This window comes from Rathayibacter sp. YIM 133350 (assembly GCF_037404875.1).
In the GTDB taxonomy this organism is placed as follows: Bacteria; Actinomycetota; Actinomycetes; order Actinomycetales; family Microbacteriaceae; genus Orlajensenia.
In genome coordinates, this window is the sequence record NZ_JBBELO010000018.1 from 114,625 (window position 1) to 155,638 (window position 41,014).

Below are 41,014 nucleotides of genomic sequence, written 5' to 3' on the forward strand. Positions count from 1 at the left end.
GCCGATCACCTCCACGGCGACGTCGAAGACGCTGCGCACCGTGGCCGACGGAGACACCGTCGGCTCGGTGACCTTCACCATAAACGGCACCACGACCGTCGTACCGCTCGTGGCACGCGGCGAGATCGAGGATCCGGGAACGCTCTGGCGCCTCGGGCACCCGGGCGAGCTCGCCGCCTGAGTCACCGGCGCTCGTGCGCGGCGGCATCCGTGTCGAACGGCGCCGCGATCGGGCGCTTGGGCAGCACGTTGTCACCGGATGACTGGTGACGGATGCGGCGCAGCACCCACGGAACCAGGTACTCGCGTGCCCAGTGCAGATCCTCGGTGCGCGCCCGACGCCAGGTCGAGGTGGGAACGGGTTCGGGCTTCATCGGCTCGAGGCTGTTCGGAACGTTGAGAGCCGCAAGTACGAGGCGGGCGACCTCGTGGTGCCCGAGGGCGTTCAGGTGCAGTCGGTCGGGCGCCCAGAACCGGGTGTCCTGGATCTCGGCGAGCGACCACTGGTCGGCCACGATGCAGTCGTACCGGGCCGCGATCGCCCGGATGTTCTCGTTGTAGATCGCGACCTTGCCGCGAATGCCCCGGAACACCGGTGAGAATCCCACGTCGGTCGCGGTGAAGATGAGCACGGTGGCGCGATCCCGGGAGAGCCGGCTCACGAGAGCCTCGAACTTGGCCGAAACCAGGTCGGGGTCCGACCCGGGCCGGATGACGTCGTTGCCGCCCGCGCAGACCGTGATGAGATCCGGCCGCAGCTCGAGTGCCGGTTCGATCTGCTCGTCGATGATCTGCTGGATGAGCTTGCCTCGGACGGCGAGGTTCGCGTACGCGAAGTCGGGGTTGCTTCGGCTCAGCACCTCGGCGACGCGGTCGGCCCAGCCGCGGTGGCCTCCGGCAACACGCGGCTCCGGGTCGCCGATGCCCTCGGTGAAGGAGTCGCCGATGGCGACGTACCGGGACCAGGGGTGAACGGAGGGGGAGAGAGCATCGTTCGTCATAGCCCTCCTATTCTGCTCCCGCGTCGGGCCCCTCCGGAGATCCCACCGAGAGGGCGGCGATGGCGGACCGGTTCGTCCCGAACGTGCGCAGGCCGTCGACCAGGCCGAAATGGGCGAGCGTGAGAGCGAGATCGGGCCGCACCCGGGCCAGGCTCAACTCGACCTGCCGGGCGTCGAGCCAGGTGCGCAACCGCCGGAAGGCATCCGCGCCCGTGACATCGACGTCGGTGATCGCCTCGCAGTCGAGCACGAGGTGCTGCACGCCGTGGGGCTCGGCGTTGCGCACGGCGCCTTTCAGCGTGTCGGCGAAGGCCTCGGCGTTGGCGAAGAACAGCGGAGCGGCGAAGCGCACGACGACGACCCCGGGAGCGGTCAGCGGCGTTGCGGCATCCAACGGAAGCATGGCGTCCGCCGGGTTCTCGACCGTGCCCAGCACGTCGATGGCCGGCTGGGACGCGCGCTGGGCGAGATTGACGAGGGAGAGCACGAACGCCACGAGGATGCCGGCGATGGGGCCGAGCAGCAGGGCCGTGAGGAAGCAGACGGCCGCGATAGCGAACTCGAACTTGCGCTCCCGCCAGAGCCGGATGAGGTCGGGGATGCCGAGCAGCGGGTACACCGCGACCGCGACGATCGCCCCGATGGCGGGCGAGGGGATGTCGGCGAGCACCGCCGTGCCGAAGATGACGAGCAGCAGCGTTCCCACCGCCGTGACGAGGGAGGGCAGCTGGGTGCGCGAGCCGGCGGAGTCCATCGCGGCCGTGCGCGACGTGGACGAGCCGACGGTGTAGCCGCCGGTGGCTCCGGAGGCGAGGTTGGCCACGCCGAAGGCGAGCAGGTCGCGGTTCAGGTTCACGGGGTAGCCGCGCCGGTCGCCGTAGCTCTTGGAGACGAGCAGGCCCTCGCCCATTCCTACGAGCGTCAGGGCGAAGGCGCTCGGGATGACCGCGAGCCAGTCGCTCCACGCGAGCACCGGCCAGGTGAGAGTGGGCGGCCCTGCCTCGACGGCGCCGAGCACGTCGACGCCCTGCGCGGCGAGCGGGGTGAGCACCATGAGCAGGGTCGTGACGACGAGGACGACGAGGGCCCAGGGGATCGCGCGGATCCAGACCCGGCCGAGCAGGAGGACGGCAATGGAACCCACCGCGATGGCGAGCGAGAAGGGATTCACGGTTGCGAGCGAGGCCACGAGCTGGGTGAGCTTCTCGAGGAACTCGGCACCGCTGTCGATCTTCACCCCGAGCATCTTGGCGACCTGGCTCACGAGGATGTCGAGGGCCAGTCCGCCAACGAAACCGACGAGGATCGGCCGCGAGAGGAAGTTGGCGAGGAAGCCGAGCTTGAACACCGCGAAGAGCACGAAGACGACGCCGCCCGCGATGGCCTGGGCGAACGCGAGCGCGAGGTAGTCCGCGCTGCCCACGGCGGCGAAGGCGACGAGGGAGGAGGCGACGAGGGCGGACGCCGCCGCATCGGGGCTCGCGATCAACTGCCTGCTCGAGACGAAGAACGCCCAAAGCACGGCGGGCACGATGAGCGCGTACAGGCCGGCGGTCGGGGGCAGCCCGGCGATCTGCGCGTAGCCGATGTTCAGCGGCACGGAGATGGCCAGCAGCGTCACGCCCGCGAGCAGTTCGGTGCCGAGGTTGCGAGCCGTCAAGCCGGGGAGGATCAGCCGTGAGCGGCGTGGCTGCGAATGCTCGCGCGGCGCCCCCTCAACCGACACCGGCACCGGCACCCCCGATCTGCTGGGCCCGCCGTGGCGTGCCGACGAAAGCTCAATTCAGTGTGAGCATATCGGCATGGACCAGATCGCCGAGTTCTTCGACGCGCAGAAGCTCAGCGGTTGGGACCTGCTGTTCGCCCTGCTGGTGCTGATCGCCGGCTGGATCGTGGCCTCCCTCGTGAAGCGGGCGATCCTGGCGATCGGGGGCCGCTGGCCGCAGGTGAGCCCGCCGCTCGTGCTCACGCTCGCCCGGGTCGCGAAGTACTTCGTCTGGCTCATCGCGCTCGGCGTCGCCCTCGCCTTCCTCGGGGCGAACGTGCAGCCCCTGCTCGCATCCGTGGTCATCGTGCTCGTCGTGCTGGCACTCGCCTTGCGCGGCATCGCCGGCAACTTCGGCGCCGGAGTCGTGCTGCAGGCTCGACGACCCTTCACGGTCGGCGACGAGATCGAGGTGCAGGGCATCGTCGGCGTCGTGCGGGACCTGAACTCCCGCAGCGTCGTCGTGCACACGAGGGACGGGCGCGTCGCCCACGTGCCCAACTCCGACCTGCTCGAGAACCCGTTCTGGAACAACAGCGAGCACGCCGCACGCCGCAGCGAGATCCGGGTGCGGGTGAGCGAGCCCGGCCAGCGGGACGCCCTCGAGACCCTGCTGGTGGATGCCGCGGAGGCCGGCCCGCTCGTGCACAACAAGCCGCGCCCGAGCGTGCTGTTCACCGAGCTCTCTCCCGAACGCGCCAGTGCGCGGGTGCTGTTCTGGCACGCGCCACTCAATGAGAACGTTGCGACGTCGCAGGCCGTCACCGCGGTGGCGGATGCCCTGACGGGCGCCGGTTTCTCGGCCACGGTGCAGTCGGAGGTCCCCGTTCCGCCGCTGGTTCCGCCGCCCTCGGTCTGAGGCCAGACGCCGCCGGCTGTCGGCCGGGTCGGGTAGATTCTTGTCAAGTGAGTACACCGTTTCCCGGAGGCCCCGTTCCCGGCACCTCCGCTGCGGAGCACCTCTCTCCCGCGTTCCCCGAGCGGGCCGCGTGGGGAACCGCCGACAAGCTGAGGGCATGGCAGGCCGAGGCGCTCGAGGCGTACTTCGCGAACGAGCCGCGCGACTTCCTCGCCGCCGCGACCCCGGGCGCCGGCAAGACGACCTTCGCGCTCCGCCTGGCCGCCGAGCTGCGCGCGCGCCGCGTCATCGACCGCATCACCGTCGTCGCGCCCACCGAGCACCTCAAGAAGCAGTGGGCGGATGCGGCGGCCCGCGCCGGCATCCGGCTCGACCCCTCGTTCCGCAACGCGCACGGCAGCTACGGGCGCCACTTCCACGGCATCGCGGTCACCTACGCCCAGGTGGCCGCCCGCGCGGCACTGCATCGCGAGCTCACCCAGGCATCACGCACGCTCGTCATCCTCGACGAGGTGCACCACGGCGGCGACGCGCTCAGCTGGGGCGACGCCATCCGCGAGGCGTTCGAGCCGGCGACCCGACGCCTCTCGCTGACGGGAACGCCGTTCCGCTCCGACACCGCCCCGATTCCGTTCGTGCAGTACGCACCCGATGAGCACGGCATCCGCACGTCGCTCACCGACTACAACTACGGCTACGGTCGAGCCCTGGCCGACGGCGTCGTGCGGCCCGTGCTGTTCATGGTCTACGCCGGGGCGATGCGCTGGCGCACCAAGGCGGGCGACGAGATGGAGGCCCGGCTCGGCGAGGGCAACACCAAGGACATCACCGCCCAGGCGTGGCGAACGGCCCTCGAGCCGAAGGGGGAGTGGATCCCCGCGGTGCTGCGCGCAGCAGATCGCCGGCTGAGCGAGGTGCGGCAGTCCATTCCGGATGCCGGCGGCCTCGTGATCGCGACCGACCAGACGGTCGCGCGCGCCTACGCCGGCATCCTGCGGGAGATCTGCGGGGAGAGCCCGACCATCGTGCTCTCGGACGAGAAGGAGGCCTCCGACCGCATCGAGGAGTTCGCGAAGGGGAACGCGCGCTGGCTCGTCGCGGTGCGCATGGTCTCGGAGGGCGTCGACGTTCCGCGGCTCGCCGTCGGCGTCTACGCAACGAGTTCGGCGACGCCCCTGTTCTTCGCCCAGGCGATCGGACGCTTCGTGCGTGCCCGCCGTCGCGGCGAGACCGCATCCGTCTTCCTGCCGAACGTGCCGGTGCTGATGGCGCTCGCCTCGCAGATGGAACTCGAGCGCGACCACGCCCTCGACCGCCGCACCGACGAGAACGCCGAGGGCGAGCTCTACAACCCCGAAGACGCGATGGTGGCCGAGGCCAACCGCGACGAGAAGGCCTCTGACTCGCTCACGAGCGAGTTCAGCTTCGAGGCCCTCGAAGCCCGCGCCGACTTCGACCGCGTGATGTACGACGGCCAGGAGTACGGCACCCTCGCGGAACCGGGCAGCCTGGAAGAACTCGACTTCATCGGCATTCCCGGACTGCTCGAGCCCGAGCAGGTCTCCGAGCTGCTGCGCCACCGGCAGTCCCGGCAGGCACGGCGAGCGAGCGACCGCAAGCGCGACGAGCCCGCCAACGAGGAGCCGGTTGCCCTCTACCGCACCCTCAAGGAGCAGCGCACCCTGCTGAACTCGCTCGTCGGCATGTGGTCCAAGCTCTCGGGAGAGCCCCATGGCATGATCCACGCGGAGCTGCGCCGCCTCTGCGGAGGTCCGGCCGTGCCGCAGGCGAGCGTGACGCAGCTCCAGGCGCGCATCGAACTGCTGCGCAAACGGCTGGGTCGCACCCACTGAGGGTGCACTGCCCTAACGTGAGACCGTGAAGCTCAAGACGCGCGTGCTCGTCGTCGCCATCGTCGTCTCGTTCGTCGCCTTCCTGGACGGAGCCGTCACGAACGTGGCGCTGCCCGCCATCCGGCACGAACTCGGCGGGGGACTGCCCGTGCAGCAGTGGGTGGTCGACGGTTACCTCATCACGCTCGGCGCCCTGATCCTGCTCGCCGGCTCACTGAGCGACAACTTCGGTCGACTGCGCATCCTGCGCGTCGGCCTGTACGGCTTCGGGATCACCTCGATCGCCTGTGCCCTCGCCCCGACCGGTGAGTTCCTCGTCGGCGCGCGGATCGCCCAGGGAGCCGCCGGCGCGTTGCTCGTGCCGAGCTCGCTCGCGCTGATCATCTCGACCTTCCCCTCCGACGAGCAGGGCAAGGCCATCGGACGCTGGACCGCCTGGACGACGGCCGCCTTCCTCGGCGGCCCGGCGCTCGGCGGCATCCTCGTGGACGCGGTGTCGTGGCGGCTCATCTTCGGCATCAACATCCTCCCGATCGCGTTCGCGCTCTGGCTCATGATGCGGCTCGGACGCGACGTGCGCACCGCTCCTCGGGTCGGCATCGACTACATCGGCGGCGTGCTCGGCGTGCTGGGGCTGGCCGGTCCGGTGTTCGCCCTCATCGAGCAGGGGCGCTACGGGTTCGGAAGCCCACTCATCTGGGTGCCGGGAATACTCGGGCTGGCCTGCTTGGCCGCCTTCGTCTGGTGGGAGGGCCGCTCACCGCATCCGATGATGCCGTTGAGCCTCTACGCGGCGAGGAACTTCGCCTGGGGAAACCTGGCGACCTCCTTCATCTACGCCGCCATCGGCTTCTCCGGCTTCGCCCTCACGGTCTTCCTCCAGGAGAGCGCCGGGTACTCCGCATTCCTGGCCGGCATCGTGAGCGTGCCGCAGACCCTCATGCTCGTGCTCCTGTCCTCGTACTTCGGCGGGCTGTCCACCCGTTACGGGCCCCGGCTGTTCATGACCGTCGGGCCGCTCGTGGCGGCGGCCGGCACCCTCTACCTGCTGATGGTCGGAGCCGACGCGAACTACTGGGTGGAGCTCTTCCCCGGCATCGTCGTGATGGGACTCGGCATGGCCATGACCGTCGCCCCGCTCACCTCGGCCATCCTGGGCGCCGTCGACCCGATCCACTCCGGCATCGGCTCGGCCGTCAACAACGCCGTCGCGCGCATCGCCGGCCTCATCGCGGTGGCGTGCACGGGCGTCATCGTGGGCGCGAGCGGACTGGACGTGCGGGGCTACCACCGGGCGGTGATCGCCTGCGCGGTGCTCCTGGCCATCGGCGGCGTCGTCTCGTGGCTCGGCATCCGCAATCGTGCGCCTGTCCAGCGGATTCCGGATGCCGGAGCGGCCCACCCCATCGCCTGAGGTTTCGGCGAGCCGAAGAAAGCATGGAGAAGCTGCGACTGCCGGTACCATTGCGGAAGCTTCTGCGCCCTTCGGAAAGGAATCCGCCGTGGATTCGAAGAAACCTGATCTCGATCGCGTCGATCGTGCCCTCTTGAGGGCGCTGTCGGCGAACGCGCGCGCCTCGGGCTCCGCCCTGGCGAGCGAGGTGGGCGTCGCAGAGTCGACCGTGTCGCTGCGCCTGCGGCGGCTGCAGTCACTCGGCCACATCCGCGGCTATCACGCCGACATCGACCTCGCGACCCTCGGCGCCTCGCTGCAGGCCCTCATCGCGGTGCGGCTGGCCAAGCACGCGCGGGAGGAGATCGACGCCTTCTGGCAGGCGGCCCCCCACCTTCCCGGCGTGCTCGGCATCTTCCACATGGCGGGAGCCGACGACTACCTGCTGCACGTCGCCGCCCACGACGCCACGGAGCTGCGCGACTTCGTGCTCACGCACCTCACCGGCCACCCGGCGGTTGCGCACACCGAGACGAACCTCATCTTCGAGCACGTCGACGGCGATGGCTGGAAGGAGCTGGTGGCCGAGTGAGTACCGCGCTACCCGGCGACCGCTCGAGCAGGAACCTGCGCCGCTGGCGGCAGTACCTCGCCGACGAGCGCGCCGAAGCCGCCGTCTACCGCGAGCTCGCGGGCCGGCGCACGGGCGAGGAGCGCGAGATCCTGCTCGCCCTCGCCGAGGCCGAGGGGCGCCACGAGGCGCACTGGCGCGAGCTGCTCGGCGCGGATGCGGGCAGGCCGGTCTCTGCGGACCTGCGCACCCGTATTCTCGCCGTGCTCGCCCGCCGGTTCGGTTCGGTGTTCGTGCTCGCACTCGCGCAGCGCGCCGAGGGCCGCTCCCCGTACGCGGACGACCCGCAGGCGACCGCCGCCATGGCGGCCGACGAGCGCATCCACGGGGAGGTCGTGCGCGGGCTGGCCGCCCGCGGGCGCCGTCGGCTCTCGGGCACCTTCCGCGCCGCCGTCTTCGGCGCCAACGACGGGCTGGTCTCGAACCTCGCCCTCGTGCTCGGCATCGCGGCCACCGGCGTGCCGACCGGAGTCGTGCTGTTCACGGGCATCGCGGGACTGCTCGCCGGCGCGCTCTCGATGGGCGCGGGCGAATACGTCTCCGTGCGCTCCCAGCGGGAGCTGCTCGAGGCATCCGCCCCCGATCCGAGCGCCCAGACCGTGCTGCCCGACCTCGACGTGAACGCGAACGAGCTCGCGCTCGTCTACCGGGCCCGCGGCATGTCGGAGCAGGCCGCCTCGGATCGCGCCGCTCGGCTGTTCGAGGCGCTGCACGCCGCCGAGGAGGCGCCGCCGACCGCCGGCATCGATGTGCTCGATGACCATGAGACGGTCGGCACGGGCCTCGCCGCCGCGGCATCGAGCTTCTGCTTCTTCGCCTCGGGTGCCCTCATCCCGATCCTGCCCTTCCTGTTCGGCCTGAGCGGACTGGCCGCCATCGCGGTCTCGGTCGTGCTGGTGGGCATCGCCCTACTCGTCACGGGCGCCATCGTCGGCCTGCTCTCGGGGGCGGCACCGCTGTCTCGGGCGCTGCGGCAACTCGTCATCGGCTACGGCGCCGCGGCCGTCACCTACGCGCTCGGCCTCCTGTTCGGCACGAGCCTGGGCTGAACCCGCCTGGGCTGAGCGCTCGGCTCCCCGGCCTCAGTGCGCCGGCTCCGTGACGAAGTCGATCAACTGCTCCACCCGGCCGAGCAGGGCCGGCTCGAGGTCGGCATAGGTGCGCACCTGCCCGAGGATGCGCTGCCAGGCGCGGGCGATGTCGGCCTGCTCGGCGTGCGGCCAGCCCAGGGCGGCGCAGACGCCGTGCTTCCAGTCCGTTCCCCGCGGGATGACGGGCCAGGCCTCCCGGCCGATGCGCGCCGGACGTACCGCCTGCCAGATGTCGATGAACGGATGCCCGACGACGAGCACGTGAGCGCCGTACGGCCCGCGGGCGACGGCATCCGCGATGCGGGACTCCTTGGAGTTCGGCACGAGGTGGTCGACGAGAACGCCGACCCGGCGGCGGGCGGTGGGGGCGAACCCGCGCACGATGGCATCGAGATCGTCGACCCCCTCGAGGTACTCCACGACGACGCCCTCTGCGCGCAGGTCGGCGCCCCAGACCTTCTCGACGAGTTCGGCGTCGTGGCGGCCCTCGACGAAGATGCGGCTCGGCAGGGCGACCTTGGCCGGCCCGTTGTCGACGGCGAACGAGCCGGATGCGGTGCGGTCGCGACCTCGGGGAGCCGCTGGCTTGGGCGCGGTGAGCACGACCGCCTCGCCGTCGAGGAGGAAGCCGGGACCGAGCGGGAAGAGGCGGCGCGTGCCGAAGCGGTCCTCGAGGCTCACGATGCCCTTCTCGAGAGCCACCACGGCTCCGCAGAAGCCGGTGACGACCTCCTCGACCACGAGGTCGCGCTCGGCCCAGACCTCGGGAACCACGCGTCGACCGGCGCGTCGCCAGTCGCCCTGCAGAACATCGCTGCCGTACCTGTCGAAGTCCATCGTTCGAAACTAACTGAAGTCGCGGCTCTTGTTGTGTGCCGCCACGGTGAGTGGCTCGAAACGGTCGGCGACGAGGTTGACGATGCCCTCCTGGCTGCGCTCGAGCATGCCGCGGACGATCATCGCCGGGGCCTCACGGGCGACGCGGCGGTAGCGGTTCCACACGCCGACACCGGCGATGACATTGAGGGTTCCGGTCTCGTCCTCGATGTTGAGGAAGGTGATGCCTCCTGCCGTCGCCGGCCGTTGCCGGTGGGTGACGACGCCGCCCACCTCGTAGCGGCGGCCGTTCTCGGCGGAGTGCAGGGCCTCCACAGAGAGCACGCCCCGCGCCTGAAGCCCCTCGCGCGCGTGCCGGATGGGATGGTCGTCGGGCGAGATGCCGGTGGTCCAGAGGTCGTAGACCACCTGCTCGACATCGCTCAGCATCGGCAGCAGCGGAGGCTGCACGACCAGAACCGAGCCATCGAGATAGGCGGCGCGATCCTGCGCGGCGTCGCCGGCCACCCAGAGCGCCTCTCGGGGTGCCAGGCCGAGCGACGCGAAGGCGCCGGCCGCCGAGAGCGCCTCGAGTTGCTCGGTCTTCAGCCCCACCCGGCGCGCGAGATCCGACATGCTGCGGTAGGCGCCGTGGGCCTCGCGCTCCGCGACGATGCGCTCGGCAAGGGCCACTCCGATGCCCTTCACCTCGGCGAGGCCCAGGCGCACGGCGAAGGCGCCGTCGCGCCGATGGGCAGCCGACTCGTCGGGGCGGCGCGCGTCGAAGGATCCCGTCGGCGGCTGGATGCCCTCGCGGCAGCTGTCGCGCCCGGTGACGCGGATGCCGCCGGTGCCCTCGGCCAGCGGCTCGAGCCCCGCGTGCGCGCGTGAGCGCAGGATGTCGGGTCGGCGCACCTGCACGCCGTGCCTGCGGGCATCGGCGGTGAGCGTCTGCGGTGAGTAGAAGCCCATGGGCTGCGCCCTCAGCAGCGCGGCCAGGAAGGCGGCCGGGTAGTGCAGCTTGAACCACGAGCTCGCATAGACGAGCAGCGCGAAGCTGATCGCATGGCTCTCGGCGAAGCCGAAGCTCGCGAAGGCCTCGATCTTGCCGTAGATGCTGTCGGCCACCTCGTCGCTGATGCCGTTGCGGGCCATGCCCTCGTAGAGCTTGGCTTTCAGGGTGGAGATCTTCTCGACCCCGCGCTTGGAACCCATCGCCCGGCGCAGGCGGTCGGCATCCTCGGCCGTGCAGTCGCCGACGGCCACGGCCATCTGCATGAGCTGCTCCTGGAACAGCGGAACGCCGAGCGTGCGTTCGAGCACCGGCTCGAGCTTGGGATGCAGGTAGCTGATGGGCTCGGTACCCATCTTGCGGCGGATGAAGGGGTGCACGGCTCCGCCCTGCACCGGACCGGGACGGATGAGGGCGATCTCGACGACGAGGTCGTAGAAGCGCCGCGGCTGCAGGCGGGGGAGCGTGCCCATCTGGGCGCGGCTCTCGACCTGGAAGACGCCGATGGAATCCGCGCGGCAGAGCATGTCGTAGACCGCGGGCTCTTCCTTCGGCAGGGTGTCGAGGCTCCACTGCTCGCCGAGGTCATCGCGCACCGTGTCGAAGGTGTACTGCAGGGCCGCGAGCATCCCGAGGCCGAGCAGGTCGAACTTCACCAGGCCCATCCAGGCGCAGTCGTCCTTGTCCCACTGCAGCACGGTGCGCTTGTCCATGCGGGCGTGCTCGATGGGACAGACCTCGCCCACCGGGCGGTCGGTGAGCACCATGCCGCCCGAGTGGATGCCGAGGTGACGCGGAAAGCTCAGCAGCTTCTCGGCGAGCTCGATGACGGGGCCGGGGATGTCGTGGTCGGCGCTCGTGATCTCGGCGCCCCAGCGCTCCACCTGCTTGGTCCAGGCATCCTGCTGGCCGCCGCTGAAGCCGAGGGCCTTCGCCATGTCGCGCACCGCCGCCTTGGGGCGGTAGCTGATGACGTTGGCCACCTGGGCGGCGTTGTGGCGGCCGTACTTGTCGTAGACGTACTGGATGATCTCCTCGCGCCGATCGGAGTCGAAGTCCACGTCGATGTCGGGTTCCTCGTTGCGCATGCTCGAGAGGAAGCGCTCGAAGGGCAGGTCGTAGAAGATCGAGTCCACCGCCGTGATGCCCAGGGTGTAGCAGACCGCCGAGTTGGCGGCCGAGCCTCGCCCCTGGCACAGGATGCCGCGGCGCCGGGCCTCCTGCACGATGTCGTGCACGATGAGGAAGTAGCCGGGGAAGTCCTTCAGCTCGATCACGTCGAGTTCGCGCTCGAGCCGCGCGCGCACGGCTTCGGGAACGCCGGGGTACTTCTCGGCCGCCCCGCGCCAGACCAGCTCGCGCAGCCAGCTCATGGGAGTGTGGCCGGCGGGAACCTTCTGCTTCGGCAGCCGGGGCCGGGCACTGCGCAGGGTGAAGGCGAGCTCGTCGGCGAAGCGCACGGTGTTCGCAACAGCGCCGGGGAAACGGGCGAACAGCCGTTCCATCTCGGCGCCGCTGCGCAGGTGCGCACCCGCGGAACCGGGCAGCCAGCCATCCATCTCGTCGAGGCTGCGCCGGGCGCGCACGGCGGCCAGGGCCGAGGCCAGGCGGTGCTCGTCGGGGGTGGCGTAGTGCACCGCGCCCGTCGCCACCACGGGAAGGCCGGCGGAGGCCGCGAGGGCGGCCAGTTCGTCGTTGGCTGCGCTGTCGTGCGGATGCCCGTGGTCGAACAGCTCGACGACCACGTTCTCACGTCCGAAGCCGTCGATGAGGGCGTCGAGGGCTTTCGCCGCGGCCGGGGCGCCTCCCGCGGCGAGGGCCTGGCGCACGGCGCCCTTGCGGCATCCGGTGAGCACGAGCCAGTCGCCCCCTGAGCGTTCAGCCAGCTCGGCCAGGTCGTAGAGCGGCTTGCCCTTCTCGCCGCCGGCGAGCTGGGCGGCCGTGATGGCCGAGGCCAGGCGGTGATAGCCCGCCTCCCCGCGTGCCAGCACGAGCAGGTGGGTTCCCTCGGGATCGGTGATGCCGTTCTGCGGTCGGTTCAGGCCGAGGGAGAGCTCGGCGCCGAAGACGGTGCGCATGCCGGGGTAGCTCTCGGCCGCCTCCGCCAGCCGCACCACCCCGTAGAGGCCGTCGTGGTCGGTGATGCCGATGCCGTGCAGCCCCAGCCGTTGCGCCTCCTCGAGCAGCTGCTCCGGCGACGAGGCCCCGTCGAGGAAACTGAAGGTGGAGTGCAGATGCAGTTCGGCGTAGGGAACAGCAGGATCCGTGCTCGGCGCAATGGCCTTGGGCCGGTAGGGCTGGCGCTTGCGCGAGAAGGCCGGCGCGTCGCCCCCGTCCGCGATCAGGCGCTGGCCGCCCGGGCGACGCCGGTCGGAGAGCGAGCGTTCCAGTTCCGACCAGGGAATCGGGGGATTGCTGAAGCCCATCAGTCGTACCTGGCCTCGGCCTGCCAGGCCTCGCCCTCGAGCAGCAGCAGCCAGGCGATGCCGTCGTCGTCCACGAGCTGCAGGCGGCAGACGCGGCGGGCCTTCGCGGAATCCCACCAGCGTTCGACGACGGGCCACGGCCCGGCCCAGGCTGCGACGGCCCGCATCTCGGCGGCGCGGCCGGTGGGGGAGAAGAAGCGCGGTTCGCCCGTGAGCATCCCGCGGTCATCGACGATCACCGGCGCGCCGGCATCCGTCAGCACGGTGACCGGCCGCGCAGCCCGGAACACGGTGGCCGGGGCCAGGTCGGGAAGGCTGCCCGGCCATGGCCGCTCGGCACTCGCGACCGCATCCGCCGGGGGCTCATCGCCCCAGGGAACCAGGATCTGGCGGTCGGCGAGCAGCCGGCCTCCGCCGATGACGGCCGTCACGACGCCCTCATGGCCGAGCATGCTCTGCACCCGGGTGAGGCCGTGGTGCACGCGCTCGTCGGGACCGGATCCCCAGAGCCCCTCTTCGTGATTCGCCGTGGAATCGGTGCGCTCCGGAGCGATCGTGACCGCGGCAACCGCAGAGCGCAGGCCGCTGTCGACGGCTCCGCTTCCCTGCAGCTGCCAGCGCACCCGGTCGAGCACGTCGGTGGGCGTGAACCAGCGCGGATGCATCCAGCTGCGTTCGACGACCTCGCCGGATTCCGAGAGCACGCTCACCCGCACTCCGGTGCACACCAGGCGCGCCTTCGTCATGGCGGCGATGAAGTCCTCGGCAGCCGTACGCACGCCGAAGCTCACCTGGTCGACCCGGTCGAGGGGAGGCTCGAACGCGACGGTGACCTCGAAGTCCTTCGGGGGAGTGCGGGCGATGACCATGCGGCCGTCCCGGCCGGCGGCGATGGCGTGGGCGTGCGCGCCGATGGCCCCGAACCGGCGATGCACGTCGACGGCGGGCAGGGCGGCGAAGTCGCCGAGGCTGCGCACGCCGAGTCGCAGCAGGAGGGTGCTCAGCGAGGGCTCGACGAGCAGGCCGATGGGCAGCGGGGCGAGGAACGTGGAGGAGCCGCCAGGTTCGACGATGCCGATGCGGTCGGAGCCGCTGCGCCGGGCGGCCTGCTCGGCGGCGAACGGCCCGTCGGCGATGCCCACGCGGGCGTCGGTGATGCCGAGTTCGGCGAGGCAGTCCAGCAGCACGGCGGCCGCCTGTCGTTCGCCCCCGTAGAACCGTGCGGGGCCGCGCGAGCGCACGGCGCAGGTGCCGGGCCGGATGAGCTGCACGCCGGGGGTGGCCTGCTCGATGCGGGCCAGCACCGGCTCGAACGCGCGGGCGTCGTGCAGGGGGTCGTAGGGCAGGGTGATGAGCTGCGTGCACCGGGCCTGGGCCTCGCGCAGCTTGAGGCCGCGCGCCACGCCGTCGCGTCGGGCGGCGGGCGAGCAGGCGAACACGAGGGCACGGTCGATGAGAGCGACGGGCGCGTGCGCATCGATGCCGCCGGCACGCATGGCCGCCGTCACGGGCCAGTCGGGACACCAGAGCACGATGGTGCGGCCGAGCGGGCTCACCGGGCCACCGCCTGCAGTCGGGGAGCGGCATCCTCGCCGACGGTGAAGGCCTGCTCGGGATCGGGGAGCCACAGCCGGGCGGTACGCGGTCGTGAGCCGCCCAGCCGGCCGGTCGCCGTGACGGTCGCCTCGCGGGCACGCAGGTAGCCGTGGCCTCTGCCGAGCCCCGACCAGCTGCTCTGCTCGAGCGTGAGGCGCGCCTCGCTCTGCGGCCAGGGACCGAGCACGATGAGAGCGGCCCCGCGTTGGCGCAGCCTCGCCGCGAGCCGGGCGACATCCGAATCGCTCGCCCGCATCGGCGGCCGCAGCACGACGACGCTGAGCACGTCGACGAGCGCGGCCGTCGCGAGCAGCCAGTGCTCACCGGGATCGGGAACCAGCACGAGGCGTTCCAGGTCGATGCCGAACCGGGTGGCCGCCTCGGCTCCGAAGTCGGGAACGCCGACGACGCCGCACCACGCCCCGCTCGCCGACGGGGCCGCGAGCATCGCCATCGCGAGCGTGAGGGAGCCCTCCACCGAATAGGCTGCTCCCTGCCGCAGGCTTCCCCCGGGAAGCACGGCGGCGATCGCCGACGAGGTCGGCAGTGCCGGGCTGTCGAGGCTCGTGGACTGCATGCCGCGGATGCGGGCCTGAAGCTCGGCGACGCGTTCCAGGTTCGCCGCGGCGTCCTCGACCGGGGAGGCTCCGTTCAACGGAAACCCGGTCGAAGACGAGGATGAGACGGCGGCCATGGACACCCCTTCAGTTTCGAACTCTTGTTCTAACTAGTCAAGTCGATACCGCCGACATGCAGCATGTCGCGAGGGGGCTCTCGTAGCATGAGCCCATGTCGAGCCCGCTCTTGCCCGTGAACCCGGATTCCCTGTCGTGACCCAGCCGATCGAGGACTACGCGCTGTTGTCCAACAGCCGCACCTGCGCCCTGGTCGGCAAGGACGGATCCATCGACTGGCTGTGCCTGCCGCGCTTCGACTCGCCGTCCGCCTTCGGCGCACTACTGGGAACGCCCGATCACGGCCGGTGGTTGCTGCGTCCGGAGGATCCGGATGCGACGCTGGAGCGCCACTACCTCACCGACACCTTCACCGTCGTGAACACCTGGACGACGAAGGAGGGCGTCGTCGAGGTGCTCGACACCATGCCGCGCACCCGCGGCCACATCGACGTGCTGCGCCAGGTGCGCGGCATCCGCGGAACCGTGCCGATGCGCCAGGAGATCCGCATCCGGTTCGCCTACGCCAGCGCTCTGCCCTGGGTGCGCCAGATCGAGGAGGATGGCTCCCCGGCACTGCTGGCGGTATGCGGCCCGGATGCCATCATCGTGCGGGGGCCCCGGCTGAACGCCCGCAACCACCTGCACGAGTCGCTGTTCTCCGTGGGAGAGGGGGAGGTGCAGCGCATCTCGCTGAGCTGGTTCCCCTCCAACGAGCAGGCGCCGCCGCGTCCAGACGGCGACTCGGCCTTCATCGCCTCGGGGCAGTGGTGGTCCAACTGGGCGGCGACCTGCGAGCACGACGGCCCGTACCGTGACCAGGTGGTGCGATCGCTGCTCGTGCTGCGCGCCCTCACCCACGAGGAGACGGGCGGCATCGTCGCGGCAGCGACGACGTCGCTTCCCGAGCAGCTCGGCGGGCCGCGCAACTGGGACTACCGCTACGTCTGGTTGCGGGATGCGTCACTGACCCTGCAGGCCCTGCTCGCCCACGGCTACTCCGAGGAGGCGATGACGTGGCGCGAATGGCTGTTGCGCACGATCGCCGGTGACCCGGCCGACGTGCAGATCATGTACGGCGTGGCCGGTGAGCGCTACATCCCCGAGCGCGAGATCGCCTCGCTGCCCGGCTACGCCGACTCGCGCCCCGTTCGAGTGGGCAACGCTGCCGTCGACCAGTACCAGGCCGACGTGATCGGCGAGGTCATGGTCGCCCTCCACGAGGCCCGCAAGGCGGGCGTCATCGACACGCAGTTCTCCTGGCCGCTGCAGCGCGCGCTCATCGGCTTCGTCGAGTCGAACGTGGCGCGCAAGGACCAGGGCCTGTGGGAGATGCGCGGAGAGCCTCATTACTTCACGCACTCCCGAGTGATGATGTGGGCGGCGCTGGACCGGGCGATCATGGCCAGTGCCGAGTTCTCGGTGCCCGGACCGCGGGAGCGCTGGAAGACGCTGCGCGAGCAGTTGCGCACCGAGATCGACGCGAAGGGCGTGGACCCCGTGCGCGGATGCTTCGTGCAGTACTACGGCACGACAGAGGTGGACGCCTCCCTGCTGCTCCTGCCCGAGGTGGGCTACTGCGCGTTCGATGACCCCCGCATGCTCGCGACCGTCGCGGCGATCGAGAGCGACCTCATGAACGACGGGCTCGTGCACCGCTACCGTACCGAGGCGAACGTCGACGGGCTTCCGCCGGGGGAGTTCCCCTTCCTCGCCTGCTCGTTCTGGCTCGTGCGGCAGTACGCCAAGACGGCCCGCCTGTCCGAGGCGCGCGCGCTCATGGACCGGCTCGTCGGATACTGCAGCGACCTCGGGCTGCTCGCCGAGGAGATCGACCCGGCGACGGGCGCCCACGTCGGCAACTATCCGCAGGCCTTCTCGCACCTGGCGCTCGTCGGCGCCGCCGACGCCATCGCCGAGGCGGAACAGCAGGGCCGCTGAGACGACGAAAGCCGGGTCTTTCGACCCGGCTTTCTGACTGTCTCAACACAGTGTGCGCGAGGGGGGACTTGAACCCCCACGCCCTATACGGGCACTAGCACCTCAAGCTAGCGCGTCTGCCTATTCCGCCACCCGCGCATGTGTTCTTCGCGTCGCGATCTCTCGCGGCCACGAGCTAAGACATTACCACGAGTTCACGGCTGCCCTCGCACCGGCCCAGGCCGCCCGGGCGTGTCCGGTAGCGTGGCGGCATGGCACCCGCCGAACTCGAGAACACCGCCGCGATGGCCCGCGACCTCATCCGCTTCGACACCACGAACTACGGAGACGGTCGCTCCAACGGCGAGAGGCAGGCCGCTGAGTACGTCGAGGCGCACCTCTCACGACTGGGACTGCGCCCGCGGCTGTTCGAGAGCGAACCCGGACGCACGAGCGTCCTCGCGCGGGTGCCCGGCCGGGATGCGTCAAAGCCCGCCCTCGTGGTGCACGGCCATCTCGACGTCGTGCCGGCTGATGCCGCGAACTGGAGCGTCGACCCCTTCGCCGGCGAGGTGCGAGACGGGCTGCTGTGGGGTCGCGGAGCCGTGGACATGAAGAACATGGATGCCATGATCATCGGCGCGCTCGATGACATCCTGAGCTCGGGCCGGCAGCCGGAACGCGACCTCGTCGTCGCGTTCTTCGCCGACGAGGAGAACGGCGGGGTCTTCGGCGCGCAGTGGCTCGTCCGCAATCACCCCGAGCTCTTCGCCGGGGCGAGCGAGGCGATCAGCGAGGTCGGCGGCTACTCCACCCAGGTCGGCGAGCAGCGCGCCTACCTGTTGCAGACCGGCGAGAAGGCGCTCGTGTGGGTCACGCTGATCGCGCGGGGTCAGGCGGCACACGGCTCGCGCCTCATCCGGCAGAACGCCGTGACGCGGCTCGCGGAGGCCGTTGCGGCGCTCGGTCGGCGCGAGTGGCCCATCCGGCTCACCGACACCACCCGGCAGCTGCTCGACGAGGTCGCCGGCATCCTCGGCGTCGACCCGCGCGTCGTCGGGCCCGACGAGCTCGCGCTCTCGACGGGCTCCGCCTCCGGCTTCATCCAAGCCACCCTGCGCACGACGACCAACCCGACCATGCTGCAGGCCGGCTACAAGGCCAACGTCATCCCCGACCGGGCCGAGGCGCGGATCGACATCCGCACCCTGCCGGGCGAGGAGGACGCCGTGCTCGCCGAGGTGCGCGAGATCGTCGGCGAGGACATCGAGCTCGTCGTGACCCACCGCGACATCGGACTGGAGAACCCGTTCTCGGGCCCCCTGGTCGAGGCGATGTCCGCCGCGCTGTCGCGGCACGATCCCGAGGCGCGGGTGCTGCCCTACCTGCTCTCGGGCGGCACCGACAACAAGTCGCTCGCCACCCTCGGCATCGCCGGATACGGGTTCGCCCCGCTGCGCCTGCCTGCCGGCCTCGACTTCCCGGCGATGTTCCACGGGGTTGATGAGCGCGTACCCCTCGACGCGCTACTCTTTGGACGAAGGGTGCTGAATGATCTGCTCCTGACCTACTAGCTCACTAGACGTCGAAGGCAGACCATGGACGTGCTCAATGCGATAATCCTCGGCCTGGTGCAGGGGCTCACCGAGTTCCTGCCCATCTCCTCGAGCGCCCACCTGCGCATCGTGGGGGAGTTCCTCGGCACCGGAGAGGACCCGGGCGCCCGCTTCACCGCCATCACTCAGATCGGCACCGAGCTCGCGGTCATCATCTTCTTCTGGCGCGACATCGTGCGCATCATCGCGCAGTGGGCGAAGTCCCTCGTCGGGCGCGTTCCCCGCGACGACCCGGATGCGCGCATGGGCTGGCTCATCATCATCGGCTCCGTGCCCATCATCATCCTCGGGCTGCTCTTCCAGGATCAGATCGAGACGGTGCTGCGCAACCTCTGGATCACGGCGATCATGCTCATCGTCTTCGGCATCCTGCTCGGCATCGCCGATGCCGTGGGAGCCAAGACCCGACGGCTGAAGAACCTCACCTACCCGCACGGCATCATCTACGGGCTCGCCCAGTCGCTCGCCCTCATCCCGGGCGTCTCGCGCTCGGGCGGCACCATCACGGCGGGCCTGTTCCTCGGCTACGAGCGCAAGGCGGCATCGCGCTACGCCTTCCTGCTCGCCATCCCGGCCGTGCTCGGCAGCGGCTTCTACCAGGTGTACAAGTCGATCGCGGATCCGTGCGCAGCGGGCGCGACCACCTGCACGCCAGAGGTGTTCGGGCCCTTCGAGACGGCGCTCGCCACCGTGGTGGCCTTCCTCGTGGCGCTCGTGGTGATCGCCTTCTTCATGAGCTACATCTCACGGCACAGCTTCCTGCCGTTCGTGATCTACCGCATCCTGCTCGGCGGCCTGCTGATCGCCGGACTGCTCACCGGAGTGCTCACCGCCTGACGCGGCGGCGCGGCTCAGCCGCGGCGGGGGTCGTCGGGCTTCTCGCCCGGACGATCTCCGCGGTGGCGCAGGTACTTCTCGAACTCCTGAGCGATCGCCTCACCGCTGGCCTCAGGGGAGTCCACGGTGTCGCGCGCCTGCTCGAGGCCGGCGATGTACGCGGCCATGTCCTCGTCGTCGGCCGCGAGCGCGTCGATTCCGCTCTCCCATGCCTCGGCCTCGCTCACGAGATCGCCGCGGGGGATGGTGACGTCGACGAGCTCCTCGAGCCGGTCGATGAGGGCGAGCATCGCCTTGGGCGAAGGGGCGTTGTGCACGTAGTGGGGAACCGACGCCCAGATCGAGAGGGTCGGGATTCCCGCCCGCTCCGCGGCATCCGCGATGACGCTGAGGATGCCGACGGGTCCCTCGTAGCTCGAGCGCTCCAGGCCCAGCTCCGCGCGCAGCTCGGGGTTGTCGCTCGAGGAGCTGAGCGAGATGGGCCGCGTGTGTGGGACGTCGGCGAGCATGGCACCGAGGAAGACGATGGCGCTGATGTCGGCGGCGAGGGCGGAATCGATCACGTCGGCGGCGAAGTTCTTCCAGCTGCGGGAGGGCTCGGTGCCCAGCAGCAGGTAGATGTTGCCGGTGTTGGCACCGCTCACCTGCAGGGCGGCGTCCTCGGCGAGCGAGGCGACCTGGCCCGTCGGCACGGCGGGGCCGTAGAGCACCGCTCCCGGCCACTCGAGGTAGCGCCGGCCGTCGTCGCCGAGCGTCGCGGTCGGGCGGTTGAACTGGTAGTCGAAGTACAGCTCGGGGTCGACCGAGAAGATCTCGATGAGGTCGAGCTCCTCCTTCAACGAGCGCACCGCCCCGGATGCCGCTTCCCCGGCGTCGTTCCATCCCTCGAATGCGACCACCAGAATGCGTCCGCCGAGAATGCCGCTGCGCTCAGCCACCGGGTGCGACCTCGTTTCGTTGAGGGGCCGCACGCGCGACCCTGGACTCAAGGATAGAGCCCGACCCGTAGACTTGTCGGTTGTGGAAACTGTTGCGCCTGCTGCCGTGCTCTGGGACATGGACGGGACGCTCGTCGACACCGAACCGTACTGGATGAGCGCCGAGATCGAACTCGTCACCTCGTTCGGGGGAGGCTGGACGCACGCGGACTGCCTGCGCGTCGTCGGCCTCGGCCTCTGGGAATCGGCGAAGGTCTTCCAGCAGGCGGGCGTCGCGCTCGACGCCGACACGATCGTCTACCGGCTCACCGCCTCGGTACAGGAGCAGCTCGATGCCGAGGGCATCCCGTGGCGGCCGGGCGCTCGAGAGCTGCTCGCGCAATTGCGCGAGCGGGGAACCAAGACGGCCCTCGTGACCATGTCGGTGCGCTCCATGGCGGAGCAGATCGCGGGCCTGGTCGGCTTTCCGGCGTTCGACGTGATCGTCACCGGCGACAGCGTGGCGAACGCAAAGCCACACCCGGAGCCCTACCTCACCGCGGCACGCCTGCTCGGGGTCGATGCCGCGGACTGCGTCGCGATCGAGGACTCGGTTCCCGGCCTGGCCTCGGCCGTGGCATCCGGAGCGGTCACGATCGGCGTGCCCCACCAGGTTCCGCTCGCCGAGAGCGATGCCTACACCCTGTTCTCGTCGCTGAGCGACGTGAGCGCAGCCGACATCGACGCCCTCTTCGCCGGAGCCGAACGGAGCACGCGATGAGTGCCAACCAGCGTCCCCAGAACAGCGGGCCGTTCCGCATCGGCGACCGCGTGCAGCTGACCGGACCCAAGGGCAAGCTGAACACCATCACGCTCGAGGCCGGCAAGGTCTTCCACTCGCACCGGGGCATGCTCGCGCACGATGAGATCATCGGCCGCCCCGACGGCTCCGTCGTCACGAACAACGTCGGCGTCGAGCACCTCGCCTTGCGACCCCTGCTCACCGACTTCGTGATGTCGATGCCCCGTGGCGCCGCCATCATCTACCCGAAGGATGCCGCGGCGATCCTCGCGATGGCCGACATCTTCCCGGGTGCCCGGGTCGTGGAGGCCGGTGCTGGCTCGGGCGCTCTCTCCCTGTGGCTGCTGCGGGCTATCGGTCCGAGCGGACGGCTCTCCTCGTTCGAACGACGCGACGAGTTCGCCGACGTCGCCCGCGGCAACGTCGAGACCTTCCTCGGCTACGAGCCCGAGAACTGGACCATCACGCTCGGCGACCTCGCCGAGGCCCTGCCGCAGACGGTCGCCGACGGCACCGCCGATCGCGTGGTGCTCGACATGCTCGCCCCTTGGGAGTGCCTGCCCGCGGTCTCCGCTGCGCTCACGCCCGGCGGTGTTCTGCTGTGCTACGTCGCGACGGTCACGCAGCTCTCCCGCGTTGCGGAGGCCATCCGTGCCACGGGTTTGTACACGAACCCGGTCTCGAGCGAGACGATGGTGCGCGGCTGGCACGTCGAGGGACTGGCCGTGCGCCCCGATCACCGCATGATCGGCCACACCGGCTTCCTGCTCACCGCTCGCCGACTGGCCCCCGACACCGTGCTGCCCGAGCTGAAGCGCCGCCCGTCCAAGTCCGACTACAGCGACGAGGACGTCGAGGCCTGGACTCCGGGAGCGCTCGGCGACCGCACGGTCAGCCCCAAGAGCCTGCGCAAGCGGGTGCGAGCCGCCGGCACGAGTGCAGCGGCCTCCAAGGCTCGCGACCTCGGCTCCGAGTAGGCTCTTCTCGGTGCGGGCCCTGGGCATCCGCACCACCTGTATCTCCACACGAATCACGAAACGAGGACCCGTGCGCAAGCTTCCCGCTCTCATCGCGGCCGCTGGCCTGATCGCTGTCGGGCTGACCGCCTGCTCGTCAGGACCCGCAGACTGCACGGGCGGCGCGCCCTCGGGCGATGCGTCATCCATCGTCACCGCGAAGGGCGACTTCGGCAGCGCGCCCGACGTCGACTTCCCGACGCCGATGCAGGCGCCCAAGACGCAGCGCAGCACGATCGTCGACGGTCACGGCGAGGGGCTCATCACGGGTCAGAAGGCCGTCATCGACATGGCCGTCTACAACGGCACGACGGGCGACCTGATCGAGAAGACCGACTACAGCGACGACGTGAGCAAGCAGCTCTCGGTCGTCGTCTCGAGCACGCAGGTGCAGAAGGGACTCGCGAAGGGCCTGACCTGCGCGAAGCCCGGTTCGCGCATCGCGATCGTGGTTCCCCCGAAGGATGCCTTCGGCTCGGCGGGCAACGCCGGCATCGGGCTCTCGGGCAAGGACGACCTCGTGTTCGTCGTCGACGTGAAGAAGGCCTACCTGACGCGCGCCGACGGCGCACCGCAGCCGGCCCAGTCCGGATTCCCCTCGGTGGTGCTCGATCACACCGGCCGCCCGGGCCTGACGATCCCCGACGAGAAGGCGCCGAAGACCCTGAAGGTCGCCCAGCTGAAGAAGGGCGATGGGCGCACCGTCAAGAAGGGCGACACCGTCACGGTGCACTACACCGGCGTGGTCTGGAGCTCCAAGGAGGTCTTCGACTCCAGCTGGGAGCGCGGCGCCCCCGCGAGCCTCGTCGCGGCATCCGGTGCCGACGTGCAGGGCGGCGTGATCGAGGGATTCGCCGACGCGCTCATCGGCCAGCCGGTGGGATCGCAGGTTCTCGCGATCATCCCGCCGAGCAAGGGCTACGGCGACCAGGCGCAGTCGAGCATCCCGGCGAACTCGACGCTCGTCTTCGTCGTCGACATCCTCGGCATCGGCTGATCGGCACCCTCGCCCCGACTAGGATCGGCATCGTGCCCGCCAGTCCCGTCACGGTCGAAGAACGACTGTTCTCCCTCGTGCTCGCCCTCATGGCGAGCGAGAACGGCCTGACCAAGGCCGACATCCTCTCGACGGTGCAGGGGTACAGCCAGCGCTACAGCGTCGGCGGGGCCAACGTCGCGCTCGAGCGGCAGTTCGAGCGCGACAAGGACGACCTGCGCGACCTCGGCATCCCGCTGGAGACCATCGACTCGCCCGATCGTCCCGGCGACAACACGGCGTTGCGCTACCTCATCCCGAAGAAGCTCTACGACCTGCCCGCCGACATCGAGTTCTCGCCGCAGGAGGCGAGCCTGCTCGCGCTGGCCGGCGCCGCGTGGCGCGAGGGATCGCTCTCTGACCAGTCCCGGCGGGCCCTCATGAAGCTCAGCTCCCGCGGCGTCGAGGCGAGCGAGCCCCTCGTGGGCTACGCGCCGCGCATCCGCATCCGCGAGGCCGCCTTCGACCCGCTGCAGGCCGCGCTCGGCGAGAGCGTCGTCACGTTCCCCTACGTCAAGGCGGGCGGGTCCTCCCCGCGGCAGCGCACGGTGCTGCCGCTGGCCGTCGTGCAGTTCGACGGACGCTGGCACCTGTACGCCCACGACCTCGACCTGAACGAGACCCGCACGTTCCTGCTGTCGCGCATCGTCGGACCCGTTCTCGCCAAGCCGAAGACGCCGCTGCCGGCGGCGCCGACCGCCGGTGCGGCCGAACGGGCGCTGGCCGAGCTGGAGGTGCTGTTCCGCTCGAACACGGCCGAGATCCTCGTGCAGGCGGCGACGGATGCCGCGGTGCGGCTCTCGCACCGCAACGCGGCCGAGAGCGCAGACGGCCGCATCACGCTGCACTTCACCGACCCGGCGATCCTCGCCGACGAACTGGCCGCCTTCGGTCCCGAGGTCCGGGTGCTGCGCCCCGATACGCTCGCCGACGCCGTGCGCGAGCGCTTGGAGCGCGTCGCGGCCGACCACGAGGACGGAGTCTCTCATGACTGAAGCCCGTCGCCGCTCCCTGCTCGGTCCGGAGCGCACCCTGTTCATGCTTTCCCTCGTGCCCTACCTGCTCGAGCGCGGCGAGGTCGCCATCGACGAGGTGGCCGCGCACTTCGACGTCACGCCGGACCTCGTGCGCCGCACGGTCGAACTGCTGCCCATGACGGGCATCCCGGGGGAGTCCAAGGCGTACCTCGCGAACGACCTCTTCGAGATCGACTACGACGCCCTCGACGAGGGCATGGTCGCGCTCACGCGGAACGTCGTCATCGACGAGACGCCGCGGTTCTCGGCCCGCGAGGCCTCCGCCCTCATCGCCGGGCTGCAGTACCTCTCGGCGCTTCCCGAGAACGCCGACAGCGAGGCGATCGCAGCCCTGCAGGCGAAGCTCTCGCGCGGCGCCTCCTCGACGCCCCGCGAGCTCGCGGTCGGCGGCAGCGCCCCCGACGCGGCTCTCGCCGTGATCCGGGCCTCCCTCGCCTCCGCGACGCGGCTCTCCTTCGACTACCGCAACGCGCAGGGCGACACCGAGCGCAGGACCGTCGATCCGCTGCGCGTCGAGTCGAGCGACCAGGACTGGTACCTGCGCGCGTGGTGCCACAACCGGCAGGCCGTGCGCACCTTCCGGCTGGACCGGATGAGCGCCCTCACTCCGAGCGCTGAGCCCATCGGGCATCGCGCCGACGAGGTCGCACTGCCCGACACCCTCTTCCAGGGATCGCCCGATGACCGCGAGGTGCTCATCGAGCTTCCGGCCGATGCCGTGGGGCTGCTCGCCGACTTCCGGCCGGACGAGGTGTCGAAGCAGTCGGGCGGAACCGTGCGGGTACGCCTGCGCGTCGCGCACTACCACGCGCTCAAGCGCCTGATCGCCGCGCATGCCGGCCTCATGCGGGTTCTCGAGCCTGCGGAGGCCCGCCAGGCGGTGCAGGAGTGGGCGCGCGCGGGCGCCGCGCAGTACACCGCCTGATCACCGGCCCTTCCCGCGCGGGCGCGCCGCCCCAACTCACAGGGTGCACCGCCCCGTGCAGGTTAGACTGGAGCCCTCTTCCCCGCAGAATTGGACCGCCCTCATGTTCAGCAACCTCACCGGTTGGCACTTCCTGATCATCCTCGTCGTGATCCTGTTGCTCTTCGGCGCTCCCAAGCTGCCCGCGCTGGCCCGCAGCCTCGGCCAGTCCATGAAGATCCTGAAGGCCGAAGTGCGCTCGGACGACAAGCCCGCGGACAAGTCGGCCGACGGCGTCGTCGACACCGCGCAGGCTCCCGCCGCGGATGCGACGACGACGACGGTGAAGAGTTCCGACAGCGGAACCGCCGAACCCACGACAAAGCCCTAGCAACCGTGGCAGTGCGCTCCCGACGGCGCAGCAACCGCGAAGCCCGGATGTCGCTGGGCGAGCACCTTCTCGAGCTGCGCAAGAGACTCTTCCTCTCGGCCGCCGGCATCGCGGTCGGGGCCATCATCGGCTGGCTCGCCTCGGACTACATCTGGGAGGCCCTTCGCGGTCCCGTGATCACGATCGCACAGGCGCAGCACCGTGACGCCCAGATCAACTACCCCAACATCACCTCAGCCTTCGACCTCAAGCTGCAGATCGCCTTCTACGTCGGCCTGATCATCTCGAGTCCCATGTGGCTCTACCAGGTGTTCGCCTTCTTCCTCCCGGCACTCACGCGCAAGGAGAAGCAGTACACCTTCGGGTTCTTCTTCACGGCTGTGCCGCTGTTCTTCGCCGGCTGCGCGGCCGGCTGGTTCGTGCTGCCCCACGTGGTCGAGCTCATGGCCGGCTTCGCTCCTCCCGACACGGTGACCTTCCTCGAGGCCAGCACCTACTTCAACTTCGTGCTCAAGCTCGTGGTGGCGATCGGCATCGCCTTCGTGCTTCCCGCGTTCCTCGTGCTGCTGAACTTCGCGCGGGTGATCAGCGCCGCATCCATCCTGCGCTCGTGGCGCTGGGCGATCATCGTGATCTGCCTGTTCACCGCGATCGCCACGCCGGCGGCCGACGTCGTCTCCATGTTCCTGCTCGCCATCCCGATGGTCGTGCTCTACTTCGCCGCGTGGGGCGTCGCCTGGCTGCACGATCGCCGAATGGATCGTCGCGAGGCCGCGCTGAACGCCCAGTACGCCGCGTAGCGGGTTCGGTGCCCTGCCGCCCGGATGCGCCGCCCCGCCAACGTAGGCTTGGCTCGTGAGCACTCCCTCGCCCGCCGAACGCTACGCGGCCTTCCGCGCCACCCAGCGCCAGCCCCTGCTCGATGAGTTCCGAGCCGCTCAGCGGTTCGACCTCGACCCGTTCCAGGTGGCGGCCTGCGCCGCGCTCGAAGAGGGCAGGAGCGTGCTCGTCGCGGCACCGACGGGCGCGGGCAAGACGATCGTCGCGGAGTTCGCCGTCTTCCTGGCGATGCGACGCTCCAACGCCAAGGTGTTCTACACGACGCCCATGAAGGCGCTCTCGAACCAGAAGTTCAACGAGTTCGTCGACGAGTACGGCGCCTCGGAGGTCGGCCTGCTGACGGGCGACACCAACATCAACTCCTCCGCGCGCGTGGTCGTCATGACGACCGAGGTTCTGCGCAACATGCTCTACGCGGACTCCGACCTGCTCACCGACCTCGCCTTCGTCGTCATGGACGAGGTGCACTACCTCGCCGACCGGTTCCGCGGGGCGGTGTGGGAGGAGGTCATCATCCACCTGCCGCAGGTCGTCAGGATGGTCTCGCTCAGCGCCACCGTCTCCAACGCCGAGGAGTTCGGCGACTGGCTGCAGGCCGTGCGCGGCGACACCGACGTCATCGTCTCCGAGGAGCGGCCCGTTCCCCTCGAGCAGCACGTGCTCATGCGCACCAAGCTCGTCGACCTGTTCGATTCGTCCACCCGGGCGGGCAGCAACCGCGTCAACCCAGAGCTCGTGCAGCTGGCGGCCTACGGCGGCCGTTCCATCCAGGGCCGCTCGACGGCCGGGCGCCGCGGGCGAGACCGCGGAAGCTATCACCGGCCGATGGCGCGCGAGTCGCGCATGCCGCGCGAGGCTCTCATCGAGCTGCTCGCGGGCAAGAACCTGCTTCCCGCCATCTTCTTCATCTTCAGCCGGGCCGGCTGCGACCAGGCGGTGCGCCAGGTGCTGCGCAGCGACATCCGGCTCACGGCCGCCCACGAGCGCGCCGAGATCCGGCGCATCGCCGAGGAACGCTCGCGCACCATGAACGACGAGGACCTCGCGGTGCTCGGCTACTGGGAGTGGCTCGAGGGTCTCGAACGCGGGGTCGCCGCCCACCACGCCGGCCTGCTGCCCGCCTTCAAGGAGGTCGTCGAGGAGCTCTTCCAGCGCAAGCTGCTGAAGGTCGTCTTCGCGACCGAGACGCTCGCCTTGGGCATCAACATGCCGGCGCGCACGGTGGTGCTGGAGAAGCTCGAGAAGTTCAACGGCGAGGCCCGCGTGCCCATCACGCCGGGGGAGTACACCCAGCTGACCGGTCGTGCCGGCCGTCGGGGCATCGACGTCGAGGGCCACTGCGTGATCCAGTGGCAGGAGGGCCTGGACCCCCAAGCCGTCGCCTCGCTCGCCTCGCGGCGCAGCTACCCCCTCAACTCGAGCTTCCGGCCCACCTACAACATGGCCGTGAACCTCATCGAGCAATTCGGGCGCGACCGGGCGCGCGAGATCCTCGAGTCCTCGTTCGCGCAGTTCCAGGCCGATCGCTCGGTCGTCGACCTCGCCCGCAAGGTGCGCCAGCAGCAGGAGTCCCTCGCCGGGTACGAGGAGTCGATGCGCTGCCACCTCGGCGACTTCGGCGAGTACGCCGCCATCCGCCGGCAGCTCACCGAGCTCGAGAAGCAGGGCACCCGGGCCGAGGGCCAGTCGCACGCGGCACGCCAGAACCGGCAACGCGACCTCGCGCGGCTGCGCGAGAAGCTGCGGGCGCATCCGTGCCACGGCTGCCCCGACCGCGAGCACCACGCCCGATGGGCCGAGCGCTGGTGGCGGCTGAAGCGCGAGACCGACGCCCTGCAGCAGCAGATCCGGTCGCGCACCGGGGCCGTGGCGCGCGTGTTCGATCGCGTGACCGATGTGCTGGTCAGCCTGGAGTACCTCGAGCGGGATGCGAGGGGGCGACTCGGAGCGAGTTCCGCCGGAAAGATGCTGCGGCGGATCTACGGCGAGCGCGACCTGCTCGCGGCCGAGGCGCTGCGCCGCGGGCTGTGGAATGACCTCGACCCGGCCGGGTTGGCGGCGATGGCGTGCGCGCTCGTCTACGAGCCGCGCCGGGAGGAGGGCGAGACGATCGAGCGCTACCTTCCCCGCGGTGCCTTCCCGGCGGCGCTGGACGCGACGCAGCTGCTCTGGAGCGGGTTGGACGACGTCGAGCGTGACAACAAGCTGCCCGGAAGCTCCCCCCTGGCTACAAGCCTGTGCCTTGCCATGAACAAGTGGGCGCGGGGTGGACGGCTCAGCGACGTCCTGCTCGAGGCCGACATGGCGGCCGGCGACTTCGTGCGTTGGACGAAGCAGACGATCGACCTGCTCGACCAGCTGTCGGTCGTGGCCGAGAATCCCGTCGCCCGCAACGCCCGGGTGGCCATCGATGAGGTGCGCCGTGGCATCGTCGCCTACAGCACCGTCGCCTGAGAGCCCTGTGGCAGAACGCTCCCAGCCGGCCGTGACCTAGCGGATGCCGTCGCGCGCATATGCTGATCGGGTGACTCCCGGCGCTGCTCGTGGGCGTGCGACGCCGATCCTGCCGCTGTGGGCTGCCTTCCTCACCGCGGCCGCCGGCGGATTCGTCTATGACCTCGGATTCCCGGACGCGGATGTGTGGCCGCTCGCCTTCCTCGGCATCGGCCTGTGCCTGATCTCCCTCGTCGGCCGCCGGTCGTGGTCGGCCCTCGGCGTCGGCTTCGTCTTCGGGGTGGTCTTCTACCTGCGCCAGGTCTCGTGGACCGCGCTCTACCTCGGCCCGATCCCGTGGCTCACGCTCTCCGGCCTCGAGTCGTCCTTCGTCGCGGCGGGCTCCGTGCTCATCGCGCTCGCCTATCGCTGGGCGCCCGCCGTCGGTGGATTGTGGTTCCGCCTGATCGGGCTGCCGATGCTCGTGGCTGGATTGTGGTGTGTTCGGGAACAGGCCGTCGGCTCGATGCCCTATGGCGGTTTCCCCTGGGGACGGGCGGCGCTCAGCCAGTCGGAGAGTCCTTTCGCCCAGGTCGTCTCGTGGATCGGGTTCACGGGCCTCAGCTTCGTGATGGTGGCCATCACCGCGATGCTCATCGAGTGGGCGCGGCTCGCGCGCTGGCGTGATGCACGCACCGCGATTCCCGCGGTCGCCCTCGTCGTGCTCGCCATCGCCGCTCCCGCCTGGTCGACGACGCCGCACGGATCGCTGCGGGTGGCGAGCGTGCAGGGCAACGGGCCCACCGGCTACTTCGACAAGCGCTCGGCCGGCGACGTGTTGAACTCCCAGCTGGAGGCCACGCGCCCGGTACTGGAGGTTCCCGACATCGACGTGCTCGTCTGGCCGGAGGGCGGGTCGGACATCGACCCGACGCGCGACGCGGCGGTGGCTCGGGAATTCGACCGCCTGAGCGAGCAGCTGGACGCGCCCCTCGTACTCAACACCGTGACGAAGAGCGGCGAGGAGTACTTCAACACCTCCCTGCTCTGGCGCGCCGGAGAGGGCGCCGTCGACCGCTACTCGAAGCGCCATCCCGTCCCGTTCGGCGAGTACATCCCCGATCGGGACTTCTACTACGCACTCGCCCCCGACCTCATCGGTCTCGTGCAGCGCGGCTACACCCCCGGAACGGATGCCCCTGTCTTCGATCTCGGCAAGACCGTCGCCGGGCTCGCCATCTGCTTCGACGTCATCTACGACGACCTGATGTGGGAGGGCGAGAACGACGGCGCCGAGGTCTACTTCCTCCAGACCAACAATGCCGACTTCCGCGGCACCGATGAGAACCAGCAGCAGCTCGCGATCGCGCGACTGCGCACGATCGAGACGGGTCGTTCGGCCGTCAACATCTCCACCGTCGGGCGCAGCCAGGTGATCGATCCGACGGGCAGGACGATCGACGCGCTGCCGGCCGGAACGGCCGGCTCGATGGTGACCGATGTGCCGCTGCGCGTCGGATCCACGCCAGCGGTCGTGCTCGGGGCGTGGACGCCCGGAGTGATCGTCGTCGGCGCCCTCGCGGGGCTGCTCGCCTGCGGGTTGGCCTTCCGTCGTCGACGGCGCCGGGAGCAGGGCGAGTGAGCCGGGTCCTGGTCGTGGTGCCGACCTACAACGAGTCGGAGAGCATCCGCGCGATCGTCGAACGCATCCGCGGCGCCGTTCCCGACGCCGACGTGCTCATCGTCGACGACGCGAGCCCCGACGGGACGGGTGCGATCGCCGACGGCATCGCCGCCGCCGACGACCGTGTCGGCGTTCTGCACCGCCCGGGCAAGGACGGACTGGGCGCCGCCTACCTCACCGGCTTCGCCCACGCTCTCGCGGAAAGTTACGACCACGTCGTCGAGATCGACGCCGACGGTTCCCACGACCCGGCGGAGCTGCCGGCAATGCTCGCTCTGGCCCGCGCGGGGGCCGACCTCGTGATCGGATCCCGCTGGGTGCCGGGCGGCGCCGTGCGCAACTGGCCGGCGTACCGCCAGGCGATCTCGCGCGGCGGCAATGCCTACGCGCGCGCGTTGCTGCGCTCGCGTATCCGCGACATCACCGCCGGGTTCCGGGTCTACGACGCGCGTGTGCTGCGCGAGCTGACCACGGCATCCGTATCGAGTCAGGGTTACTGCTTCCAGGTGGAACTCGCCTGGCGAACCGAGCGCAGCGGCCACGTGGTGGCCGAGCATCCCATCGTGTTCGTCGAGCGAGAGCACGGCGCATCCAAGATGCACTCCGGCATCGTCGCTGAGGCGCTCTGGCGGGTCACGCTGTGGGGCATCTCCGACCGGCTGCGGGCACGAAGAAAGGGCCCGGCCGTGTCGGCCGAGCCCCTATCGAACTCCGAAGGATCGGACTAGGCGCCGATCTTCTGCTGCCCGCGACGCGCGCGCAGAATCTGCAGGCGCTCCTCGAGCAGTTCCTCGAGTTCCTCGATGGTGCGACGCTCCAAGAGCATGTCCCAGTGCGAGCGGGCGACCTTGTCGCCCGAGTGGTCGATCTCGACCGGCTTCGAGTCGACGATCAACGTGGCCTCGTGGCCACACGTCTTGCACTCCCACGCCTCGGGCGCCTCGGCCTCAGCCGAGAACGTCATCACGGTCTCACGACCGCAGTTCGAGCAGCGGTAGGTGTGATTGACACGCTGCGCGAAGCTGACACCCTCTTCGCTCTGCAGGCTCTGTGCGCCGAGGCGCATGCCGCGCAAACTCCGATCAGCCATGGTGGACCCCTTTCACTGCCTCAACAGTTATAGCCCTCCAAGCTGGGCATTCCCTTGCGGCGGGGCCCCTCTTGCACAGCGGGCTCTCAGGGTGTAGCGGGGGAGGACCGGTGTCGCGGGTCGGCGCGCGCCACGGCCACGGCGAGGTCCGAACGATCCGTCACGATGCCGTCGACGCCCAGCGAGAAGAGGCGTTCCATCGCGGCAGGGTCGTTGACGGTCCAGACGTGCACCTCGGCTCCCGCGCGATGCACGGCGTCGACGACGCGGCGCGTCACCAGGGGCAGTCCGAATCGGCGCTCGGGGATCTGCAGGGCGACCAGCCCGTTCAACGCCTGCCGCAGCTCCGCCCGCCATCCGAGCTTCGCGGCAAGGACCGCGCGCACGACGACGAGCGACGACGCGGAACTCGCCACCCCGGGCAGCAGCTGCACCGTGCCGCTTCGGCGGTGCTCGGAGAAGGAGGTGATGAGCACCCGATCTGTGGCGGCCGCAGCTGCGACGGCGGCGGCAGTCGGCCCGATGGCGGCGTCGTCCTTGACGTCGATGTTGAAGCGGGCAGCCGGGAAGGCACCCAGCGCCTCGGCGAGGCTGCAGAAGCTCTGCGCGTGCCCGAGATCGATGGAGTGCAGCTCATCGAGGGTGAGGTCGCCGACGCGCGCGTCGCGTCCGACGAGGCGGCGCAGGTCGGGGTCGTGGCTGATGACGGCGACGCCGTCCCGACTCGCGTGCACGTCGGTCTCCAGGTGTGTTGCACCGGCCTGGATGGCGCGCTTGAAGGCGAGCAGCGTGTTCTCGGGCGCATCGATCGCCAGGCCGCGATGAGCGAAGACACGGGGGTACTCGCTCTCGAGGAACGGTGCCGTCATCTCAGCCGGTCGGCGTCGAGGGGTCGGCGGACGGTGCCGCACCGGCGGCGGGGGCAGTGACGGTGTGGGCCCGGGTCGCACGCGGGCCGCCGTTCTGGTTTCCGTCGGGCACGAATGCGGTCGCGAGGCCCTTCAGCGCCTCGGTGAGCTCGCTCGGCACGATCCAGAGCTTGCTGGCAGGGCCTTGGGCGATCTGCGGCAGCGTCTGCAGGTATTGGTAGGCCAGCAGCTTGGGGTCGGGGTCGCCCTCGTGGATGGCGCGGAAGACGGTCTGGATCGCCTCCGCCTCGCCCTGCGCCCTCAGCACCGCGGCGCGGGCGTCTCCTTCCGCACGCAGGATCTCGCCCTGCCGGGCGCCCTCGGCAGTCAGGATCGCCGACTGCTTGGTGCCCTCTGCGGTCAGGATGAGCGCGCGGCGATCGCGCTCGGCGCGCATCTGCTTCTCCATCGAGTCCTGGATGGAGACGGGCGGATCGATCGCCTTGAGCTCGACCCGACTGACCCGGATGCCCCACTTGCCCGTGGCCTCGTCGAGCACGATGCGCAGCTGGCCGTTGATGTTGTCGCGACTCGTGAGCGCCTCTTCGAGGTTGAGGCCGCCCACCACGTTGCGCAGCGTCGTGGTGGTGAGCTGTTCGACCGCACCCAGGTAGTTGGCTATCTCGTAGGTGGCGGCCCGCGCATCCGTCACCTGGAAGTAGACGACCGTGTCGATCGAGACGACGAGGTTGTCCTCGGTGATGACGGGCTGCGGCGGGAATGAGACGACCGTCTCACGCATGTCGACGAGGGGTCGCACCCGATCGACGAAGGGGATCAGCAGGTTCAGCCCCGGGCTGAGGGTCTTGTGGTAGCGGCCGAGCCGCTCGACCACGCCGGCGTACGCCTGCGGGATGATGCGGATCGACTTGAACAGCACCACGAGCACGAAGATCGCGAGAATGACGATGATGACGATCACGATGATCGTCGCGACGGTGTCGTTCACGGCTGCATCCTTTCAGCGGGCACGACGACGGCGGTGGCGCCGTCGATCGCGGTGACGAGAACACGTTCCCCGGCGGCGACGGGTCGCTGCTCGGTGAGAGGGGAGAGGCGGGCGGTCCAGGTCTCGCCGTTCTGCAGCCGCACCTGCCCTGCACCCGAGACCAACGACATCACGACAGTGCCCTCGATGCCGATCAGCGCGTCCACGTTGCTGCGGGCGGGATCACCCCCGCGCTTGAGCGCCCGCAGCAGCGGCGGGCGGATGAAGGCCAGCAGCACGACGGCGAGAAGGGCCGTCACCGCGATCTGGAGCCACCATGGCGCGCCGAGCAGGCCGGCGACGAGCCCGCCGAGGCTTCCGATGGCGATCATGAGGAAGGTGAGCTCGAGCGTGAGCATCTCGATGGTGATGAACACGAGGATCAGCACGAGCCAGACGATCCAGGCGTAGCTTGAGACCACGTCGTCCATGAGCGCTCCAGTGCTGGTGGGTGTTCCTCGAAACTATCAGCAAGCCGGCCGGGATCGGGGCAGTTGATAGTGTCGATGGGCGCGCCGTTCCGCGGCAGCCGCATCGTTCGCCACATCAAGGAGCACGCCGTGACCAACCCGCTGCCCCCCGCATCCCTCGCCGGGAAGTCCGTTCTCGTGACCGGCTCCTCCCGCGGCGTCGGCGCCGACACCGTGCGCTACTTCGCACAGGCCGGCGCGCGGGTCGTGATCAACTTCCGCAACAAGGAGGCGCGTGCCCAGAAGCTCGCCGAGGCGATCCGGGCAGAAGGAGGCACCGCGATCACCGTGGGCGCCGACCTCACCGATGCCGACTCCGTCGCCGAGCTGATGCGCACGATCGCAGCCGAGTACGGTTCGCTCGACATCCTCGTGCTCAACGCGTCGGGCGGCATGGAGTCGGGCATGGCCGAGGACTACGCCATGCAGCTCAACCGCGACGCCCAGCTGCGCGTGCTGGATGCGGCTCTTCCCCTCATGGGGTCGGGGTCGCGCGTCGTGTTCGTGACCAGCCACCAGGCCCACTTCATCGCCACCACGCCGACCATGCCCGAGTACGAGCCGGTGGCCCGCAGCAAGCGCGCCGGTGAGGATGCCCTGCGCGGGCGCATCGGCGAGCTGGACGCATCCGGAATCGAGTTCGTCGTGGTCTCCGGCGACATGATCGAGGGCACCATCACGGCGACCCTGCTGGAGCGCGCGAACCCCGGCGCGATCTCGGCACGCAAGGATGCCGCCGGCCGGCTCTACAACGTGAGCGAGTTCGCCGCCGAGGTGGCTGCCGCGGCCGTGGACCCCATCCCCGAGGACCACACGCGCTACGTCGGGGACACCGCCGACTTCTCCTGAGCGCTCAGGCCGCGGCTGCCACGCCGCGGCCGAAGGTGAAGGCGCGCACGATCTGCATGAGGCCGAGCACGATGAGGCTGATGCCGGCGAACCAGAACAGCACGATCGCACCCCACACCGGCGAGAACAGCAGGAAGATGCCTGCGACGATGCTCAGCACCGCGAAGAAGATCGCCCAGCCCTTGGAGGGCGCGTCGCCGAGCTGCGCCAGGGTCACGACGCCTTCCACGATCCACGCGATGCCGACGAGCAGCCCGAGGAAGACCGCGAGGAACGCCGCCGTGCCGGCGACGTTGAACAGCGCCAGGACACCGGCGATCACGTAGAGCACTCCGAGGATGATGTCGAGAGCGCGTGCGCCCCCGGTCAGGCCCTTCGAGAAGATGCCGATGGCGAGGTAGGCCAGACCGGCCACGATGAAGTAGACCGCCAGCAGCACGGTGATGGCCGCGGCGGCGCTCTTCGGCCAGAAGGTGATGAGGATGCCGACCAGCAGGGCGACCACGCCGCTGATGCCGAGTGCGATGCGCACGCTGTTGACGGTGGACTTTGCGAGTTGCTTCGCATCGAGGCTGAAGGCGTCGAAGAGCGAACCGGATACTGGCGTGGACATGTTCTGTCTCCCTGTGTCGATGGTGACGACCGATCGTGCTCAGCGTATTCCCAGAAAGTGATCGTCGCTCGCATTCGGACGGCGCGTTACGCGGGATAACCTCGATCGGTGGACTCAGCGACAGCAGGTGTGGGGGAGAGGGCGTCCCGTGTCGCCCGGCGGGTGTTCGGCATCGAGGCGCTGAAGCCGGCGCAGCTCGACGCGATCAGCGCGGTGGAGCAGGGAGACGACGTGCTCGCCGTGATGCCGACCGGGTACGGCAAGTCGGCCATCTACCAGGTGGCCGCGCACCTGCTCGACGGCCCGGCCGTCGTGGTCTCACCGCTCATCGCCTTGCAGCTCGACCAGGTGCGCCACATCGCCGCGGCGACCGGCGAGGAGTCGGCCGTCGCCATCAACTCGCAGCAGGGCGAACGCGCGACGGAGCGCTCGTGGCAGGCCGTCGCCTCCGGCGAGGCGGAGTTCATCTTCCTCGCCCCCGAGCAGTTGGCCCGCGACGAGGTCATGCAGGAGCTCGCCGAGGTGGGCGTGTCGTTGTTCGTCGTCGACGAGGCCCACTGCGTCTCATCGTGGGGACACGACTTCCGCCCCGACTACCTGCGCCTCGGCGACGTGATCGCGGCGCTCGGCCATCCGCGCACGCTCGCCCTCACGGCGACCGGCTCCTCGCCGGTGCGTGCAGAGATCATCGAGCGGCTGGGGATGCGTACTCCGCGGGTGCTCGTCGGCGGCTTCGACCGGCCGAACGTGCACCTCGCGGTGGTGCGGCACGAGTCCGACCGCGACAAGACGGAGTCGGTCATCGATCGCGTCGTGCGGTCCGCGCATCCTGGCCTCCTGTACGCGGCGACGCGGGCCGATACCGAGACGCTCGCGGAGGAGCTCGCCGGTCGCGGGCTGAGAGCGGCTTACTACCACGCCGGCATGGGCACCCGACTGCGCCGCGAGACGCATGAGCGCTTCCTCGCCGACGAGTTCGACGTCGTCGTGGCGACCAGTGCCTTCGGCATGGGCATCGACAAGCCGAACGTGCGCTTCGTCGTGCACGCCGACATCACCGAGTCCCTCGACGCGTACTACCAGGAGGTGGGCCGATCGGGCCGCGACGGCGAGCGCGCCGAGGCCACCCTGCACTACCGGGCGGAAGACCTGGGACTGCGACGGTTCTTCGCCGGCGGCAGCCCCGACCGCGACCGGGTGCTCGCGGTCGACGAGGCCATCGCGGCGGAAGGTGGCGGTGCGTCCGTCAACGACATCGCCGCATCCACGGCCATGGCGGCGCGGACGGTGCAGAACATCGTGAACCTGCTGCGTGAGGCTGCCCTCATCCGTGTGGGAGAGGACGGCCGTTGCCAGCGGCTGCCTCGAGCGGCCTCGACCGATGCCGCGACGGCTGTGGAGGAGGTCGTAGAGCGCCGCATCCGCATCGCGGAGTCCCGGCTCGCCATGATTCGGGGCTACGCCGAGACCGAGCGTTGCCGACGCCAGTTCCTGCTGGAGTACTTCGGAGACGAGCTGACCGAGCCCTGCGGCAACTGCGACACCTGCGAGAGCGGCACGGCGTACGAATTCGCCGCGGTCGAGGCCGCCGAGACGGCGCCCGACGACGGCTTCAGGCTCGATCAGCCGGTGCGCCACTCGACGTGGGGTGAGGGCCGGGTCATGAGCATCGAGCCCGATCGCATCACGGTCTTCTTCGACGAGGGCGGCTACCGGGTGCTCTCGCGCGAGATCGTCGACGACGGCGACCTGCTCGAGGCCATCTGAGCGGTCCGGATGCGAGTGCTCTAGGCCGTGGGACCCGACCGCTTCGAGAGCGTGTTGCGGCGCACGGCGCCGATGACGATCGTCGCGATGACGAGCACGATGCCGATGATGCCGAGCCAGAGCAGACCCTTGATGGCGAATCCGACGATCGCGAGGATGAGCCACAGCACGATGAGGACGATCACCAGAATGAGCATGTTTCACACGATACGCGTGCGGGGGAGATCTTCGATGCGACCGGGGGCGGATTCGGAGAGAATGGACGCACCATGAAGGTGAGTGCCGTCGAGATCGAGCCGTCCGTGTCGCGCGTCGCCGACAGCCACGACGTCATCCGCGTGCAGGGCGCGCGCGAGAACAACCTGCGCGACATCGACGTGCAGATCCCGAAACGCCGGCTGACCGTGTTCACCGGCGTCTCGGGATCGGGCAAGAGCTCGCTCGTCTTCGCCACGATCGCCGCCGAGTCCCAGCGCATGATCAACGAGACCTACAGTGCGTTCGTGCAGGGCTTCATGCCGACGCTCGCGCGGCCCGACGTGGACGTGCTCGAAGGCCTCACCACGGCGATCATCGTCGACCAGGAGCGCATGGGAGCCAACCCGCGATCCACCGTCGGCACCGTGACCGACGCGAACGCGATGCTGCGCATCCTCTTCAGCCGACTCGGCGAGCCGCACATCGGCCCGCCGCAGGCCTTCTCGTTCAACGTCGCGTCGGCATCCGGGTCGCGATCGGTGACCATCGAGCGCGGCTCGAGCGCGGTGCTCAGCGACTCGTTCTCAGTCACGGGCGGAATGTGCCCGCGCTGCGAGGGCATGGGGTCGGTGACCGACATCGACCTCGCCCAGCTCTTCGACGACACCAAGTCGCTCACGCAGGGCGCGATCACCATTCCGGGCTACACGGCCGACGGGTGGATGGTGCGCATCTTCAGCGAGTCGGGCTTTCTCGATCCCGCCAAGCCCATTCGCGACTACACCGAGACCGAGCTTCACGACTTCCTCTACAAGGAGCCGACGAAGGTCAAGCTGCAGTCGATCAACATGACCTATGAGGGCCTGGTTCCCAAGATCCAGAAGTCGATGCTCTCGAAGGATCGCGAGGCGATGCAGCCACACATCCGGGCCTTCGTGGATCGAGCGGTGACCTTCAGCCCCTGCCCCGATTGCGGTGGCACCCGGCTGAGCGAGGCCGCGCGGTCTTCGCGCATCGGCGGCGTCAGCATCGCGGATGCCTGCGCCATGCAGATCAGCGACCTCGCCGAGTGGATCGCCGGACTGCAGGAACCATCGGTCGCGCCGCTGCTGGCCTCACTGCGGCACACGCTGGAGTCCTTCGTCGAGATCGGGCTCGGCTACCTCTCGCTCGATCGCCCGTCGGGAACCCTCTCCGGCGGCGAGGCCCAGCGCACCAAGCTCATCCGGCACCTCGGCTCGGCGCTGACCGACGTCACCTACGTCTTCGACGAGCCGAGCATCGGACTGCACCCCCACGACATCCAGCGCATGAACGAGTTGCTGCTGCGGTTGCGCGACAAGGGCAACACCGTGCTCGTGGTGGAGCACAAGCCCGAGATGATCGCGATCGCCGATCACGTCGTCGACCTCGGTCCCGGCGCCGGAAGCGACGGCGGAACCATCTGCTTCGAGGGAACCGTGGCCGAACTGCGGGGGAGTGGAACGCTCACCGGGCGCCACCTCGATGACCGGGTGTCGGTGAAGCCGAACGTGCGACCTGCTCGTGGCGCCCTCCAGATCCGCGGAGCCACGGCGCACAACCTCAAGGACGTCGACGTCGACGTTCCCCTCGGGGTGCTGTGCGTCGTGACGGGGGTGGCCGGTTCGGGCAAGAGTTCGCTCATCCACGCGTCGATCCCCGCGGGCGCCGGGGTCGTTTCGATCGACCAGGGCGCCATCCGCGGGTCGCGGCGCAGCAATCCCGCTACCTACACCGGGCTGCTCGATCCCATCCGCAAGGCCTTCGCCAAGGCGAACGGCGTCAAGCCCGCGCTCTTCAGCGCGAATTCAGAGGGCGCGTGCCCCAACTGCAACGGTGCCGGCGTGATCTACACCGATCTCGGCATGATGGCGGGAGTGGCAACGACGTGCGAGGTCTGCGAGGGCAAGCGTTTCGACGCCTCCGTGCTGGAGTACCGGCTCGGCGGCCGTGACATCAGCGAAGTGCTCGCCATGTCGGTCACGGATGCGGAGGGCTTCTTCGCGACGGGGGAGTCGCGCACGCCGGCCGCGCACGCCATCCTGCAGCGCCTCGCCGACGTGGGCCTGGGCTACCTGAGTCTTGGGCAGCCTCTGCCGACACTGTCGGGAGGCGAGCGTCAGCGCCTGAAGCTCGCCACCCACATGGGCGAGAGCGGCGACGTGTACGTGCTCGACGAGCCCACGAGCGGCCTGCACCTCGCCGACGTCGAGAACCTGCTGCGGCTGCTGGACCGTCTCGTCGACGCCGGCAAGTCGGTGATCGTCATCGAGCACCATCAGGCCGTGATGGCCCATGCGGACTGGATCATCGACCTCGGTCCCGGAGCCGGTCACGACGGCGGCCGGATCGTCTTCGAGGGCACACCGGCAGAGATCATCGCCGACCGGGCGACGCTCACGGGGGAGCACCTCGCCGCCTACGTCGGCGGTTGAGCGCTCACAGGAAACACTCAGGAAAGGAAGGTCCATGGCAGACGCGACGGCGGCATCCGCGACGGCGACGTCCGGCACGAAGTCGGGCTTCACAGCCGAGGAGCGGGCCGCGATGAGGGAACGGGCGAAGGAACTGAAGGCGTCGGAGACGCGTGCCGAGGCCGAGAAGGCCGTGCTGGAGAAGATCGCCGGCATGAGTGACGGGGATCGGGTCATGGCGGAGCGCGTGCACGCGATCGTGACCGCGGCGGCGCCCGAACTCGCGTCCCGACTCTGGTACGGCAGTCCCGCTTACGCGAAGGACGGCACGATCATCTGCTTCTTCCAGGAGTCGACCAAGTTCAAGATCCGGTACGCGACCCTGGGCTTCAGCGATGCGGCGAAGCTCGACGACGGCACGATGTGGCCCACATCCTTCGCGTTGACGGAACTGACGGCCGCCGATGAGGAGCGCATCAGCGAGCTCGTGAAGCGCGCTGTGCGCTGAGCGTTCCGGTGGGATCGCCGGGCTGGGTCTAGAGTTCGGCCATGATCCATGAAGATCCCGTGGTGATCAACCCGGAGCATTACTCCGTGCTCTGGGAGAACGAGCTCGTACGGGTGCTGCGATATTCGGACCTGCCGGGCGAGGCGACCACGTTCCACGTGCATCCCGACAGCGTCATGGTGACTCTGAGTGATTTTCAGCGCCGATTGTTCGTCGGAGATCGCGAGGCGAACGTCGCGCTGGACGCGGGCCAGGCGGTCTGGCTGCCGGCGCAACGTCACGCCGGCGAGAACACCGGTGAGACGCCGACGCACACGATCCTCATCGAATTGAAGCACTCGGATTCCGTTCCGGACGAGGCGGCCCTGGGTCCATCGGCGCCGTGATCACGCCCCGCTCCAGCCACCCGAATAACAACCGATAATGCGCATTATGTCAACTAAGGTGTCGGAGGTCTAGGCAGGTACTCTCCCGGCTCTGTGAGATGAGATCCTGTTCCCTGAGCCTGTCGAAGGGAACGCCACCCATCTTGGAAGGCACGTTGCGACGCTTCGACAGGCTCAGCGAACGGCATGTGGCGGGTTTCGCAGGAACTGTTCCCTGAGCCTGTCGAAGGGAACGCCACCCATCTTGGAAGG

37 protein-coding genes and 1 tRNA gene (1 of these 38 cut by a window edge) are annotated in these 41,014 nt (G+C 69.8%); 24 read left to right on the forward strand and 14 right to left on the reverse strand.

Translation table 11 applies throughout. The annotated features are described in order from the left end of the window. Positions 1-181: the end of a D-alanyl-D-alanine carboxypeptidase family protein gene (locus WDJ51_RS05050; protein ID WP_337851340.1), read on the forward strand. The gene continues 1,058 nt to the left of window position 1, outside the view; 181 of the gene's 1,239 nt are visible here — the last part of the coding sequence; its start codon lies off the left edge, out of view; its stop codon occupies positions 179-181. Between the two features lies 1 nt (position 182). Here the strand turns inward: WDJ51_RS05050 and WDJ51_RS05055 are convergent, their stop codons facing one another. Together WDJ51_RS05055 and WDJ51_RS05060 are read right to left on the reverse strand one after the other, a co-directional pair. Then, complete coding sequence (locus WDJ51_RS05055; RefSeq protein ID WP_337851341.1) at positions 183-1,001, reverse strand: SGNH/GDSL hydrolase family protein; 819 nt, start codon at positions 999-1,001, stop codon at positions 183-185. 7 nt (positions 1,002-1,008) lie between these two features. Next, positions 1,009-2,661 (reverse strand): SulP family inorganic anion transporter, encoded by a 1,653-nt coding sequence (locus WDJ51_RS05060; RefSeq protein WP_337851342.1) that lies wholly within the window; start codon positions 2,659-2,661, stop codon positions 1,009-1,011. Positions 2,662-2,803: 142 nt separating this feature from the next. Between WDJ51_RS05060 and WDJ51_RS05065 the strand changes: the two genes are divergently transcribed. The 5 genes from WDJ51_RS05065 to WDJ51_RS05085 all read left to right on the forward strand — a co-directional run bounded on the left by WDJ51_RS05065 (position 2,804) and on the right by WDJ51_RS05085 (position 8,551). Then, positions 2,804-3,625: a mechanosensitive ion channel family protein gene (locus WDJ51_RS05065; RefSeq protein WP_337851343.1), complete on the forward strand. Its 822-nt coding sequence runs from the start codon at positions 2,804-2,806 to the stop codon at positions 3,623-3,625. 47 nt (positions 3,626-3,672) lie between these two features. Continuing rightward, positions 3,673-5,478: a DEAD/DEAH box helicase gene (locus WDJ51_RS05070; protein WP_337851344.1), complete on the forward strand. Its 1,806-nt coding sequence runs from the start codon at positions 3,673-3,675 to the stop codon at positions 5,476-5,478. Between the two features lie 25 nt (positions 5,479-5,503). Continuing rightward, a complete protein-coding gene (locus tag WDJ51_RS05075; protein ID WP_337851345.1) occupies positions 5,504-6,892 on the forward strand; it encodes an MFS transporter in 1,389 nt (462 codons plus the stop codon). Positions 6,893-6,980: 88 nt separating this feature from the next. Further along, the gene (locus WDJ51_RS05080) at positions 6,981-7,463 is read left to right on the forward strand and encodes an Lrp/AsnC family transcriptional regulator (RefSeq protein WP_337851346.1); all 483 of its coding nucleotides are present in this window, start codon (positions 6,981-6,983) and stop codon (positions 7,461-7,463) included. Beyond that, complete coding sequence (locus WDJ51_RS05085) at positions 7,460-8,551, forward strand: VIT1/CCC1 transporter family protein (RefSeq protein ID WP_337851347.1); 1,092 nt, start codon at positions 7,460-7,462, stop codon at positions 8,549-8,551. Before WDJ51_RS05080 ends, WDJ51_RS05085 begins: the two co-directional genes overlap by 4 nt. 33 nt (positions 8,552-8,584) lie before the next feature. Here the strand turns inward: WDJ51_RS05085 and WDJ51_RS05090 are convergent, their stop codons facing one another. The 4 genes from WDJ51_RS05090 to WDJ51_RS05105 are packed head-to-tail and all read right to left on the reverse strand — an operon-like array spanning position 8,585 to position 15,137. Further along, positions 8,585-9,430, reverse strand: coding sequence for a DUF3097 domain-containing protein (locus tag WDJ51_RS05090; protein WP_337851348.1), 846 nt, complete (start codon positions 9,428-9,430; stop codon positions 8,585-8,587). Between the two features lie 9 nt (positions 9,431-9,439). Next, on the reverse strand, positions 9,440-12,847 hold the full coding sequence (locus WDJ51_RS05095; protein ID WP_337851349.1) for an error-prone DNA polymerase: 3,408 nt from the start codon (positions 12,845-12,847) through the stop codon (positions 9,440-9,442). Continuing rightward, positions 12,847-14,403, reverse strand: a complete 1,557-nt coding sequence (locus WDJ51_RS05100) for a DNA polymerase Y family protein (protein WP_337851350.1) — start codon at positions 14,401-14,403, stop codon at positions 12,847-12,849. The genes WDJ51_RS05095 and WDJ51_RS05100 overlap by 1 nt, the downstream gene beginning before the upstream one ends. Then, a complete protein-coding gene (locus tag WDJ51_RS05105; RefSeq protein ID WP_337851351.1) occupies positions 14,400-15,137 on the reverse strand; it encodes a hypothetical protein in 738 nt (245 codons plus the stop codon). The genes WDJ51_RS05100 and WDJ51_RS05105 overlap by 4 nt, the downstream gene beginning before the upstream one ends. A gap of 136 nt (positions 15,138-15,273) precedes the next feature. Between WDJ51_RS05105 and WDJ51_RS05110 the strand changes: the two genes are divergently transcribed. Then, complete coding sequence (locus WDJ51_RS05110; protein WP_337851352.1) at positions 15,274-17,058, forward strand: glycoside hydrolase family 15 protein; 1,785 nt, start codon at positions 15,274-15,276, stop codon at positions 17,056-17,058. 53 nt (positions 17,059-17,111) lie between these two features. Here WDJ51_RS05110 and WDJ51_RS05115 read toward each other — a convergent pair. After that, positions 17,112-17,196 (reverse strand) — tRNA-Leu (locus tag WDJ51_RS05115). A 113-nt stretch (positions 17,197-17,309) separates the two neighbouring features. On the opposite strand from WDJ51_RS05115, the gene WDJ51_RS05120 reads away from it, so the two are divergent. Together WDJ51_RS05120 and WDJ51_RS05125 are read left to right on the forward strand one after the other, a co-directional pair. Further along, complete coding sequence (locus WDJ51_RS05120; RefSeq protein ID WP_337851353.1) at positions 17,310-18,611, forward strand: M20/M25/M40 family metallo-hydrolase; 1,302 nt, start codon at positions 17,310-17,312, stop codon at positions 18,609-18,611. Positions 18,612-18,635: 24 nt separating this feature from the next. After that, on the forward strand, positions 18,636-19,490 hold the full coding sequence (locus WDJ51_RS05125) for an undecaprenyl-diphosphate phosphatase (protein WP_337851354.1): 855 nt from the start codon (positions 18,636-18,638) through the stop codon (positions 19,488-19,490). Positions 19,491-19,504: 14 nt separating this feature from the next. Here the strand turns inward: WDJ51_RS05125 and WDJ51_RS05130 are convergent, their stop codons facing one another. Continuing rightward, positions 19,505-20,428 (reverse strand): proteasome assembly chaperone family protein, encoded by a 924-nt coding sequence (locus tag WDJ51_RS05130; protein ID WP_337851355.1) that lies wholly within the window; start codon positions 20,426-20,428, stop codon positions 19,505-19,507. A gap of 82 nt (positions 20,429-20,510) precedes the next feature. On the opposite strand from WDJ51_RS05130, the gene WDJ51_RS05135 reads away from it, so the two are divergent. The 10 genes from WDJ51_RS05135 to WDJ51_RS05180 all read left to right on the forward strand — a co-directional run bounded on the left by WDJ51_RS05135 (position 20,511) and on the right by WDJ51_RS05180 (position 31,278). Beyond that, positions 20,511-21,188, forward strand: a complete 678-nt coding sequence (locus WDJ51_RS05135) for an HAD family hydrolase (protein ID WP_337851356.1) — start codon at positions 20,511-20,513, stop codon at positions 21,186-21,188. Beyond that, entirely contained in the window at positions 21,185-22,186 is a 1,002-nt protein-coding gene (locus WDJ51_RS05140; protein WP_337851357.1) for a tRNA (adenine-N1)-methyltransferase, read from the forward strand. The genes WDJ51_RS05135 and WDJ51_RS05140 overlap by 4 nt, the downstream gene beginning before the upstream one ends. Positions 22,187-22,256: 70 nt before the next feature. Then, positions 22,257-23,222: an FKBP-type peptidyl-prolyl cis-trans isomerase gene (locus tag WDJ51_RS05145; protein ID WP_337851358.1), complete on the forward strand. Its 966-nt coding sequence runs from the start codon at positions 22,257-22,259 to the stop codon at positions 23,220-23,222. A 32-nt stretch (positions 23,223-23,254) separates the two neighbouring features. Then, a complete protein-coding gene (locus WDJ51_RS05150) occupies positions 23,255-24,256 on the forward strand; it encodes a helix-turn-helix transcriptional regulator (RefSeq protein ID WP_337851359.1) in 1,002 nt (333 codons plus the stop codon). Beyond that, a complete protein-coding gene (locus WDJ51_RS05155) occupies positions 24,249-25,223 on the forward strand; it encodes a helix-turn-helix transcriptional regulator (protein WP_337851360.1) in 975 nt (324 codons plus the stop codon). Before WDJ51_RS05150 ends, WDJ51_RS05155 begins: the two co-directional genes overlap by 8 nt. Before the next feature lie 103 nt (positions 25,224-25,326). Next, positions 25,327-25,593: a twin-arginine translocase TatA/TatE family subunit gene (tatA, locus tag WDJ51_RS05160; RefSeq protein WP_337851361.1), complete on the forward strand. Its 267-nt coding sequence runs from the start codon at positions 25,327-25,329 to the stop codon at positions 25,591-25,593. 5 nt (positions 25,594-25,598) lie between these two features. Continuing rightward, a complete protein-coding gene (tatC, locus tag WDJ51_RS05165) occupies positions 25,599-26,393 on the forward strand; it encodes a twin-arginine translocase subunit TatC (protein ID WP_337851362.1) in 795 nt (264 codons plus the stop codon). A gap of 55 nt (positions 26,394-26,448) precedes the next feature. After that, positions 26,449-28,887 carry a DEAD/DEAH box helicase gene (locus tag WDJ51_RS05170; RefSeq protein WP_337851363.1) on the forward strand — a complete coding sequence of 813 codons (2,439 nt, stop codon included), beginning with the start codon at positions 26,449-26,451 and terminating at the stop codon, positions 28,885-28,887. A 70-nt stretch (positions 28,888-28,957) separates the two neighbouring features. After that, positions 28,958-30,508 (forward strand): apolipoprotein N-acyltransferase, encoded by a 1,551-nt coding sequence (gene lnt / locus WDJ51_RS05175; protein WP_337851364.1) that lies wholly within the window; start codon positions 28,958-28,960, stop codon positions 30,506-30,508. Next, on the forward strand, positions 30,505-31,278 hold the full coding sequence (locus WDJ51_RS05180; RefSeq protein WP_337851365.1) for a polyprenol monophosphomannose synthase: 774 nt from the start codon (positions 30,505-30,507) through the stop codon (positions 31,276-31,278). The genes lnt and WDJ51_RS05180 overlap by 4 nt, the downstream gene beginning before the upstream one ends. Here the strand turns inward: WDJ51_RS05180 and WDJ51_RS05185 are convergent. From WDJ51_RS05185 to WDJ51_RS05200, 4 genes are all read right to left on the reverse strand, one after another. Beyond that, positions 31,275-31,640 carry an RNA polymerase-binding protein RbpA gene (locus tag WDJ51_RS05185; protein ID WP_337851366.1) on the reverse strand — a complete coding sequence of 122 codons (366 nt, stop codon included), beginning with the start codon at positions 31,638-31,640 and terminating at the stop codon, positions 31,275-31,277. The genes WDJ51_RS05180 and WDJ51_RS05185 overlap by 4 nt on opposite strands. An 86-nt stretch (positions 31,641-31,726) precedes the next feature. Then, the gene (locus WDJ51_RS05190) at positions 31,727-32,509 is read right to left on the reverse strand and encodes a glycerophosphodiester phosphodiesterase family protein (RefSeq protein WP_337851367.1); all 783 of its coding nucleotides are present in this window, start codon (positions 32,507-32,509) and stop codon (positions 31,727-31,729) included. A 1-nt stretch (position 32,510) separates the two neighbouring features. After that, entirely contained in the window at positions 32,511-33,497 is a 987-nt protein-coding gene (locus WDJ51_RS05195) for an SPFH domain-containing protein (RefSeq protein ID WP_337851368.1), read from the reverse strand. Continuing rightward, entirely contained in the window at positions 33,494-33,967 is a 474-nt protein-coding gene (locus WDJ51_RS05200; protein WP_337851369.1) for an NfeD family protein, read from the reverse strand. Before WDJ51_RS05200 ends, WDJ51_RS05195 begins: the two co-directional genes overlap by 4 nt. Positions 33,968-34,096: 129 nt before the next feature. Here WDJ51_RS05200 and WDJ51_RS05205 point away from each other — a divergent pair, with 129 nt between their 5' ends. After that, entirely contained in the window at positions 34,097-34,855 is a 759-nt protein-coding gene (locus WDJ51_RS05205) for an SDR family oxidoreductase (protein WP_337851380.1), read from the forward strand. 4 nt (positions 34,856-34,859) lie between these two features. Here WDJ51_RS05205 and WDJ51_RS05210 read toward each other — a convergent pair whose 3' ends face one another. Continuing rightward, positions 34,860-35,468 carry an HdeD family acid-resistance protein gene (locus tag WDJ51_RS05210; protein WP_337851370.1) on the reverse strand — a complete coding sequence of 203 codons (609 nt, stop codon included), beginning with the start codon at positions 35,466-35,468 and terminating at the stop codon, positions 34,860-34,862. Positions 35,469-35,576: 108 nt separating this feature from the next. Between WDJ51_RS05210 and WDJ51_RS05215 the strand changes: the two genes are divergently transcribed. Continuing rightward, positions 35,577-37,235, forward strand: a complete 1,659-nt coding sequence (locus tag WDJ51_RS05215) for a RecQ family ATP-dependent DNA helicase (RefSeq protein ID WP_337851371.1) — start codon at positions 35,577-35,579, stop codon at positions 37,233-37,235. 20 nt (positions 37,236-37,255) lie between these two features. Here WDJ51_RS05215 and WDJ51_RS05220 read toward each other — a convergent pair whose 3' ends face one another. Further along, positions 37,256-37,432 (reverse strand): hypothetical protein, encoded by a 177-nt coding sequence (locus WDJ51_RS05220; RefSeq protein WP_337851372.1) that lies wholly within the window; start codon positions 37,430-37,432, stop codon positions 37,256-37,258. A 72-nt stretch (positions 37,433-37,504) separates the two neighbouring features. Between WDJ51_RS05220 and WDJ51_RS05225 the strand changes: the two genes are divergently transcribed. The 3 genes from WDJ51_RS05225 to WDJ51_RS05235 are packed head-to-tail and all read left to right on the forward strand — an operon-like array spanning position 37,505 to position 40,762. Further along, positions 37,505-39,889, forward strand: a complete 2,385-nt coding sequence (locus WDJ51_RS05225) for an excinuclease ABC subunit UvrA (RefSeq protein WP_337851373.1) — start codon at positions 37,505-37,507, stop codon at positions 39,887-39,889. A 34-nt stretch (positions 39,890-39,923) separates the two neighbouring features. Further along, complete coding sequence (locus WDJ51_RS05230; protein WP_337851374.1) at positions 39,924-40,376, forward strand: iron chaperone; 453 nt, start codon at positions 39,924-39,926, stop codon at positions 40,374-40,376. A 41-nt stretch (positions 40,377-40,417) separates the two neighbouring features. Next, the gene (locus WDJ51_RS05235) at positions 40,418-40,762 is read left to right on the forward strand and encodes a cytoplasmic protein (RefSeq protein ID WP_337851375.1); all 345 of its coding nucleotides are present in this window, start codon (positions 40,418-40,420) and stop codon (positions 40,760-40,762) included. The last annotated feature ends 252 nt before the right edge of the window (positions 40,763-41,014 follow it).

Excerpts from the sequence above, each read along its gene's own strand:
- WDJ51_RS05090 (WP_337851348.1), bottom strand. The coding sequence starts at position 9,430 with ATGGACTTCGACAGGTACGGCAGCGATGTTCTGCAGGGCGACTGGCGA.
- WDJ51_RS05065 (WP_337851343.1), top strand. The coding sequence starts at position 2,804 with ATGGACCAGATCGCCGAGTTCTTCGACGCGCAGAAGCTCAGCGGTTGG.
- WDJ51_RS05235 (WP_337851375.1), top strand. The coding sequence starts at position 40,418 with ATGATCCATGAAGATCCCGTGGTGATCAACCCGGAGCATTACTCCGTG.
- WDJ51_RS05185 (WP_337851366.1), bottom strand. The coding sequence starts at position 31,640 with ATGGCTGATCGGAGTTTGCGCGGCATGCGCCTCGGCGCACAGAGCCTG.
- tatA (WP_337851361.1), top strand. The coding sequence starts at position 25,327 with ATGTTCAGCAACCTCACCGGTTGGCACTTCCTGATCATCCTCGTCGTG.
- WDJ51_RS05120 (WP_337851353.1), top strand. The coding sequence starts at position 17,310 with ATGGCACCCGCCGAACTCGAGAACACCGCCGCGATGGCCCGCGACCTC.
- WDJ51_RS05210 (WP_337851370.1), bottom strand. The coding sequence starts at position 35,468 with ATGTCCACGCCAGTATCCGGTTCGCTCTTCGACGCCTTCAGCCTCGAT.
- WDJ51_RS05140 (WP_337851357.1), top strand. The coding sequence starts at position 21,185 with ATGAGTGCCAACCAGCGTCCCCAGAACAGCGGGCCGTTCCGCATCGGC.
- WDJ51_RS05225 (WP_337851373.1), top strand. The coding sequence starts at position 37,505 with ATGAAGGTGAGTGCCGTCGAGATCGAGCCGTCCGTGTCGCGCGTCGCC.
- WDJ51_RS05095 (WP_337851349.1), bottom strand. The coding sequence starts at position 12,847 with ATGGGCTTCAGCAATCCCCCGATTCCCTGGTCGGAACTGGAACGCTCG.
- WDJ51_RS05125 (WP_337851354.1), top strand. The coding sequence starts at position 18,636 with ATGGACGTGCTCAATGCGATAATCCTCGGCCTGGTGCAGGGGCTCACC.
- WDJ51_RS05190 (WP_337851367.1), bottom strand. The coding sequence starts at position 32,509 with ATGACGGCACCGTTCCTCGAGAGCGAGTACCCCCGTGTCTTCGCTCAT.
- WDJ51_RS05105 (WP_337851351.1), bottom strand. The coding sequence starts at position 15,137 with ATGGCCGCCGTCTCATCCTCGTCTTCGACCGGGTTTCCGTTGAACGGA.
- WDJ51_RS05220 (WP_337851372.1), bottom strand. The coding sequence starts at position 37,432 with ATGCTCATTCTGGTGATCGTCCTCATCGTGCTGTGGCTCATCCTCGCG.
- WDJ51_RS05155 (WP_337851360.1), top strand. The coding sequence starts at position 24,249 with ATGACTGAAGCCCGTCGCCGCTCCCTGCTCGGTCCGGAGCGCACCCTG.
- WDJ51_RS05200 (WP_337851369.1), bottom strand. The coding sequence starts at position 33,967 with ATGGACGACGTGGTCTCAAGCTACGCCTGGATCGTCTGGCTCGTGCTG.
- WDJ51_RS05230 (WP_337851374.1), top strand. The coding sequence starts at position 39,924 with ATGGCAGACGCGACGGCGGCATCCGCGACGGCGACGTCCGGCACGAAG.
- WDJ51_RS05055 (WP_337851341.1), bottom strand. The coding sequence starts at position 1,001 with ATGACGAACGATGCTCTCTCCCCCTCCGTTCACCCCTGGTCCCGGTAC.